Source organism: Rhizobium albus (genome assembly GCA_030160035.1).
Lineage (GTDB): Bacteria > Pseudomonadota > Alphaproteobacteria > Rhizobiales > Rhizobiaceae > Georhizobium > Georhizobium albus.
Map to the genome: position 1 here is coordinate 170126 of BSNO01000003.1, position 54655 is coordinate 224780.

Annotated in this window: 59 protein-coding genes and 1 other RNA gene (2 of these 60 cut by a window edge); 40 read left to right on the forward strand and 20 right to left on the reverse strand. The window is 61.8% G+C overall.

Features of this window, described 5'->3' with window-relative positions; translation table 11 throughout:
- A protein-coding gene (locus QQL76_RS08585; protein WP_499207274.1) for an acyl-CoA synthetase crosses the window boundary here: on the forward strand, positions 1-658 show its end. It extends 986 nt beyond the left edge of the window; the window shows 658 of its 1644 coding nt (coding positions 987-1644); the start codon falls outside the window, past its left edge; the stop codon is at positions 656-658.
- 105 nt (positions 659-763) lie between these two features.
- A complete protein-coding gene (locus QQL76_RS08590) occupies positions 764-1024 on the forward strand; it encodes an ArsR/SmtB family transcription factor (protein ID WP_126011815.1) in 261 nt (86 codons plus the stop codon).
- 39 nt (positions 1025-1063) lie between these two features.
- Here the strand turns inward: QQL76_RS08590 and QQL76_RS08595 are convergent, their stop codons facing one another.
- A complete protein-coding gene (locus QQL76_RS08595) occupies positions 1064-1240 on the reverse strand; it encodes a YdcH family protein (RefSeq protein ID WP_126011813.1) in 177 nt (58 codons plus the stop codon).
- 218 nt (positions 1241-1458) lie between these two features.
- Between QQL76_RS08595 and QQL76_RS08600 the strand changes: the two genes are divergently transcribed.
- From QQL76_RS08600 to QQL76_RS08620, 5 genes are all read left to right on the forward strand, one after another.
- Positions 1459-1662, forward strand: a complete 204-nt coding sequence (locus tag QQL76_RS08600) for a YdcH family protein (protein WP_126011811.1) — start codon at positions 1459-1461, stop codon at positions 1660-1662.
- 10 nt (positions 1663-1672) lie between these two features.
- Complete coding sequence (gene purE / locus QQL76_RS08605; RefSeq protein WP_126011809.1) at positions 1673-2197, forward strand: 5-(carboxyamino)imidazole ribonucleotide mutase; 525 nt, start codon at positions 1673-1675, stop codon at positions 2195-2197.
- On the forward strand, positions 2194-3273 hold the full coding sequence (locus QQL76_RS08610) for a 5-(carboxyamino)imidazole ribonucleotide synthase (RefSeq protein ID WP_499207275.1): 1080 nt from the start codon (positions 2194-2196) through the stop codon (positions 3271-3273). Before purE ends, QQL76_RS08610 begins: the two co-directional genes overlap by 4 nt.
- A 163-nt stretch (positions 3274-3436) precedes the next feature.
- Positions 3437-3562: a type B 50S ribosomal protein L36 gene (gene ykgO / locus QQL76_RS08615; RefSeq protein ID WP_065998194.1), complete on the forward strand. Its 126-nt coding sequence runs from the start codon at positions 3437-3439 to the stop codon at positions 3560-3562.
- 127 nt (positions 3563-3689) lie between these two features.
- Positions 3690-4337 carry a tetratricopeptide repeat protein gene (locus QQL76_RS08620; protein WP_499207276.1) on the forward strand — a complete coding sequence of 216 codons (648 nt, stop codon included), beginning with the start codon at positions 3690-3692 and terminating at the stop codon, positions 4335-4337.
- Positions 4338-4340: 3 nt separating this feature from the next.
- On the opposite strand, the gene QQL76_RS08625 is transcribed toward QQL76_RS08620, so the two are convergent.
- The gene (locus QQL76_RS08625) at positions 4341-5624 is read right to left on the reverse strand and encodes an MFS transporter (protein ID WP_499207277.1); all 1284 of its coding nucleotides are present in this window, start codon (positions 5622-5624) and stop codon (positions 4341-4343) included.
- A gap of 240 nt (positions 5625-5864) precedes the next feature.
- Between QQL76_RS08625 and QQL76_RS08630 the strand changes: the two genes are divergently transcribed.
- Positions 5865-6023, forward strand: coding sequence for a hypothetical protein (locus QQL76_RS08630; RefSeq protein WP_164527963.1), 159 nt, complete (start codon positions 5865-5867; stop codon positions 6021-6023).
- Here the strand turns inward: QQL76_RS08630 and QQL76_RS08635 are convergent.
- From QQL76_RS08635 to tkt, 6 genes are all read right to left on the reverse strand, one after another.
- Complete coding sequence (locus QQL76_RS08635; RefSeq protein ID WP_499207278.1) at positions 6007-6810, reverse strand: SGNH/GDSL hydrolase family protein; 804 nt, start codon at positions 6808-6810, stop codon at positions 6007-6009. The genes QQL76_RS08630 and QQL76_RS08635 overlap by 17 nt on opposite strands.
- A gap of 110 nt (positions 6811-6920) precedes the next feature.
- Positions 6921-7946, reverse strand: a complete 1026-nt coding sequence (locus tag QQL76_RS08640) for a fructose-bisphosphate aldolase (RefSeq protein ID WP_499207279.1) — start codon at positions 7944-7946, stop codon at positions 6921-6923.
- 115 nt (positions 7947-8061) lie between these two features.
- Positions 8062-9258, reverse strand: a complete 1197-nt coding sequence (locus QQL76_RS08645) for a phosphoglycerate kinase (RefSeq protein WP_499208339.1) — start codon at positions 9256-9258, stop codon at positions 8062-8064.
- A 79-nt stretch (positions 9259-9337) separates the two neighbouring features.
- Positions 9338-11251 (reverse strand): potassium/proton antiporter, encoded by a 1914-nt coding sequence (locus QQL76_RS08650; protein WP_499207280.1) that lies wholly within the window; start codon positions 11249-11251, stop codon positions 9338-9340.
- A gap of 377 nt (positions 11252-11628) precedes the next feature.
- On the reverse strand, positions 11629-12630 hold the full coding sequence (gene gap, locus QQL76_RS08655; protein WP_499207281.1) for a type I glyceraldehyde-3-phosphate dehydrogenase: 1002 nt from the start codon (positions 12628-12630) through the stop codon (positions 11629-11631).
- 66 nt (positions 12631-12696) lie between these two features.
- Complete coding sequence (tkt, locus tag QQL76_RS08660) at positions 12697-14688, reverse strand: transketolase family protein (protein WP_499207282.1); 1992 nt, start codon at positions 14686-14688, stop codon at positions 12697-12699.
- A gap of 314 nt (positions 14689-15002) precedes the next feature.
- Between tkt and QQL76_RS08665 the strand changes: the two genes are divergently transcribed.
- From QQL76_RS08665 to ssrS, 3 genes are all read left to right on the forward strand, one after another.
- Complete coding sequence (locus QQL76_RS08665; protein WP_126011793.1) at positions 15003-15275, forward strand: DUF4164 domain-containing protein; 273 nt, start codon at positions 15003-15005, stop codon at positions 15273-15275.
- 64 nt (positions 15276-15339) lie between these two features.
- Entirely contained in the window at positions 15340-15699 is a 360-nt protein-coding gene (locus QQL76_RS08670) for a cell division protein ZapA (protein ID WP_499207283.1), read from the forward strand.
- A gap of 73 nt (positions 15700-15772) precedes the next feature.
- Positions 15773-15929, forward strand: a non-coding RNA gene (gene ssrS / locus QQL76_RS08675) — 6S RNA.
- Between the two features lie 25 nt (positions 15930-15954).
- On the opposite strand, the gene QQL76_RS08680 is transcribed toward ssrS, so the two are convergent.
- The gene (locus tag QQL76_RS08680) at positions 15955-16164 is read right to left on the reverse strand and encodes a helix-turn-helix domain-containing protein (RefSeq protein ID WP_499207284.1); all 210 of its coding nucleotides are present in this window, start codon (positions 16162-16164) and stop codon (positions 15955-15957) included.
- A 230-nt stretch (positions 16165-16394) separates the two neighbouring features.
- Here QQL76_RS08680 and QQL76_RS08685 point away from each other — a divergent pair, with 230 nt between their 5' ends.
- The 3 genes from QQL76_RS08685 to QQL76_RS08695 all read left to right on the forward strand — a co-directional run bounded on the left by QQL76_RS08685 (position 16395) and on the right by QQL76_RS08695 (position 18670).
- The gene (locus QQL76_RS08685) at positions 16395-16988 is read left to right on the forward strand and encodes a 5-formyltetrahydrofolate cyclo-ligase (protein ID WP_499207285.1); all 594 of its coding nucleotides are present in this window, start codon (positions 16395-16397) and stop codon (positions 16986-16988) included.
- A 9-nt stretch (positions 16989-16997) separates the two neighbouring features.
- Positions 16998-17825 carry a TIGR00282 family metallophosphoesterase gene (locus tag QQL76_RS08690; RefSeq protein WP_499207286.1) on the forward strand — a complete coding sequence of 276 codons (828 nt, stop codon included), beginning with the start codon at positions 16998-17000 and terminating at the stop codon, positions 17823-17825.
- Between the two features lie 77 nt (positions 17826-17902).
- Positions 17903-18670 carry a TerC family protein gene (locus QQL76_RS08695; RefSeq protein WP_499207287.1) on the forward strand — a complete coding sequence of 256 codons (768 nt, stop codon included), beginning with the start codon at positions 17903-17905 and terminating at the stop codon, positions 18668-18670.
- A gap of 111 nt (positions 18671-18781) precedes the next feature.
- On the opposite strand, the gene QQL76_RS08700 is transcribed toward QQL76_RS08695, so the two are convergent.
- Positions 18782-19279 carry a pyridoxamine 5'-phosphate oxidase family protein gene (locus QQL76_RS08700; RefSeq protein WP_126011784.1) on the reverse strand — a complete coding sequence of 166 codons (498 nt, stop codon included), beginning with the start codon at positions 19277-19279 and terminating at the stop codon, positions 18782-18784.
- Between the two features lie 65 nt (positions 19280-19344).
- On the reverse strand, positions 19345-20184 hold the full coding sequence (locus tag QQL76_RS08705; RefSeq protein WP_499207288.1) for an MBL fold metallo-hydrolase: 840 nt from the start codon (positions 20182-20184) through the stop codon (positions 19345-19347).
- Positions 20185-20403: 219 nt separating this feature from the next.
- Here QQL76_RS08705 and QQL76_RS08710 point away from each other — a divergent pair, with 219 nt between their 5' ends.
- Positions 20404-21150: a YebC/PmpR family DNA-binding transcriptional regulator gene (locus QQL76_RS08710; RefSeq protein WP_499207289.1), complete on the forward strand. Its 747-nt coding sequence runs from the start codon at positions 20404-20406 to the stop codon at positions 21148-21150.
- A gap of 80 nt (positions 21151-21230) precedes the next feature.
- On the opposite strand, the gene QQL76_RS08715 is transcribed toward QQL76_RS08710, so the two are convergent.
- Together QQL76_RS08715 and QQL76_RS08720 are read right to left on the reverse strand one after the other, a co-directional pair.
- Entirely contained in the window at positions 21231-21911 is a 681-nt protein-coding gene (locus QQL76_RS08715; protein WP_499207290.1) for an SH3 domain-containing protein, read from the reverse strand.
- Positions 21912-22033: 122 nt separating this feature from the next.
- Positions 22034-23038 (reverse strand): LLM class flavin-dependent oxidoreductase, encoded by a 1005-nt coding sequence (locus tag QQL76_RS08720; protein WP_499207291.1) that lies wholly within the window; start codon positions 23036-23038, stop codon positions 22034-22036.
- 169 nt (positions 23039-23207) lie between these two features.
- Here QQL76_RS08720 and ruvC point away from each other — a divergent pair, with 169 nt between their 5' ends.
- The 4 genes from ruvC (at position 23208) to QQL76_RS08740 (ending at position 25853) form a co-directional block, all read left to right on the forward strand.
- Positions 23208-23720 (forward strand): crossover junction endodeoxyribonuclease RuvC, encoded by a 513-nt coding sequence (ruvC, locus tag QQL76_RS08725; RefSeq protein WP_499207292.1) that lies wholly within the window; start codon positions 23208-23210, stop codon positions 23718-23720.
- 19 nt (positions 23721-23739) lie between these two features.
- A complete protein-coding gene (ruvA, locus tag QQL76_RS08730) occupies positions 23740-24354 on the forward strand; it encodes a Holliday junction ATP-dependent DNA helicase RuvA (protein ID WP_499207293.1) in 615 nt (204 codons plus the stop codon).
- A 78-nt stretch (positions 24355-24432) separates the two neighbouring features.
- Positions 24433-25473, forward strand: a complete 1041-nt coding sequence (ruvB, locus tag QQL76_RS08735; protein ID WP_499207294.1) for a Holliday junction branch migration DNA helicase RuvB — start codon at positions 24433-24435, stop codon at positions 25471-25473.
- Positions 25474-25532: 59 nt separating this feature from the next.
- Positions 25533-25853 (forward strand): hypothetical protein, encoded by a 321-nt coding sequence (locus tag QQL76_RS08740; protein ID WP_404862782.1) that lies wholly within the window; start codon positions 25533-25535, stop codon positions 25851-25853.
- 15 nt (positions 25854-25868) lie between these two features.
- Here QQL76_RS08740 and QQL76_RS08745 read toward each other — a convergent pair whose 3' ends face one another.
- The 3 genes from QQL76_RS08745 to QQL76_RS08755 all read right to left on the reverse strand — a co-directional run bounded on the left by QQL76_RS08745 (position 25869) and on the right by QQL76_RS08755 (position 28975).
- Positions 25869-26765, reverse strand: coding sequence for an NAD-dependent epimerase/dehydratase family protein (locus tag QQL76_RS08745; protein WP_499207295.1), 897 nt, complete (start codon positions 26763-26765; stop codon positions 25869-25871).
- 1 nt (position 26766) lies between these two features.
- Entirely contained in the window at positions 26767-27588 is an 822-nt protein-coding gene (locus QQL76_RS08750; protein WP_499207296.1) for a glycosyltransferase, read from the reverse strand.
- A gap of 166 nt (positions 27589-27754) precedes the next feature.
- Positions 27755-28975: an NAD-dependent epimerase/dehydratase family protein gene (locus QQL76_RS08755; RefSeq protein ID WP_499207297.1), complete on the reverse strand. Its 1221-nt coding sequence runs from the start codon at positions 28973-28975 to the stop codon at positions 27755-27757.
- Positions 28976-29114: 139 nt separating this feature from the next.
- Here QQL76_RS08755 and ybgC point away from each other — a divergent pair, with 139 nt between their 5' ends.
- Positions 29115-29564 (forward strand): tol-pal system-associated acyl-CoA thioesterase, encoded by a 450-nt coding sequence (gene ybgC, locus QQL76_RS08760; RefSeq protein WP_499207298.1) that lies wholly within the window; start codon positions 29115-29117, stop codon positions 29562-29564.
- Positions 29565-29580: 16 nt separating this feature from the next.
- Here the strand turns inward: ybgC and QQL76_RS08765 are convergent, their stop codons facing one another.
- Entirely contained in the window at positions 29581-31035 is a 1455-nt protein-coding gene (locus QQL76_RS08765) for a TrkH family potassium uptake protein (protein WP_499207299.1), read from the reverse strand.
- A 345-nt stretch (positions 31036-31380) separates the two neighbouring features.
- Here QQL76_RS08765 and tolQ point away from each other — a divergent pair, with 345 nt between their 5' ends.
- From tolQ to QQL76_RS08820, 11 genes are all read left to right on the forward strand, one after another.
- Positions 31381-32097: a protein TolQ gene (gene tolQ, locus QQL76_RS08770; protein WP_499207300.1), complete on the forward strand. Its 717-nt coding sequence runs from the start codon at positions 31381-31383 to the stop codon at positions 32095-32097.
- Positions 32098-32122: 25 nt separating this feature from the next.
- Complete coding sequence (gene tolR, locus QQL76_RS08775; RefSeq protein WP_499207301.1) at positions 32123-32572, forward strand: ExbD/TolR family protein; 450 nt, start codon at positions 32123-32125, stop codon at positions 32570-32572.
- A gap of 10 nt (positions 32573-32582) precedes the next feature.
- Positions 32583-33704 carry a cell envelope integrity protein TolA gene (tolA, locus tag QQL76_RS08780; RefSeq protein WP_499207302.1) on the forward strand — a complete coding sequence of 374 codons (1122 nt, stop codon included), beginning with the start codon at positions 32583-32585 and terminating at the stop codon, positions 33702-33704.
- Between the two features lie 21 nt (positions 33705-33725).
- Positions 33726-35054 (forward strand): Tol-Pal system beta propeller repeat protein TolB, encoded by a 1329-nt coding sequence (gene tolB / locus QQL76_RS08785; RefSeq protein ID WP_499207303.1) that lies wholly within the window; start codon positions 33726-33728, stop codon positions 35052-35054.
- Between the two features lie 184 nt (positions 35055-35238).
- Positions 35239-35769, forward strand: a complete 531-nt coding sequence (pal, locus tag QQL76_RS08790; protein ID WP_499207304.1) for an OmpA family protein — start codon at positions 35239-35241, stop codon at positions 35767-35769.
- Between the two features lie 176 nt (positions 35770-35945).
- Complete coding sequence (gene ybgF, locus QQL76_RS08795) at positions 35946-36935, forward strand: tol-pal system YbgF family protein (protein WP_499207305.1); 990 nt, start codon at positions 35946-35948, stop codon at positions 36933-36935.
- Complete coding sequence (gene tilS / locus QQL76_RS08800) at positions 36935-38311, forward strand: tRNA lysidine(34) synthetase TilS (RefSeq protein ID WP_499207306.1); 1377 nt, start codon at positions 36935-36937, stop codon at positions 38309-38311. The genes ybgF and tilS overlap by 1 nt, the downstream gene beginning before the upstream one ends.
- A gap of 90 nt (positions 38312-38401) precedes the next feature.
- A complete protein-coding gene (gene ftsH / locus QQL76_RS08805) occupies positions 38402-40333 on the forward strand; it encodes an ATP-dependent metallopeptidase FtsH/Yme1/Tma family protein (protein ID WP_499207307.1) in 1932 nt (643 codons plus the stop codon).
- Between the two features lie 178 nt (positions 40334-40511).
- Positions 40512-41864, forward strand: a complete 1353-nt coding sequence (glmM, locus tag QQL76_RS08810; protein ID WP_499207308.1) for a phosphoglucosamine mutase — start codon at positions 40512-40514, stop codon at positions 41862-41864.
- A gap of 202 nt (positions 41865-42066) precedes the next feature.
- Positions 42067-42849 (forward strand): outer membrane protein, encoded by a 783-nt coding sequence (locus tag QQL76_RS08815; RefSeq protein WP_499207309.1) that lies wholly within the window; start codon positions 42067-42069, stop codon positions 42847-42849.
- A 208-nt stretch (positions 42850-43057) separates the two neighbouring features.
- Positions 43058-43756 (forward strand): outer membrane protein, encoded by a 699-nt coding sequence (locus QQL76_RS08820; RefSeq protein WP_499207310.1) that lies wholly within the window; start codon positions 43058-43060, stop codon positions 43754-43756.
- Positions 43757-43834: 78 nt separating this feature from the next.
- Here the strand turns inward: QQL76_RS08820 and QQL76_RS08825 are convergent, their stop codons facing one another.
- Positions 43835-44062 carry a hypothetical protein gene (locus QQL76_RS08825; protein WP_499207311.1) on the reverse strand — a complete coding sequence of 76 codons (228 nt, stop codon included), beginning with the start codon at positions 44060-44062 and terminating at the stop codon, positions 43835-43837.
- 239 nt (positions 44063-44301) lie between these two features.
- On the opposite strand from QQL76_RS08825, the gene QQL76_RS08830 reads away from it, so the two are divergent.
- The 7 genes from QQL76_RS08830 (at position 44302) to QQL76_RS08860 (ending at position 49502) form a co-directional block, all read left to right on the forward strand.
- Positions 44302-44514: a hypothetical protein gene (locus QQL76_RS08830; protein WP_499207312.1), complete on the forward strand. Its 213-nt coding sequence runs from the start codon at positions 44302-44304 to the stop codon at positions 44512-44514.
- Positions 44515-44991: 477 nt separating this feature from the next.
- The gene (locus QQL76_RS08835) at positions 44992-45201 is read left to right on the forward strand and encodes a hypothetical protein (protein ID WP_126011732.1); all 210 of its coding nucleotides are present in this window, start codon (positions 44992-44994) and stop codon (positions 45199-45201) included.
- 82 nt (positions 45202-45283) lie between these two features.
- The gene (locus tag QQL76_RS08840; RefSeq protein ID WP_404862765.1) at positions 45284-45493 is read left to right on the forward strand and encodes a hypothetical protein; all 210 of its coding nucleotides are present in this window, start codon (positions 45284-45286) and stop codon (positions 45491-45493) included.
- A 163-nt stretch (positions 45494-45656) separates the two neighbouring features.
- A complete protein-coding gene (locus tag QQL76_RS08845) occupies positions 45657-46832 on the forward strand; it encodes a phosphoserine transaminase (RefSeq protein ID WP_499207313.1) in 1176 nt (391 codons plus the stop codon).
- Between the two features lie 86 nt (positions 46833-46918).
- Positions 46919-48514 carry a Rossmann-fold NAD(P)-binding domain-containing protein gene (serA, locus tag QQL76_RS08850; RefSeq protein ID WP_499207314.1) on the forward strand — a complete coding sequence of 532 codons (1596 nt, stop codon included), beginning with the start codon at positions 46919-46921 and terminating at the stop codon, positions 48512-48514.
- 215 nt (positions 48515-48729) lie between these two features.
- Positions 48730-49167 carry an FKBP-type peptidyl-prolyl cis-trans isomerase gene (locus tag QQL76_RS08855; protein ID WP_499207315.1) on the forward strand — a complete coding sequence of 146 codons (438 nt, stop codon included), beginning with the start codon at positions 48730-48732 and terminating at the stop codon, positions 49165-49167.
- Positions 49168-49268: 101 nt separating this feature from the next.
- Positions 49269-49502 (forward strand): hypervirulence associated TUDOR domain-containing protein, encoded by a 234-nt coding sequence (locus QQL76_RS08860; protein ID WP_126011722.1) that lies wholly within the window; start codon positions 49269-49271, stop codon positions 49500-49502.
- Between the two features lie 75 nt (positions 49503-49577).
- Here QQL76_RS08860 and QQL76_RS08865 read toward each other — a convergent pair whose 3' ends face one another.
- A complete protein-coding gene (locus QQL76_RS08865; RefSeq protein ID WP_499207316.1) occupies positions 49578-51554 on the reverse strand; it encodes a methyl-accepting chemotaxis protein in 1977 nt (658 codons plus the stop codon).
- A gap of 282 nt (positions 51555-51836) precedes the next feature.
- Between QQL76_RS08865 and QQL76_RS08870 the strand changes: the two genes are divergently transcribed.
- Positions 51837-52334: a GNAT family N-acetyltransferase gene (locus QQL76_RS08870; RefSeq protein WP_499207317.1), complete on the forward strand. Its 498-nt coding sequence runs from the start codon at positions 51837-51839 to the stop codon at positions 52332-52334.
- A gap of 10 nt (positions 52335-52344) precedes the next feature.
- On the opposite strand, the gene QQL76_RS08875 is transcribed toward QQL76_RS08870, so the two are convergent.
- Positions 52345-53232, reverse strand: coding sequence for a DMT family transporter (locus QQL76_RS08875; RefSeq protein WP_126011718.1), 888 nt, complete (start codon positions 53230-53232; stop codon positions 52345-52347).
- Between the two features lie 214 nt (positions 53233-53446).
- On the opposite strand from QQL76_RS08875, the gene QQL76_RS08880 reads away from it, so the two are divergent.
- Positions 53447-54655 carry the 5' portion of an adenylosuccinate synthetase gene (locus QQL76_RS08880; protein ID WP_499207318.1) on the forward strand. It continues 90 nt past the right edge of the window, so only the first 1209 of its 1299 coding nucleotides appear in the window; the start codon lies at positions 53447-53449; the stop codon falls past the right edge of the window.

Here is a 54655-nt window from a genome sequence, read left to right on the forward strand (position 1 = left end):
AGTCGTGCATCTCTACGGACTGACGGAAACCTATGGTCCGGCGGTCGTCAACGAATGGAAGGGCGACTGGAACGATCTGGACCCGAAGGCCCGCACCACGAAGAAGGCGCGCCAGGGCGTGCGCTACAATGCGCTCGAGGATCTGGCCGTCATCGATCCATCGACTATGGAACGCGTGCCGGCCGATGGGGAGACGCTGGGGGAGGTGATGTTTCGTGGAAACATCGTCATGAAAGGCTATCTCAAGAACCGCAAGGCAAGCGACGAAGCCTTTGCGGGCGGCTGGTTCCACTCCGGCGACCTCGGCGTCATGCATCCGGATGGCTACATCCAGCTCAAGGACCGGTCCAAGGACATCATCATTTCCGGCGGCGAAAACATCTCGTCGATCGAGGTCGAGGATGCGCTTTATCGGCATCCGGCCGTGCAGGCGGTGGCCGTCGTGGCGCGTCCGGACGACAAATGGGGTGAAACGCCTTGCGCATTCGTCGAATTGCGAGCCGGCCGCGCAGCAACGGAAGAAGAATTGATCGAACACTGCCGGCAGCATCTGGCACGCTTCAAATGCCCGAAAAGCATCGTTTTCGGTGAGGTGCCGAAGACATCGACCGGCAAAATCCAGAAATTTGTTCTACGGGATCGCGCCAAAGCTCTTTAAGCTGCATCTGCGCTGGAGCAGCGGGAAAGTAAATCGCACTGAACATCTTCGCTGCAGTGCACAAAATCGCTTGCCCGCAAATCGGCTTTGACTTACCGTCAAGCCATGCCGACCCTGGATCCGTTTGCAGCCATTGCCGATCCGAATCGCCGCCATCTGCTGGAGGAGCTTCGTCGCGCGCCTCAAACGGTGAATGAGCTGGCGCAGGGGCTGCCAATCAGCCGGCCCGCCGTCTCGCAGCACCTCAAGGCGCTTCTGGACAGCGGACTGGTCGTCGTGAAGCCGCAGGGCACGCGGCGGATTTACGCGATCGACAATGCAGGCTTCATGCGCCTGAACATCTGGCTCGACCAGTTCTGGGCTTGAGCCCGTATCGCGTGATCCTCTTGAAAGCGGATGACGAGCCTAGTGGCTCATCTTTGCCTGTAACCGCTCGATCTCATCCTTGAGACGCAACTTCTGACGTTTGAGTTCGACAATCGTCTGATCTTTTCCGGAAGGTCTGGTCCTCTCCGCGTGAAGCTGTTCCTCCAGGGAGCCATGCTTCTGCTTCAGTGTTGCGAGATGAGCCTCAACGGTCATGTACAACTTCCTTCCTTCGGTTATCGACGCCCCGTCTGGGACGCGAGCGCCGGTTGCGGAAACAGGAAGTGTGCCATGGGAAATGTGGATTGTCGAAGGTGATTTCATGACCATTGATAACTTCCCGTTACGCCCGAATGTGTGGTACGAGCCTCCCCGAAAATGCACTGTGGCTGCTGCGCAAAGCGTGGCTTTTCCGGTGTCGAGTGGGGAAGGGCATGTCCGATCAGGATCAAAGTGAACTGCGCCTCATGGCGGCGCGGCTGCGGCAAGAGCACGAAGATTATGACGTCGCCATCAAGGCCATGATCCAGATCGGCTGCGAGGCGCTGCGTATCCAGCGCATGAAGAAGAAAAAGCTCATCATCAAGGACCGGATCTCGCAGATCGAGGACCAGATCATACCGGACATCATTGCGTGAGGAGCAGGCCATGAGCGCCGCTGGGACGCCCGTCGCCATCATCATGGGCAGCCAGTCCGACTGGGCCACCATGCGCCACGCGGCCGAAACGCTGGATGCACTGGATGTCGCCTATGATTCGCGCATCGTTTCCGCGCATCGGACCCCCGATCGGCTCGTCGCCTTCGCCAAGGGTGCCCGCGATGCCGGCTTCAAGGTCGTGATTGCCGGTGCCGGCGGCGCGGCGCATCTGCCGGGCATGGCAGCTGCCATGACGCCTCTGCCCGTGTTCGGCGTGCCGGTCGAATCGAAGGCGCTGTCCGGCCAGGACAGCCTGCTCTCGATCGTTCAGATGCCGGCTGGCATACCGGTTGGAACGCTCGCCATCGGCCGGGCCGGCGCGGTCAACGCCGCCTTGATGGCAGCCGCCGTTCTTGCGCTTAACGATGCCGCCCTTGCCGACCGCCTCGACGCATGGCGCCGCAAACAAACCGAGGCCGTTGCCGAGCGCCCGGTCGACGATTCCCAGCCGGCCAGTGAAAGCAAGCATCCATGAGCACCGTCCATCTGCCGCTCGGCAGCACCATCGGCATCGTCGGCGGTGGTCAGCTTGGGCGCATGCTTGCCATGGCGGCAGCAAAGCTCGGCTATCGCACAGTCGTGCTGGAGCCGCAGGCCGATTGCCCGGCAGCCCAGGTTGCCAACCGCCAGATCATCGGCGCTTACGACAGCCTCGAATCGCTCGAAGAGCTGGCGTCCTCTGCCCATGTGCTCACTTATGAGTTCGAGAATGTTCCTGTTGGCGGCTTGACGCATCTGTCGCGCTCCGTACCGGTCTTCCCGCCGGTGGGCGCCCTTGAAGTGTCGCAGGACCGGCTGGCCGAGAAGCGGTTCTTCGAAAAGGCCGGCATCGCCACTGCGCCTTACCGCGTCGTCGACGACCAGCAGATGCTGGAGGCGGCTCTGGCGGACTTTGAGGGTGAGGGCATCCTGAAGACGCGCCGTCTCGGCTATGATGGCAAAGGACAGCGCCGGTTCTCCAAGGGTGATCTGGCCGACCACGCGTTCGCCGATCTTGGCGCGGTGCCGGCAATCCTCGAAGCGGTGGTCCCGTTCGAACGGGAAGTGTCGGTGATCGCCGTGCGCGCCCGCGATGGCGAGATGGTATTCTACGATCCCGCTGAAAACGTGCATCGTGACGGTATTCTGGCCACGTCGACCGTTCCGGCCTCTATTTCCACGGCCACGGCCGAAGCTGCGATCGCTGCCGCCTCTGCCGTATTGGAAAGCATCAGCTATGTCGGTGTCATCGGCATCGAGTTCTTCGTGCTCGCCGATGGCAGCCTCATTGCCAACGAGATGGCGCCGCGCGTGCACAATTCCGGCCACTGGACCGAGGCTGCCTGCCTGATCTCGCAATTCGAGAATCACATCCGCGCGGTCGCCGGTCTGCCGCTTGGCTCGACGGAACGCCACAGCGACTGCGAGATGTACAATCTGCTCGGCCGCGAAGTTGCCGAGATTGCTCACCTCGCCGCCGAGCCGGATGTTTCGCTTCACATCTATGGCAAGGGCGAAGCGCGGGCAGGCCGCAAGATGGGACATTATACGCGGGTGAAACCGCGCATTTGATCCGGATTTTGCAGGATTACGTGGCTGCCATCGGTTGACACGTTCCGGGGGAGGATATACACCCCGCCCAACGTTTCCAGCGCGCCTCATTGGGCGCGTTTTGATTGTTTAAAGCCCGGTCTTGCCTCAGGCAGTCGAGCGGGCCTTTTGCGGACAGAGTAAGATGAAGATCAAGAATTCGCTCAAGTCGCTGAAGACCCGTCACCGCGAGAACCGCCTGGTTCGCCGCAAGGGCCGGGTCTACATCATCAACAAGCAGAATCCGCGCTTCAAGGCCCGTCAGGGCTGATTGCGCGTCGCCCTCTCGTGGGGCGATGTCATTGTTGTTGAAAGATCAGAGGGCTCGCAGCTGACGCTTGCGGGTCCTCACGATATTTTGCGATTGCAAATCGGGGGGTCTGTTCTACCCTCTTCCCATGCAACGCACCCTGTCCGCCCGAACCGCTCTGCTCGCCGCGACGCTGATCGTCGTGCCCTGCACGCTCGCGCTTGCGCAAGACGCCAATCAGTCACCCGCCGACAGTCCCGCGGTTGCGCAGCCAACTTCCCCTCAGGCAGCCGCCTTGACCGGCGAAATCAGCGATGCCGATCCGCTAGACGGGCTGTTCGCCAATCTCAAGCGCGTGAGCGACCCGGCCGAAGGCAGACGCATCGTCAGGGAAATCTGGGCCGAATGGGGTGATTCCGGCAGCGCTACCGTCAATGTTCTGATGCAATGGGCGACCGAGGCGATGGAGGACGAGCGCTACGGCACTGCGCTGGATTTGCTCGATCAGGTCACCGTGCTGAAGCCGGACTTTCCCGAAGGGTTCAACAAGCGCGCCACGCTGCATTTCATGATGGACGATCATGCCAAGTCGCTGGCCGACATCCACCGTGTGCTGTCACTCGAGCCGCGCCATTTCGGCGCCCTGTCGGGCATGGCCGCGATTATGACCGAAGCGGGCAACGACCGGCTGGCTCTGCGTGCCTATGAGCGCGTTCTCGAAATCTATCCGTCCGACCGCAACGCACAGGGCAAAGTGGTCGAGATCGAGGACAAGATCGAAGGCGACCCTGTCTGATCTTCAAGCTGCGGAGGACTGTCGGTCGCTCGGTCCGGGCTCCGATGGGCTGTCCACATTCGCCCTCGGGTCGAGGTGAATGCCCTGCTGCGTCGCCACGCGCACCGAGGGAAGCGTCTTGAACGCCTCCTTGTCGGCGTCTGGCACTGCAGCACGGCGGCGCGATCTGAGGATGGCGTAGACCGCGATCGACAGATGCGAGACGAGCGTGACGGCGAAGATCGCATGCGGCCCTCCGGCGTCCATCGCCGGGCCTCCGATCGTCGGCCCGACGATCGTTCCGATGCCGTAAAGCAGCAGCAAGCCGCCCGATACCTTCACGAAATCCTCCGGGCGGGCGAAGTCGTTCGCGTGGGCGACGGCGATCGGGTAGAGCGTGTAGGACGCGGCACCGTAAAGCGCGATCAGCACGAACAGCACGGTGAGATCGGTCGCGACGGTGACCATCATCAAAATGCCGACCGTGCCAGCAAGTGCAGCGACAGCGGCAAGCACGTAGCGGCGATCCACACGGTCCGACAGGCGCCCGGCTGGAAACTGGGCGACGGCACCCGCAAAGATCGTCACGCTCATCAGCGATGCGACTGCGCCTTCCGCAAGGCCGACCTGTGCCGCAAACACCGGCCCCAGCGTGCCGAACGCACCATTGGCGACGCCGATCAGGAAGATCGAGACGCAGGCGACCGGTGAATTGCGATAGAGCCCCTTGAGATCGAGCCGCACTTCCCTGAGGGGGGAGGGACTGACGGCGCTCGAAACCGCAGTCGGGAGCAACGCCATGCAATAAAGTATGCCGGCGATCATGAAAAATGTTGGCGTTGAGATGTCGCCGGTGGCGATCGACATCTGCCCTGCGACGATCGCCACATAGGTGATCGTCATGTAGAGCGAAAACACCATGCCGCGGCTGTCATTGGTCGAGCGCTCGTTGAGCCAGCTCTCGATGACCATGAAGACGGCGGCCATCGAAAAGCCCGTGAGCGCCCGAAGCAGGATCCAGGCGATCGGGTCGACCAGAAGGCCGGTGAGCAGGGCCACGATCGCTGCACCGGCTGCAAAGGCGGAAAACGCCCGCACATGCCCGATTCGCTTCACGAGCCGCGGAGCGAGCAGGCAGCCGAGCACGAAGCCGCTGGCCCATGACGTGCCGAGAAGACCGAGGCTGGCGGAGGAAAAACCCTCCATCGAACCACGCATGGGCAGCAAAAGGCCGTGAAGACCATTGCCGGCAAGCAGGAAGGCCGTGCCCAGGAGAAGAGCGAAGATGGGTAGCAGGTTGCGGGCCATCACTCAGTCCGTCATCCATTCGATAGCCGCCGGATACAGAACTTCACCGGTAAGGAAAACCCATCACGTTCAAAAATGCGATGCGGTTGACCCAGGCGAGCGCTGCTTTATGGCTGTGCCACGGCGTTGGCCCGGCGATGGGATTCGATTATCGGAAGTTCCGATGCTCGTGCTGAAATGAGTCGGAGCGGCTCGGTGCGCCTTGGCGGGCGTACGGCACTCTGATTGAGGAGACGATGCATGTCGAAGGCGATCTCGATTCTGCTCCTGCTGGCGATGATCGTTCACATCATTCGTCCACTCGGGCTTCCCGGCCTCAAACGCCGCAAGGATTTCTGGAAGATCGCAGTGGTGGCGCTCGCCGTCACCATGGCGACGGTGCTTATTCGCCCAACATAGCGATGTCGGGTTCTGGCGTTTCGGCTTCCGCGTCGCGGACCGGGAAAAGCCCGCGCGACCGGCGCGTTTCCGATTCGATGATGACGCCTGCCACGAGGTCTGCCCAATAGCCGTAGCCCTTCGCGCTCGCATGAAAGCCGTCGATGGCGAAGCCTTCGCGGTCATGGGCGGTGAGGCGTGGCGCGGCGATCGTAAACCGTTCGCGGCAAAGCTGATGGCCGAGTTCGTTGATCATCGCAACGCGCAGTTCGAGAATCTGGCCGAGCAGTTTCGGCAAAGCCGGCACGGTGCGCATGTCGATGATCGGCGACCAGATCAGCGTCGCATCGGGCCATTTGGCGTGCAGCGCAAACAGCATCCCGCCGAATCCGTCGTCGAAGCGCCGCCGCGGCACAAAATCCTTCATGTCGTTGGTGCCGGCCAGCACCAGAATGTGCGTGAAAGGCTCGCGCCGGATGTTCGGGATGACGTGATCGCGCAATTCCTCGGTGGTGGCCGAATTCGCGCCGATCGTGCGCCATTTTACCGACGCGCCGAAATGCTCCGAAAGCCGCGCGGCAAGCTTGGGTGCCAGCGTCTCGTCCATGTGATCGGCACCGACGCCGGCCGCCGACGAATCGCCCATGACGAGAATGTGGAAGCGTGGCTCCGACTGCGATCCGACCTGGCCGGCGGTGCGCCCAGGCGGCGGAGAAAGGCGCGGCGTGCGTCGGCGAACGCCAAAGCTCTGCGCGAGGGCAATGGGCGAAAGCAGCCAGCTGAGAAGGCCGTTGTACCGATAACGCATTCCGATCCTGTCTCACAAAACGAAACCGCCCGCCACCCTTGGAAGGGGTGGCGGACGGTCACATCTTGCAATGCACAATCGAACGTTTCGGCTAAGGCCGGTCTAGAAGGTCAGGCCGCCGTTTCCAGCTCACGCTTCCAGTTGCCGATCGCGGCGAGCCCATTCATCTCGGCGCGGTGGCTGAACGCGCGCTGACCGGCAGCGACGTTTTCGGAGCGTCCGCCCCAAGCCTTCAGTGCGGCCGCCTGCAGGGCGCGACCGTAGGAGAAGGTCACCGGCCAAGGCAGATCCTGGCTGGCATTCATCGCCGACAGATGCGCGGTTGCCTCTTCGTCCGACTGGCCGCCCGATAGGAAGGCAATGCCGGCGACGTCGCTCGGCACATTGGCCTTGAGGCACTTCACGGTCTTCTCGGCGACTTCCTCGACGGAGGCTTTACGGGCGTTCTTGCCGTCGATGACCATGTTGGGCTTCAGCACCATGCCGTCGAGCGCGACGCGTGCGAGGTCGAGTTCCGCAAACACGGCTTTCAGCACCGCGTCGGTCACCTCGTAGCAGCGATCGATCGAATGGTCGCCCGGCGTGCCGTCCATCAGGATCTCCGGCTCGACGATTGGCACGATGCCGGCTTCCTGGCAGAGCGCAGCATAGCGGGCGAGCGCATGGGCGTTCGCGTGGATGGCGCCTTTCGTAGGCAGGTCGTTGGAGATCGAGATCACGCCGCGCCATTTGGCAAAGCGCGCGCCGAGTTCGTAGTATTCGGCGAGCCGCTCGCGCAGGCCGTCGAGGCCCTCGGTGACCGTTTCGCCCGGATAGCCGGCCAGCGGCTTGGCACCCATGTCGACCTTGATGCCGGGCACCGCACCCGCATTGCGGATGAGTTCGACGAGCGACGTGCCGTCGGCAGCCTTCTGGCGCAGTGTTTCATCGTAGAGGATAACGCCCGAGATGCGCTGGCTCATCGCCGGTTCGGCGCGGAACAGCATCTCGCGGTAATCGCGGCGCGCATCTTCAGTGGAGGTGAGGCCGATCGTGTCGAACCGCTTCTTGATGGTGCCCGACGACTCGTCCGCAGCAAGAATGCCCTTGCCCCGAGCCACCATTGCAGCCGCAATATCCTGAAGCTTTTCAACCATTCCAGACGTCTCCTGTTCGAATTGGCTAAGCCGTTAGCAGACTAGTTCCGACGAGGAAATGACACCCGAAACGCCTTAAACGATTGAAAAAAATTCAATCGTTTAAAAGTTGGCTTCAAACTTTGAGTGCCGAAACTCCGGGCAGGTCCTTCCCTTCCATCCACTCCAGAAAGGCCCCGCCGGCCGTCGACACATAGGTGAAGTCGTCGGTCACGTCCGCTTGGTTCAGCGCCGCAACGGTATCGCCTCCGCCGGCGACCGACACCAGATTGCCATCTCGCGTACGTTCGGCGGCATGGCGTGCCGCGGCGACCGTAGCCTTGTGGAATGGCTCGATCTCGAACGCGCCGAGCGGGCCGTTCCAGACGAGCGTCTTCGCCCGGTCGATCCAGCCATCGATCGCCTCGACCGAGCGCGGACCCACGTCGAGGATCATCGCGTCGGCTGGCACATTGGCGATGTCCACGGTCTCGCTTGCGGCGCCGGCCTTGAACTCGCGCGCGACCACGGCATCGACGGGCAGGACGATTGCGCAGCCGGCGGAAGCGGCCTCGATCATGATCTGCTTGGCTGTCGCCGCGAGATCGTGCTCGCAGAGCGATTTGCCGACATCGGTGCCGCGCGCCGCGAGGAAGGTGTTGGCCATGCCGCCGCCGATGACAAGCGCGTCGACCTTTTTCACGAGGTTCATCAGGAGATCGAGCTTCGTCGACACCTTGGCGCCGCCGACGATCGCCACGACCGGCTTTTCCGGATTGCCGAGACCCTTTTCGAGCGCCTTCAGCTCCGCTTCCATCGTCCGTCCCGCATAGGCGGGTAGACGCCGGGCTAGGCCCTCGGTGGAGGCATGCGCCCGATGGGCAGCCGAGAAGGCGTCATTCACGTAGATGTCGCCGAGAGCGGCAAGTTCGTCCGTGAATGCCGGATCATTGGCTTCCTCGCCGGCGTAGAAGCGGGTATTCTCCATCAGCATGATGTCGCCATTGGCCATCTTTGCGATGGCCTTCTGCATCGCGTCGCCGATGCAATCGGTGGCAAAGACCACGTCGTGGTCCAGCGCCTCTTCCAAAGCGCGGGCGACAGGGGCCAGGGACATGTCGTCCACCCGCTTGCCCTTCGGGCGGCCGAAATGCGCAAGCAGGATGACCTTGGCACCTTTGCCGGACAGTTCCTCGATCGTCGGCAGCACCCGTTCGATCCGGGTCATGTCGCTGACATAGCCGTTTTCCATCGGCACGTTGAGATCCACCCGGACCAGAGCGCGTTTGCCCGAAACATCGGTGAGATCGTCGAGAGTGCGAAAAGCCGGCATCATGAATTCCCCTTGTGTGGCGCGGGAGACAATACAAATGCCCTGCGCTGACGCAAGTCGGACCATGGACCGCCCAATGCTAATCGCTTGCCGACTGCTTCTCGCCGGGAGCGGGTTGCGGCTCCTGATCGTCCGTCGAGTCCGTCGCAGGCGCCAACGATGAGGGCGGCGGGCCGAGCGGTGTCTTGGGCGGCGGCTGCCTGCGCTTTACGCGCTGGCGCAAATGCGCCGCGATCTCACGGGCCGAAAGAAAGACGGGGATGTTCGGCCGGTTGCTGTCGGGATCGAGCGAGAGGCCGGCGCTCGTGATCCGGCCCTGATCGTCCACATCGCGCACGATGATCTCGACATTCTTGAGCACCACACGGTCACCGAACTCGGCCTTGCCTCCAAGCCTCTTCGTCAGCAACGCATCGATGCTGAGTTCCAGCTCATCCTTCGCCAGCCCGATGTCGTAGGCAGCATGCAGGTCCTTGGCGGGGCGCTGCGGATCGATCGAGAACTCGCCGAAGAATTCCGCATCGTCGGATTGCACCGGCAATGGGCTGGCGAAGAGCCGGTCGAGCAGGCGGGGATAGCGCGACGAGATGAAGAGATAGACATAGTCACCCGCCTGCAGGCGGCCGGCATATTGATAGCGCATGGACTTGCCATCGCGGATGACGAGCGACGGTCTCGCCCAACGCGGGATGCGCTCGCCGGTCGCCACGGGGCTGTCCGGCACGACGCGATAGGCGAGAAGCTCGTGCAGCGCGGTACCCGGCAGCTCAAGCTCGACCTTGTCGACCGGGCCGATCCGCGCCGGAACCACGAGCCCGAGCCGGCGGGCGAGGGGATTGATGGTCCAGCCTTGCACGATGAGCGACACCAAGACGATGATGAAGGCGGCGTTGAAGAAGGTCGTGGCGTTCTCGAGGTTGCCAAGCAGCGGCAGGATCGCGAGCAGGATCGAGACCGCGCCCCGCAGTCCCACCCATGAGACGAATGCTGTCTCCTCCCGCTTGTAGTCGAAGGGCAGAAGCGTGAGCCACACCGCGAGCGGCCGGGCGATGAAGATCAGGAAAACCGCCATGGCGATCGCCGGCACCGCGATGGCTGGAAACTGCGACGGCGTGGCCAAAAGTCCCAGAAGCAGGAACATGAGGATCTGCGCCAGCCACGTCATGCCGTCCTGAAAGCGTTTCAACGTCGGCGCCGACCGGATCTGCCGATTGCCCGCATAGAGACCCGCCACATAGACGGCGAGGAAGCCCGAGCCGCCGGCAACGCCGGTTGCAGAAAAGACGAGCAGCGACAAGGCGATGACGAAGATCGGCGTCAGTCCGCGCTCCAGATTGAGGCGGTTGACGAGGCTGACGATGATCATGCCGCCGATGAAGCCGGCAAGCAGCCCGACGCCCATCTGCAGGCCGAAGCTGATCAGCAGATCGACGCCCATTTCACTAAGCGGTGTTCCGTTGGCGATCAGTTGGACCAGCGTGATGGTGAGGAAGATCGCCATAGGGTCGTTGGAGCTGGATTCGATCTCCAGCGTAGAGCGGACCTTGTCGCGGATATTGATGCCGCCGATGCGCAGCAGGAAGAAGACGGCGGCTGCGTCCGTCGAGCCGACGATCGCGCCGAAAAGCAGCGCTTCCAGCCAGCCGAAGTCGAAGACGAAACGGGCGGCGAGCGCAAAGAACAGCGTCGTTAGAACCACTCCGATGGTCGCCAGCGCAATCGCCGGCGCGGCCGCTTGCCTGAAGGACTGGATCGACGTTCCGAAACCGGAGTCGAACAGGATGATCGCCAGCGCCAGCGAGCCGATGAAATAGGCAGCCGATGCATTGCTGAAATTGATGCCGAGGCCGTCGACGCCTGCTGCAAGACCGATGCAGAGGAAGAGCAACAGGAGCGGTGCGCCGAAGCGAAAGGCAAGAAGGCTCGAAAAGGCTGATATGAGAACAAGAAGCGTCCCGATAAGGATTACGAGATACATCGCTTCAAGCATCATGCGTTCGGGTCTCCAGCCTGGTCAACCAATTCATGGACCGGCCGGGAAACGACGCTGGGCTCCGCTTGACGGGAAACGGTCCAGGGCCGTCAGCACGGCTCGGAACCACGTGAGGAAGACGCTGCATGGCAGCGCTTTGGATCGAAACGCTTTGTCTATCTTCGGTGCAATCGCTGTGGCCGAGATTGCGGCCCGGTGCTGTTGCCGAAGGCGTCGATTGCGATGCGACAGTCCCTCATATTGGTGGAAAGCGAGCCTGACTGAACTGGCAGGTCACCAACCCAATTTAAGAACGCGAAACGCCCGAGAAAAGGTCGGGCGCTTCGTTTTCTATAACTTTTGACATATCTGGCTCTGCCGGGCGGGCCTTGCTCGGCTCAGATGAGCTTGCCCATGGCAACGGCCGTGTCCGACATACGATTGGAGAAGCCCCACTCGTTGTCGTACCAGGTCAGGATGCGGCACATCGTGCCTTCCATCACCTTCGTCTGGTCCATGTGGAAGACCGACGAATGCGGGTCATGGTTGAAGTCGGTCGAAACGAGCGGCTCGTCGGTGTAGCCGAGAATGCCCTTCAGTTCGCCATCGGCGGCGCTGCGGATCGCGTCGTTGATTTCCTGAACCGACGTCGCGCGCTTGGCGATGAAGGTCAGATCCACCACCGAGACATTCGGCGTCGGCACGCGGATCGCAACGCCATCGAGCTTTCCGTTGAGTTCAGGCAGGACGAGGCCGACGGCCTTTGCGGCGCCGGTCGAGGTCGGGATCATCGAGAGCGCTGCCGCGCGGGCGCGGTAGAGATCCTTGTGCATCGTGTCGAGCGTCGGCTGATCCCCCGTATAGGAGTGGATCGTGGTCATGAAGCCCTTCTCGATGCCGATGGCCTTGTCGAGGACGTAGGCAACCGGGGAGAGGCAGTTCGTCGTGCAGGATGCGTTGGAGACGACGAGGTCGTCCTTCGTCAGCGCATCATGGTTGACGCCGTAGACGATCGTCTTGTCGGCACCCGAAGCCGGCGCGGAGACGAGCACGCGCTTGGATCCGTTCTGCAGATGCAGTGCCGCCTTGTCGCGATCGGTGAAGATGCCCGTGCACTCCAAGGCGATGTCGACATCGCCCCAAGGCAGGTCCTTGGGATCGCGGACCGCCGTTACCTTGATCGGGCCGCGGCCGACATCGATCGTGTCGCCATTGACCGTCACGGTGCCCGGGAAACGGCCGTGCACACTGTCGTAGCGCACCAGATGCGCGTTGGTTTCGACCGGGCCGAGATCGTTGATGGCAACGACTTCGATATCGGTGCGGCCCGACTCGACGATGGCCCGCAGGACGTTGCGGCCGATCCGTCCGAAACCGTTGATGGCGACTTTCACTGTCATGACATTTCCTCTTCCGCTTGAAGCCCGATTGGAAACGGGCCTTCGTAACTGGCCGGCGATGCTGGCTTAGTGATCGCCGTGAAGCCGGGCTTCGGCCGCTGCGACGATCGCATCGGCCGTGATGCCGAAATGCTTGTAAAGTTCCTGATAGGGACCCGAAGCACCGAAGCCATTCATCCCGATGAAGATGCCGTCGGAACCGATGAACGCATCCCAGCCCTGCCGAATGCCAGCTTCCACGGCGACTTTTACCTTGGACCGGCCGATGATCGCAGAGCGGTACTCTTCGGTCTGCTCTTCGAAGAGCTCGAAGCAGGGCACGGACACGACGCGCGTTGCGTGACCCATGCCATCCAGCCGTGCCTTGGCTTCCAGCGCGATTTCGACTTCCGAGCCCGAAGCGAAGATCGTCACGTCCGCATCCGATGCCGGAGCGAGGTCGTAGGCGCCGAACGAGCAGAGATTGTCCTCGACATGGTCGTTGCGAACGGTCGGCAGGTTCTGGCGGGTGAGCGCAAGGCCAGACGGCTTGTTCTCGCTTTCAAGCGCCAACTGCCAGCATTCCGCCGTCTCGACCGCATCGGCTGGACGGAACATCTGGAAATTGGGGATCGCACGCAGTGCCGCGACATGCTCGACCGGCTGATGGGTCGGACCGTCTTCGCCAAGGCCGATCGAATCGTGGGTCAGCACATGGATGACGCGGATACCCATCAGAGCCGCAAGGCGGATCGCCGGGCGCGAATAGTCGGAGAACACGAGGAACGTGCCGCCATAAGGGATGAGGCCGCCATGCAGCGCGATGCCGTTCATGGCCGAAGCCATGCCGTGCTCGCGGATGCCGTAATGCAGATAGCGGCCGGAGAAGTCGTCCGGTGTGATCGGCTGGGTCTGGCTGGTCTTCGTGTTGTTCGAACCGGTGAGGTCGGCCGAACCGCCAAGTGTTTCCGGCAGGGCGCCATTGATCACTTCCAGCACCATTTCGGATGCCTTGCGGGTCGCGACCTTCGGCTTGTCGGTGACGAGCTTCTTCTTGTAGGCCTCGATCGCCGGTTCGAACGCGCCTGCCAGCTCGCCGCGGAAACGGCGCTCGAAGGTGGAGCGGATCTCGGCGTCTTTTCCAGCAAGACGATCTTCCCACGCCTTGCGCTCCTTGTTGGAACGCAGACCGGCGAGGCGCCAGGCATCGAGGATTTCTGACGGAACGACGAAGGGCTCATCACTCCAGCCAAGCTGCGTGCGGGTCAGCGCGATCTCATCTGCGCCGAGCGGCGAACCGTGCGCCTTGGAGCTGCCGGCCTTGTTGGGCGAGCCGTACCCGATCGTCGTCTTGCAGGCGATAAAGGTCGGGCGCTCGCTCTTCTGCGCCTCTTCGATGGCGCGGCCGATCGCTTCGGGATCATGACCGTCGACGGCAAGCGTGTGCCAGCCGGACGCAGCGAAGCGTTTGATCTGGTCGGTGGAGTCGGAAATGCTGATCGCGCCGTCGATCGAGATGCCGTTGTCATCCCAAAGCACGATCAGCTTGTTCAGCTTGAGGTGACCGGCAAGCGAAATGGCTTCCTGGCTGATGCCTTCCATGAGGCAGCCATCGCCGACCAGCGCGTAGGTGTAGTGATCCTGAAGATCGGAACCGAATTCGGCTTCGAGCTTGCGCTCGGCGATTGCCATGCCCACGGCATTGGCGAGACCCTGGCCAAGCGGCCCGGTCGTCGTCTCGATGCCGGCCGCATGGCCGTATTCCGGGTGGCCGGCAGTCGGCGAGCCCATCTGACGGAAATTCTCGATATCGGAGATGTCGATGTCTTCGTAGCCGGTCAGATAGAGCAGCGAATAAAGCAGCATCGAGCCGTGTCCGGCCGAAAGAACGAACCGGTCACGGTCGGGCCAGTTCGGGTTCTTCGGATCAAACGAGAGATAGCGGGTAAATAAAACCGTCGCGATATCGGCTGCGCCCATGGGCAATCCGGGGTGACCGGAATTGGCTTTCTCGACCGCATCGATCGAAAGAAAGCGGATCGCATTGGCCATGCTGTTGTGCTTGTCGCGTGAGGTCATTGGTTCTCTGCTTCGTTGACGAAAAAGCGGGCTCCCCCGAAGGCGCGTGACACATAGCAGTTGGCGGTCTTGAGTCAATCAAACTGCGGCCAGACAGCGGTCGGCGCCCGCCCAACGCTGCTTGTCGGTTGGAGGCGGAAGGGAAAGTCCGGAATGAAGTTGGGCGTGAATTGCGGTTAGAGGATTGGAATTGCAGGGGAGAACGTCACGTCCCTTGATTGACGCTCGGTTGGCACGACGCCTAAACTCCAAGGCCTAAACGTCGGGAGCCGCTATGATTCGAAGCGTCCGGGCGTTGCGGAGTGTGGGGAGCCATGACGAGCGAGTCCGAGGTTGGTGCAGCGTTGGAACGACTGCGGCGGGCGCTGGCAGGTTTGGATGATGCCATCGAGCATCGTTTCGAACACGAACAGGATTTCGGCGCCGCCGAGGCGGAAGTTGCCCGCATGAACGCCGACCGGTCCCGTCTGGCGCAAGACCTCGACAAGGCCGAGGACCGCGCGAACCGGTTGGAAGAAGCCAATCGCGAAGTGTCCCGCCGTTTGGTCACATCGATGGAAACCATCCGGGCGGTTCTCGACCGATGAATGCGGTATTGGCCAGTCGCTTGCCCTTGCGCGGCAGTGACAGCCGGACGAAAGGGCCTCGGCAATGTCACAGGTGACGGTCAATATCGACGGCAAGGCTTATCGCATGGCATGCGAGGAGGGCCAGGAAGAACACCTGACAACCCTCGCGACGCGGTTCGATCGGTACGTTTCGCACCTCAAGCACCAGTTCGGCGAAATCGGCGACCTGCGGCTCACCGTCATGTCGGCGATCATGGTGATGGACGAACTGTCCGAGAACGAGCGCACGATCCAATCCCTGCGCGGCGAGCTCGAAACCCTGCGCAAATCCCGCGACGCGGCACTCGCCCGGTCGGAAACCGCCGACCACCAGCTGGCGCTCGCCTTGAACGAAGTGACCGATCATGTCGAGAAGCTTTCGGAGCGCCTGACGGCCCGCTGAGGCAGGATATTTATGTGAGCTCGCGATGGTGAGAGCCACTGGCTAAAGGCACCGGCTCGACATATATTGAGAATGCGGTCTGCGCTTCTCGACAGGAACAACATTCCCCGGGGCCATACGCGATCCAAGGGAGCTGTCCCTGACTGGACCCGTGGGTTCGGTTATACGGCACCCACCTACTTTGTAGGTACCCGGGATCGTAAAACTCCATCGGTCGCCGTGGATCGCACTTTTCTTTCCAGCACTGACGTTGCTTCAAGGAAGGCTGCTGTCATCCTTGAGTAGTCCCAGTCGGGCCGCCTTGGTCACGGCGTCCATCAGGTTCAGCGCACCCAGCTTCGTTTCCGCTGCACTCAGCGCATCCTGAACGACCTGCACCGATATCCCTTCTTCTGCAGCAATGTCCTCTGCCGTCTGGCCGCGCGCAATGCGGCTCAGATAGCCCGCTTCAATGTCCGAAAGCATTCCCTCACCAGTCTCCGCTGCCCCCGACGCCCCGGCAAGTGAAGATGCCGGAAGCGTCCGACGCGCATAAAAAGCGGCGTCGGCTGAAAATTGTGCTGCCCGACGGCGCTCAATTTGCATTGTGTTTTAGCGATGTCGACTTATCAGAACGGAAAGTCTGGCCGGCCATCCCCCTATGGTTGCAAGATGACCCCGCATCGACGGAAATTAAGACGTGAGGATCAGGCGACATGGGCATGAACGCGGGCGCTGCGGACAAGGCTGATTTGCGACGACAGGCGCTGGCACGCCGGGATGCCATGTCGATCGAAGAACGCATCGAAGCCAGCATCGCGATCGCCGACCTCGGTCGGACTTTGATCGATCTGCCAAGCGGCGCAATCGTGTCGGGTTTTTCGCCCATTCGCTCTGAAGTCGACATTCGTCCACTCATGGCGGATCTGCGCGATCGCGGCGCACGCATTTGCGTGCCGGCGATCCTCAGCCGCGAAGAAATCGTCTTTCGCGAATTATTGCGCAACGCACCACTGGTGGACACCGGGTTCGGCACCGTCGGTCCCGGCCCGGATGCCGAAGTGCTCGATCCGAACGTCATGCTCGTGCCGCTGGCAGCGTTCGACAGCAGGGGCCATCGGCTCGGTTACGGTGCCGGTCATTATGACCGCGCGATCGCAAGATTGCATGAAAAGGGGCTGAAGCCGCGCCTGATCGGCATCGCCTTCGACAGCCAGCGGGTCGACCGGGTGCCGGACGAGCCGCATGATGTTCCGCTCGAAGCCATCCTCACCGAGACCGGCTTGCACGCCGCGAAGCCTCAGGTATAGAGGCGGTCCATGAGGCTTCTCTTCCTTGGCGACATGGTCGGGCGCAGCGGGCGCACGGCCGTCTATGATCGACTTCCCGCACTGATTTCGGATTTCCGGCTCGATTTCGTCATCGTCAACGGCGAGAACGCGGCCGGTGGCTTCGGCGTGACGGAGGAAATCCTTCTGCAGACGCTGCAGGCTGGCGCCGACGTCATGACGACCGGCAACCACGTCTGGGATCAGCGCGAAGCCATCGAATTTTGCGAGCGCCAGGAGCGGTTTCTTCGCCCTGCCAATTTCCCCGCCGGAACGCCGGGCCGCGGCGCCAATCTCTACCAGGCCCGCAATGGAGCCCAGGTCCTCGTCTCCAACATCATGGGCCGCGTCTTCATGCATCCGGACCTGGACGACCCGTTCCAGGCAGCCGAGGCGATCCTTTCGGCATGTCCGCTCGGCGAGCAGGCCGACGCGGTCATTTTTGATTTCCACGCGGAAGCGACCAGCGAAAAGCAGTGCTTCGGCCATTTCGTCGACGGACGGGCAAGCCTCGTCGTCGGCACGCACACCCATGTGCCGACGGCCGATTGCCAGATACTCAATGGCGGCACGGCCTATATGTCGGACGCCGGCATGTGCGGGGACTACGATTCCTCGCTTGGTATGGACAAGGAAGAGCCGCTCAACCGGTTCCTCTCCAAGATGCCCAAGGGTCGCTTCGAGGCTGCGGCAGGGGAGGCCACGATCTGCGGTGTGGCCGTGGAAATCTCTGATCGCACCGGACTGGCCGAGAAAGTGGCGCCGCTGCGCCTCGGGCCGCGCCTGGCGGAATCCGTCCCATCCTTTTGGAACGCTTGAACGCATCTCTCGTTCATGAGCGTTGATTAAGGTATCAACTTCGATTTCATTTCCTCACGCCATTATCAAGAACGGATATGCCAATGGCTGACTGGTTCTCTTTCATGAACGATCCTGCGGCATGGGTGGCGCTTGCGACGCTCCTTGTCATGGAAATCGTTCTCGGCATCGACAATCTGATTTTCATTTCTATTTTGTCCAACAAACTGCCCGAGGGCCAGCGCGAGCGGGCACGGCGCATCGGCATCCTTCTCGCGCTCGTTCTTCGTCTCGGCCTTCTGTCACTCGTCAGCTTCATCGTGCAGTTGACCGAACCGGTATTCTCCGCCTTCGGCCAGGACTTCTCATGGCGTGACATCATCCTGCTCGTCGGCGGTCTCTTCCTCGTTTGGAAGGCCACGAAGGAAATCCACCACACGGTGGACGTGGAGGACTCCAAGGACAACATGATCGGCAAGGCCGCGACGGTGACCTTCTCCGGCGTGATCGTTCAGATCCTGCTGCTCGACCTCGTCTTCTCGGTCGACTCGATCATCACCGCCGTCGGCATGACGGACGAGGTGCCGATCATGGTGATTGCCGTCGTTGGCGCCGTGACCGTCATGTTGTTGGCGGCCAATCCGCTATCGCGCTTCATCGGCAACAACCCGACGATCGTCATGCTCGCACTGTCGTTCCTGCTGATGATCGGCATGACGTTGATCGCCGAAGGCCTCGGCTTCCATGTGCCCAAGGGCTACATCTACGCCGCCATGGCCTTCTCGGGCATCGTCGAGGCGCTCAACATGCTGGCCCGCCGCGCCCGCCAGCGCAAGAATGCAGCCGGCGCACCGGCCGCTCATTGAAGCCTCGGCAGCGCCCGGGTCGGGGCGCTGCCATTTCCAAGCACAAAAAAGGGGCTGGTCCGTGGACCAGCCCCTTTTGCATTGTGTGCTTCGTATCGAAGCCTCAGGCGATCAGAACCGAACGTCCTTCGTCACGCCCACATGCGGCATGTCGTCGGTGAGGTTCGCCTTGGCGATTTCCCAGCCGAACTTGATCTTGCTGTCGGTGGAAGCCCAGATCTTGCCGTCGACGAGCTTCATTTGCAGCATCGTCAGCTTCGGATCATCCTTCCCGCCATCGAACCAGGCTTCGACGACGCTGTTCCAGTATTCGTCGCGCTTCGCCGGATCGAGGTTGACGCTGATCGGTCCAGAAACGCAGGCGTGATAGTCGTGGTCCTTACCGACAACACAGAAATGCGCGTGCGCTCCCGCAGTGATCGCCTGCACCAGATCCGTATCGCTCTTTGTGAAGAACCAGATCGAGTTGGTGTTGCGGTCAAGCTGCGGAGCCATCGGTTGCATGTGCAAGCCTGACCCGTCGACACCCAGCATGCCGGCGTGAAGATCGTCGATTTCGTCAAAGAGCTGGGTCTTCGGATCGGTTTCTGCTTTCTTGAGATCGGCCATTGAGCGCTCCGGCTTCTGTTGTTGGAATTACCCAACCAAACGCCGGGGCGGAAAGCCGGTTCCGCTCACATGCCTTGAAGGATCATCACGGTCGGCCGTTCCGGCAAGCTGCGCAGCGAGACTGTGATGCCCGTTTCGGCGACATACTCTCTTGCCCAGTCTTCTCCCATCAGTTCGATGAAGGCGCTGAGCGATGGTCCCATCCTGTGCATTGGCAGGACGAGCGATGAGCGCAGCCGCCGCACAACCTGGCTCATCTCTTCCGCACCCATGGTCAGTCCGCCATCGGTCGGCACCATCACGATGTCGAGCCGGCCGATTTCTCCGTAATGCTCGTCGGTGAGTGCGTGATGCAGGTGGCCGAGGTGGCCGATGCAGAGGCCGGCGACCTCGAAGATGAAGATGGAGTTTCCATCCGCCTCCATCCCCTCATAGCCCGCGCGAATATCGGTGGTCACGTTGCGGATATAGGTGTCACCCACCACGAGATCGTGGTCGGCCGCTCCGCCTTCCGGGTTCCAGCCCCGCAGCACATGCTCGATGGCCGGGTCGGGACTGGCGGTGTAGTGGCCGGAATGGGCCTTGTTCATCGTCACCACCGTCGGGGTTGCCGCCGCGCCCGCATAACCGTTGAAATCCGTGGCGATCGACACGCCGCCGGGCGTTCCGATCAGATAGGTGGAATGGGCAACGAAGGTGATCCGCACCTCCTCGGCAGACGACTGGACAAGGGTGAGAAAACTGTCCGCACCATCGAGGCTGGTGAACTGCGCTGCTGGAAGCCGCGTCGCAACCGCCTGGCACTGGCTCACCGCCATTTGTTCCTGTGCGATGGCGGGCGAGATGAGGAACGCTGAGGCGAGAAGGCTCGCCGCGACAGACATCGAAAGCACGTTCGTCATCATGACCTGCCCTCAGCTGAAGTGCCTGGAGGACCAGACTACGGGCAAACGGACGAACGTCCACCGGCCATCGCAACGGTCACGGCATCGTGAATGCGATCGAAGACGTGACAACGCGATTGGAGGTTCTGGACGACGGGCGGCGCTTTTTCTATAAGCGCGGCAAAGCCCGGTCCACGATGCCAGCGGCGGGGCGACAGACAAAGAACAAGGCGAGGCGACATGGCAGGCCATTCACAGTTCAAGAACATCATGCACCGCAAGGGCCGCCAGGACGCGGTGCGCTCCAAGATGTTCTCCAAGCTCGCGCGCGAAATCACGGTGGCAGCAAAAGGCGGTCTGCCGGATCCGGCGATGAACCCGCGCCTGCGGCTGGCGATCCAGAACGCCAAGGCGCAGTCCATGCCCAAGGACAACATCGAGCGTGCCATCAAGAAGGCATCCGGTGGCGACGCCGAGAACTACGAAGAAATTCGTTACGAAGGCTACGGCCCGGGCGGCGTTGCGCTGATCGTTGAGGCGCTGACCGACAACCGCAACCGCACCGCATCGAACGTGCGCGCGGCGTTCACCAAATCCGGCGGCGCGCTCGGCGAAACCGGCTCCGTTGCCTTCAGCTTCAACCGCGTCGGCGAAATCGTCTACAAGCCAGCGGCCGGCGATGCCGACACGGTGATGGAAGCGGCGATCGAAGCAGGTGCCGAGGACGTGGTCTCCGACGAGAACGGCCACGTCGTGATCTGCGCCTTCGAGGACATCGGTGAAGTGTCGAAGGCGCTCGAAGAAAAGCTGGGTGAAGCCGAGTCCGTCAAGGCGATCTGGAAGCCCCAGACCTCGACGCCTGTCGACGAGGAAAAGGCCGTGTCGGTGATGAAGCTCATCGATGTGCTCGACGATGACGACGACGTTCAGAACGTCTATGCCAATTTCGAGATTTCAGACGAGGTCATGGCCAAGCTGTCGGCCTGAACCTTTTTGTCAATGAAATGAAAAAAGCCCGCATCGGGAGACCGATGCGGGCTTTTTTGGTCATCTCTGTCAACTGCCGATCAGAATTGCCGGAATTCCCGGCGCTCCTGGCGATCATCCCGGCGTTCGGCGCGGTTCTCACGGCGCTCTTCACGCCGCTCCTGGCGGAATTCCCGACGATCTTCGCGCATCTCCTGGCGGAACTCGCGGCGATCTTCGCGTGCATCCTGGCGGAAGTCGCGACGGTCTTCGCGGCGTTCGAACCGATCGGGACGGCCCTGGTTGCCGACGACGGGACGACCGGGGCGATCAGGCTGCACGATCACTGGGCGGCCCGGCCGGTTGGGACGGACGACGACCGGGCGGCCTTCGTAACGGCCGCGGTCACGGTAGAAGCCCTGGCCGCGGTAGTGGCGGTCCCAGTAATTGCCGATCGAGAACGTCACCGTCGGAATGCCGATGCGTGCGACATAGCTCGGCGCGCGGACACGGCGATTGTCATAGGCGAGGTCGAGGTAGCTGGCGGAAACCCAGCCGCGCACGCCGCCGCCCTGCACATCGCACCAGCCGGGGCCAGCCGTGCAGCCGATGACGTCGACGCGGGCGCCGGCCGGAAAGACCGTGACGGCGGGATATTGGGTGCCGGGGCCTGACCGCACGTTCAGATTGGTCGTGACAAAGCCTGGCGCTGCGGACGCGATGCTGGGCAGAGCTACCAGTGCGGCCAGCGATGCAGCTGCGGCGATTACGAACTTTTTCATCTCACTCTCCTTGCGGCCATTTCGGCTCTTCGATGCGTTCAGGGGCGAAGCATGGAGAGAGATTTAGCGGGCCCATCCTGAACCAAGGATGGACCGCCGGTTCATATGGCATTCATCGACGTTCAGGCAGCGTGCTTCGCCATCTGGTCGCGCATTCCGGCCAGGATTTCGACGCCCCGCAGCCGCTTGTCGAGATCGTAGATCGGCAGGGAGACGATCAGTTCGTCCACTTGGGTCAGTTCAAGGAACCGATCGGTCTTTTCGCGCACCGTGTCGGGCGAACCGACGAGCGCATACTGGAAAGTGTGCTCGATGCCGATCTTTTCGTGCGCGGTCCAGATGTCGTCCATCGAGTGCACCGGCTTCGGTGTCCGTCCCGGCGTGCCGCGCCGCAGATTGACGAATTGCTGCTGCGCCGAGGTAAAGAGGAACGCGCCTTCCTCGTCGGTTTCGGCAGGTGCGGCCATGACGCCGGCCATGGCATAGGGCTTGTCGAGCACGGCGGAGGGCTGGAACTTCTCGCGGTAGATGGAAAGCGCCTGCATCAGCGAGTCCGGCGCGAAATGCGACGCGAAGGCGAAGGGCAGGCCGAGCATGGCGGCGAGTTGTGCGGAATAGAGGCTGGAGCCCAAGAGCCAGATCGGCACGTTCGAGTTCTCTCCAGGCACCGCATGCACGCGCTGGCCGGGCTGCGCAGGTCCGAGCAACGTCATCAGCTCCACGACGTCGTTCGGAAAATTCTCCGCGCCGGCATCCAGGTTGCGGCGCAATGCCCGTGCGGTCAGACCGTCGGTGCCGGGCGCACGGCCAAGCCCCAAATCGATGCGGCCGGGATAGAGAGCCTCCAGCGTGCCGAACTGTTCGGCGATCACGAGCGGGGAGTGGTTCGGCAGCATGACGCCGCCCGAGCCGACGCGGATCGTCTTCGTTCCACCGGCGACATGACCGATCACGACGGCCGTCGCGGCGGACGCAATACCGTGCATATTGTGATGTTCGGCAAGCCAGAAGCGATTATAGCCGAGCGCCTCGGCTTTCTGGGCAAGCGTCAAGGAGCCTTTCAGCGCATCGGCCGGCGTCTGGTTTTCGGCGATGGGAGAAAGATCGAGAATGGAAAGGGGTACCATGACTGGTCCTTTGACAGCGGAAGCATGTGTGCGTTGAAGGGAATTTAGGTGCTGCGATCCGCCACCGCCACCATCGTCGATCGACGTCCACGTTTCGATCTCCAGTTTGTTTCTCTTTTGTTCACGAGATGCGTGGCAGTAAAGGGCATCAGCAGCTAGGGTTTCTCGCATGCACCAGACGATTCGCATCATGGGTATCGATCCGGGCCTTCGCCGTACCGGCTGGGCGATGGTCGATGCGCTCGGCAACTCGCTGCGCTTCGTGGGATCGGGCACGATAAGGTCCGACGAGAAATGCGATCTCGCGACCCGCCTCAAGCAACTGCATGAAGGCCTTGCTGCCAAGCTGCATGAGCTAAAGCCGGACGAGGCGGCCGTCGAGCAGACTTTCGTCAACAAGGATGCCGTCGCGACCCTGAAGCTCGGCCAGGCGCGCGGCGTCGTCATGCTGGTGCCGGCGCTTGCCGGGCTGCCGGTCGCCGAATACGCGCCCAACGCGGTCAAGAAGACGGTGATCGGTGTCGGCCACGGCGACAAGGCGCAGATCCACATGATGGTGAAGGTGCTGCTGCCAAAGGCGACATTCGACACCGACGATGCCGCGGACGCCATCGCCATCGCCATCTGCCACGCCCATCATCGCCAAAGCGCTGCCGGCCGGTTGAGGCTCGCGAGCGCTTAGAGAACCGGATAGCTGTTCCATGATCGGAAAACTGAAAGGCACGGTGGACGAAATCGGCGAGGACCATGTTGTCGTCGACGTGCATGGCGTCGGCTACGTCGCCTACTGCTCCGGCCGCACATTGTCGAAACTGACTGTCGGCGAAGCCGTGATCCTCCATATCGAGACCTATGTGCGCGAGGACGTATTTCGGCTCTATGGTTTCCTGAGTACGTTGGAGCGCGAATGGTTCCGCCTGCTGCAAAGCGTACAGGGCGTCGGCTCCAAGGTCGCGCTTGCGGTCCTGACGACGCTTACGGCATCTGAGCTCACCAATGCCATTGCGCTACAGGATAAAGCGACCGTGGCGCGTGCACCCGGCATCGGCCCCAAGGTTGCCTTGCGCATCGTCACGGAACTGAAAGCGAAGGCGCCGGCCTTCGCCGGCGATGCCGCGGGCGCGATCGGTTTCAAGCAGGAGCTCGGCGAAGGCGTCGCCTCCGCACCCATCTCGGATGCAGTCTCCGCGCTCACCAATCTCGGCTATTCCCGCGACCAGGCTGCCAGCGCCGTCGCCGCCGCGGTAAGGACTGCCGGCGAAGACGCCGACAGCGCCAAGCTCATCCGGCTGGGGCTGAAGGAACTGGCACGGTGAGCTGCGGTGCGATTGCGGGCGCGGGGCGGCTGGACTACACCGACGGCATGACCCATTTACCGACCTTGGCCAACGCCCATGAGTGATCCCGCTCGTCTGATCGACCCGGAAAAGCGTGGCGAGGATGCGGAGGCGTCGCTGCGGCCGCAGACGCTTGATGATTTCACCGGCCAGGCAGAAGCGCGCGCGAACCTCAAGATCTTCATCGAGGCTGCCAAGGCGCGCGGCGAGGCGTTGGATCACGTGCTCTTCGTCGGCCCGCCCGGTCTCGGCAAGACGACGCTCGCGCAGATCATGGCGAAAGAACTCGGCGTCAATTTTCGCGCGACGTCCGGCCCCGTTATTGCCAAGGCCGGCGATCTCGCTGCTCTTCTGACCAATCTCGAAGAGCGCGATGTTCTCTTCATCGACGAAATCCATCGTTTGAGCCCGGCGGTGGAAGAAATTCTCTATCCGGCTATGGAGGACTTCCAGCTCGATCTCATCATCGGCGAAGGTCCGGCCGCTCGCTCGGTCAAGATCGATCTCGCCAAGTTCACCCTCGTGGCAGCGACTACCCGGCTCGGCCTGTTGACCACGCCGCTGCGCGACCGCTTCGGCATTCCGGTGCGGCTCAACTTCTATACGGTGCCGGAACTCGAAAGCATTGTCCGGCGCGGCGCCCGCATCATGGGCTTGCCGATGACCGAGGATGGCGCGCTGGAAGTCGCCCGCCGCGCCCGTGGCACGCCGCGTATCGCCGGCAGGCTGCTGCGCCGAGTGCGCGATTTCGCTGAAGTCGCGCGCGCTGAAGCCGTGGACCGCAAGGTTGCCGACGAGGCGCTGACGCGCCTCGAAGTGGATGCGCTCGGCCTCGATCAGCTCGACCGGCGTTATCTCTTCATGATTGCCAAGAACTTCGGTGGCGGCCCGGTGGGCATCGAGACGATTGCCGCCGGCCTGTCCGAGCCGCGCGATGCAATCGAGGACATCATCGAACCCTATTTGATCCAGCAGGGCTTCATCCAGCGCACGCCGCGTGGCCGCGTCCTGACCGCCAACGCCTGGAAGCACCTTGGTCTCAACGCACCGAAAGACCTGGAGGCGACACAGTTCCGCATTCAGTTCGACGAGGACTGACGGAACGCTTTTTCGCGCCTTTGAGTTGATGCTCCAAGATCAGGATGAAGGAGCATCATATGGCGAAGACAACCGATCATGTACCGCCGAAGGCGGTGGCGGATGCAGCCGAAAAGGGTCTCGACCTTCGCGCAAAATTCAAGCGCGGCGGGACCGACGTCGGTGTTGCCCGCGCCCGCGACCTCAAGAACCGCAAGTCGCTTTCGGCCGACACCGTAAAGCGCATGGCCAGCTATTTCGCCCGCCACAAGGTGGACAAGCGTGCGAAGAATTTCGGCGATGACGACAACCCTTCGGCAGGCTACGTCGCCTGGCTTCTTTGGGGTGGCGAGGCCGGCAAGGACTGGGCGGAGAAGGAAAAGAAGGCGCTCGACGCCTGAAAAGGGACCGCTGGTTCAGAGCTTCCGCAGAAGGTCCGGAAGAACGGTATCGAGCTTTGCTAAACCACCCGGCTGCCAGCCGAGCCCCTTGATCGCGGCGCAATCCATGACATCGATGCTTGCCGGATCGCCGGGCGGCGGCGGTTCGATTCCAAGATCGAGACGCGCGGCCACGCGAGCGAGCAGATCGCGTTGGTCGAGAAGGATGTCCGACACATTGAAGGACCGCCCCGCGACGCTGCCGGCACTTTCGTGTCGAAGAAGCAGCAACGCGGCCTGCGTGACATCATCCCCATGCACCTCGGTGGCAATGCGCGGGGCAATGCTGCGACCGGTGACAAAATCCGCAAACAGCCTCTGCCATTTGTGGTCCGCACCAGCGCGGTGGGCGCCATAGACGCCTGTCACCCTGAGGCTTGCTGCGACAAAGTCTTCCGAAGCGAGATCGGACAGCACGCGCTCTACATCGAGCTTGACCTGGCCATAAAGCGTATCGGGCTTGGCGGGAGTTTCTTCCGTCAGCACTGTTGGTCGGCCCTGTGGCCCGTAGACGGCACGGCTCGAAAGAAAGAGGGCGCGGCGCACGCCATGGGCCTTCGCCGCCTTTAAAAGCGCAATGCTGCCCTCCCGGTTGAGCCGGATGAACCGTGCTGGATCATCGCCTTCGCCGCCCCGATACTTGCCCGCAACATGATCGAACGCGCCATGCACCAGCCAGTCAACGCCCTCGAGGAGGGCGGTTTGGTCGGTATCGGGATCGAGGTCGAGCGGCCTAAAGGCAACTGGCTCACTGAAGAGATCGGACCGCGGCGGTTGCCGGCCGGCGACGATGACTGCGAAGCCCTCTCGCAGCATTGCTTCGACGATGAAGCGCCCGACATACCCCGTGCCGCCGGCCACCAGTACACGCATGTCAGGCGTCCGCAGGATTGGGTAGCGACGCAATATCCGGAATGTTTTCGCCGGTATAGTAAGCTTGCCAGAGGTCGATCAGGGGGCGCAACCGATCCGCCTTCGGATGGTCGGTCTCCCAAGGCTTTTCATACTGGTAATGGATCACGTTGACCGAGCTCCACTTCCACAGAGCAGGCATGCTGAACCACACATATTGCAGCATGTTCATCGTGACTGGCAGGCCGTGCCAGTCGGGAAAGAAGGTTTGCAGGAAGGTCTGGTCCGTGCGCGGCCAGTGCGCGTCGGGCTCATCCAACCGCGCGATCATTGCATCGAACGTCGCCTCCGAAGGTTTTGCCACGAACACCCCGGAGTTCAGCCGGTGAAAGTCGGCAACACTCTCATAGACATTCGGCGCGGCGGAGAATTCCGGATAGGCGAAGAGCTTGTCGATGTTGCGGACGACGATCGCGTCGGCGTCGATGAACACGACACGCTCATACTGCGTCATCTGCCAGAGGCGCAGCTTGCAGAAATTGTCGAGCGGCGAATGAAATGCAGGCTTGCGCCCCTTGCTGAAGGGCGCATCCGCATGGATCCGCGCTCGACTGTGCCGTTCGTTGAACGCGTCCGAACAATCGAGAAGCTCGACCGGATAGAGTTTCGCGCCAAGCTCGACGAGCGGCGCAAGCGCTGGCTGATCGACGCCACCCGTATGCATGACCACGAGGTCGGCGGTCGTGCCGGTCAGCTTCAGCGACCGAACGAGCGCCGCAGCCCCCATCGCGTAGTCTCGATTGGTGACCAGTGTGACGTAGGCGTATGGGGAAGGAAAGGGCATCAGCTCTCTCGTGATACGGCTTACAGCTGCGACCGACACTTAACAGCCGTCACCCTCGGGCTTGGCCCCGAGGGTCTGCTGAACCGGCGCCATCGTAGAGGGTCAGGACAAGCCCGACCCTGACGTCTTGAGGCGAGCGACGCCACTCGCGAAGGCGGTTCCCGCTTCAGGAAACGCTCTTCAGCTTCTTGCCTTCCGGGTCGCGGTTGAGCGTCGGCGCGATGTCCTTCGTCCAGGCGGAGACGGCTGGGACGCGGCTGCGGTCGACGCGGTAGGCGAATTTCTTCGCCACGTCGACGACTTCCGACAGGAGCCCTTCAGCCAGCGTGATCGGGTTGAGGCCGAGCGCAAGGAACTGCTCGTTCTTGACGATCAGCTCGTTTTCCGGCGCTTCCTTGCGCGGATTGGGCAGATACGCGATCTCCGCGCCCGTCATCTTTGCGATCATCTCGGCGAGGTCGCGCACCCGGTGCGTTTCCGTCATCTGGTTGAAGATCTTGACCTTGTCGCCGCGCGACGGGCCGTTCTTGAGCGCGATCTCGATGCAGCGCACCGAATCCTGGATGTGGATGAAGGCGCGTGTCTGGCCGCCAGTGCCATGGACCGTCAGCGGGTAGCCGATCGCCGCCTGGATGAGGAAGCGGTTCAGCACCGTGCCGTAATCGCCGTCATAGTCGAAGCGGTTGATCAACTGGGCGTGACGACGCGTCTGGTCCGTATGCGTGCCCCAGACGATGCCCTGATGCAGGTCGGTGATCCTGAGCCCGTCGTTCTTGGCGTAGAACTGGAACAGCAGCTGATCCAGGCACTTCGTCATGTGGTAGATCGAACCGGGATTGGCCGGGTAGAGAATGTCCTGGCTGACTGTCTCGCCGGAAAGGGTCTCGATGCCGACCGGCAGATAGCCTTCCGGGATCGCCGCGCCGATCGTCGAATAACCGTAGACGCCCATCGTGCCGAGATGGACGAGGTGAGCGTCGATGTCGGTTTCGACCAGCGCGTTCAAGAGGTTGTGCGTGGCGTTGACGTTGTTGTTGACCGTGTAGTTCTTGTGCCGGTCCGACTTCATCGAATAGGGCGCGGCGCGCTGTTCGGCGAAATGGATCACGGCCTCGGGGCGATGTTCGATCAGCCAGTGCTTGAAGACGTCGTAGTCGCGCGCAATGTCGATCAGGTGGAAACGGATGCGATGACCGGTTTCCTGATGCCAGATGCGGGTGCGCTCCTGGATCGAATCCATTGGCGTCAGCGACTGGACGCCCAGTTCGGTATCGATCCAGCGGCGCGACAGGTTGTCGACGATGTGAACCTCATGGCCCTGTGCCGAGAGGTGGAGGCAAGTGGGCCAGCCGACGAAGCCATCGCCGCCAAGTACCGCAATCTTCATGCGAGAAAACTCCGTAATCGCTGTAATGCGTCGTCCGTTAGGCCAGCTCTGTGTCAGCACTATAACGGAGGTGGCCGTGCTTGTAAGGCTGAGCGCGTTGCTCCACAAGTCTTCACCAGACAGACGAGGATTTTGCCGAATGGATGCGCATGACACGAGACTGCCGATGGTTTTGGCCGGGGAATTGACCCCGTTCGGGCATCGGCTTCTTCAGCGCGTCTATTATGAGGACACTGATTTTTCCGGTGTTGTCTACCACGCGCGCTACCTGCATTTCATGGAGCGCGGACGCACGGACTATCTGCGCCTCCTTGGGATTGCACAGCGCGCCATGTCGGAGGCCGAACGCCTCGCCTTCGTCGTTCGCCGCATGGAAATCGATTTCAAGAAGCCGGCCCGTATGGACGATGTGCTGACCATCGACACGACAACCGTCGAGGCGCGTGGTGCACGGCTGACGCTCGCTCAGACGATCAATCGCGGCGGCACCTTGCTGATTGAAGCAACAGTCGATGTGGCTGTCATCGACGGGCAGGGCAGGCCCCGTCGACTGCCTGTCGATGTCGCAAAGGCTTTCGCTCCGCGCTGACGTCTTCTGAAATGTCTCAGAAATTCTTCCAGAACGACGAGCTGAACAGGATCAGCACGGCAAGAATCTCCAAACGTCCGAGCAGCATGGCAACCGATAGGATCCATTTTGCGGTCTCGGGAACCGGCTGAAAAGTGCCCGCAGGCCCGATGATGGAGCCGAATCCCGGCCCGACATTGGACAAAGCCGTGAGCGAGCCGGTGACGGCGGTGGTGAAGTCGAGGCCCGTTGCGGCGAGTGCGACGCTGAACGCGACGAAGATCGCGAAATAGACGCCGACGAAGACGGCGACCGATTGCACCACACGCGGAGTGACTGGTTGGCGACCGAACCGAACGGGCCGAACCGCATTGGGTCGGATCATCTGCGCCAGATTCACGCGAAGCGCATCGAAGAGCACCATCAGCCGATAGGTCTTGATGCCACCGGATGTGGAACCGGAACAGCCGCCGAGAAAGGTCAGCAAGAAGATCAGCATGATCGCGAGCGGCCCCCACAGGTCGTAATCGGCGGAGACGAAGCCAGTCGTCGTGATGATCGACACGACATTGAAGGCGGCGTGGATGACGGTGGCCCAGCGCGGCCCGTCGACATATTCGAGCGCGAGGATCGTTATCATCGCCGTCGCGAGTGCGATGATGCCGAGCAGGACAGGCATCTGCGGGTCGAAGGCCTGTCTTGGGCTCTGCAGCACGATGGCCCGGATGAAGGCGGCAAAGGGCATTGCTCCGATCAGCATGAAGACCGTGCCGACGATGAGGGCGCCCTCGCCATAGTTTCGAAACGATGCGTCGGTCGTCGCGAATCCGCCCGTCGAAACCGTGGCCATGGCGTGATTGATGGCCTCAAATGTTGTCATGCCGGTGGCATTATAGGCCAGTGCGCAGGCGAGCGTGATCGACACATAGAAGCCGATCAGCGCGATCGAAAACTGTCGGACGCGCGGAAAAGGGCTGTCCGTTGCGCCTGACGATTCCAGTTTGAAGATCTGCATCCCGCCGACATTCAGGAACGGAAGCAGAAGCAGGCCCATGGCCACGACGCCAATGCCGCCGACGAAATGCGTGATGGACCGCCACAGCAGGATGCCGGGGGGCATCGTATCGAGCCCGACCAGAACGGATGCGCCGGTCGTCGTCAAACCCGAAACCGACTCGAAGAACGCCTCTCCAAACGTCAGTCCAAGCGAGGAAAAATACAGCGGGACCGCCGCGACAACGGAGGTGGAGAGCCACAAGGTATTCACGAGCAGGAAGCCGAAGCGCGGGGAAAACCGAACGCTTGCCCCCTGCGTCATGGCGATGATGGTCAGCGACAGGCCGCCCACGAGCACAGCCGATATGCCGAAGACCTGCCAGTCTTCATGGCCATCCACCAGGTCCGTCAGCATCGGCAACAGCATGAAAAGAGCGAGATACAGGCAGAAATAGCCTGCGATGTTGGCCGTTGCGGCAAGAGGGGAGTTGTTCAAGGCGGCTTGACCGGCTGTGGAGACCGCGACGTTCTACACCAGCACAGCGCCCTCGGGAATGCGCCGCACAAAGATATCCCGCTGGACGTTGCTGGCGCTAACGAAGGCTTAACCATAACGAATGCTTAATGGCGCACGAATGGATGAACCCATGCGCGGAACGCCTTCCTTTGACCAAATTTACTGGCAAGAAGGCAGGTTCAGGCGCACGGGGGCTCTTCGGAAAGACCTTGTGGAACAGCCGGGTCTTCTTTCGAGCATGAAATGTTGAAGTCGGCGCCGCCCGTACAAGCGTATCGTTCGTGAACATCGCTTGCGGGCTAGGTCAATTCGAGGGCGGTATTGATGGAACAGGTGGGTTTGGCGGCAACGAGCGACGTGACGCTATGGTCGCTGTTCATGGAAGCAGGCTTGGTCGTCAAGCTTGTGATGGTGGGGCTGGTGGCAGCCTCCATCTGGACCTGGGCCATCATCGTCGACAAGACCATGAGCTTTGGCCGCGTTCGCCGGCGCCTCGATAATTTCGAAGAAATTTTCTGGTCTGGCCAGTCTCTCGAAGAGCTTTATCGCACCTTGTCCGAACAGAAGACCACGGGCATGGGCGCAATCTTCGTGGCCGCCATGCGCGAATGGAAAAAGTCGTTCGAGCGCGGCGCCCGTACGCCGATCGGTCTGCAGCAGCGCATCGAAAAGGCCATGGATGTGACGCTCGCCCGCGAATCGGAAGAGCTTGAGTCGCGTCTGGGCTCGCTCGCGACCATTGGTTCGGCAGCACCCTTCATCGGCCTGTTCGGCACTGTCGTCGGCATTATGACATCGTTCCAGGCCATTGCCGGTTCGCAGTCGACCAATCTCGCGGTCGTCGCTCCCGGTATCGCGGAAGCGCTGCTCGCAACGGCCATCGGCCTTCTCGCCGCTATTCCCGCCGTCATCGGCTACAACAAGCTGAGCGGCGACGCCAACAAGATCACCGCGCGCATGGAAGCCTTCGCCGACGAGTTTTCCGCCATTCTTTCGCGTCAGATTGACGAGAAGCTTCAGCCGCGCCAGGCGGCCGAATAGGGCATCGGATTAAGGACCTCGATCCATGGGCATGTCGGTCGGAAATTCCGGTGGTGGCGGTTCGCGCAGAAGGCGCGGCGGTAAGCGTGCCCCGATGAGCGAAATCAACGTGACGCCGTTCGTCGACGTCATGCTTGTGCTGCTGATCATCTTCATGGTGGCCGCACCCATGCTGACCGTCGGAGTGCCGATTGATCTGCCCGAAAGCCGCGCCAATGCGCTGAACAGCGAAAGCCAACCGATCACGGTTTCCATCAACGCCGAGGGCCAGGTCTTCATCCAGGAAACCGAAGTGGCGATGGACGAGATCGTGCCGCGCCTCGAGGCGATCGCCGAGACCGGCTATGAAGAGCGCATTTTCGTACGCGGCGACCAGAGCGCCGATTATGGGGCCGTGATCCAGGTCATGGGACGCATTTCCGCCGCCGGTTTCACCAATATGGGCCTCGTTTCGCTCCAGGAGCAGGTCAACTGACCGGACCGCGATGAAAAAGTCACTCGCGACATCGACGACAGTCCACGTAGTGTTGCTGAGCTGGGGCCTCCTGTCCTTGAGCGGCCCCGAGCGCTTGGACGCGGGCATCATGGAAACGCTGCCGGTCGACATCGTGCCGATCTCCGAACTCACACAGATCCAGCAGGGCGAGCGCACCGCGCCCATGGCAGAGACGGCCGCACCTGAGCCCGTCGAGACGGACGCGCCGGAGCCGGACGCACAGAACATCGGCAACAATACCGTCGATCTCGACAGTCCGCCGACCCCGGAAGCGCGGCCGGAGACGGTCGAAGAGGCGGCAGCGCCCGCGCCCACACCGGAGCCCGTACCGCAGCCCGAACTTGTGCCGGAGCCTGAACCCGAGCCGGAACCTGTAGAGCCCGCCGAAGCACCACCGCCGCCGGAACCCGAAGCGCCGGAACCGGAGCCGGAGCAGGAAGTTGCCGCACTGCCCGAGCCGGCTGAAGCCGAGGCGCCCGATGCCGAGCCTCTGCCCGACGCTCCGGAGGCAACCGCTCCCGCCGAGCCCGAAGTCGCGGCACTGCCGGAAAATATTCCAACGCCCATGTCGCGGCCCGAACCGCCACGGCCGCAGGTCGCCGAGCAGCCTGAGCCGGCCGAACGTCCTCAGGAAACACCGCCTCAGCAGCCGCAGCAGGCCCCGCAGGAGACGACCGAGCGCGAAAGCGAATTCGACGCCGACCAGATCGCTGCGTTGCTGAACCAGCAGGCACCCTCGGGCGGTGGTCAGCGCCAGGTCGACAATCAGCAGGCAGCCCTGGGTGGCCAGCAGACGACCGGCGGCGAATCGCTGTCGCAAAGCGAGCTCGATGCTCTGCGCGGCCAGATCCAGCGGTGCTGGAACGTGGTGCCGGGTATGGCCGACGCGACCGATGTCCGCATCCGGGTGGGCATGCGGCTTGCGCCGGACGGCACCATTCAGGGTCAGCCGAGCGTTTCGGCGAGCGGTGGATCCGACATGGCGCAACGCACGCTGTCCGGCAGCGCGCTGCGTGCCGTTCTCCGCTGCGCGCCCTATTCGCTTCCGGCGGAAAAATACGAGACCTGGTCCGAAGTGGTCGTGAATTTCGATCCGAGCCAGATGTTCTGAGCTTTGAAAGGCTGAATGCGCATGAACACCATCTCATTGCCGCAAGGTGCAACGTTTCTCCGATCGTTCCTCTATACGCTCGCCATCCTCGTCGCGGTGATCGTCCCTGCACGGGCGCAGGTCGAGATCGACATCAATCAGGGCAACATCGAGCCGCTGCCGATCGCGGTGACCCGTTTCCAGTCGACCGACGATCTTGGTCAGCAGGTTGCCGACGTCGTCACGGCAGATCTGCGCCGTTCAGGCCTGTTCAACCCGATCAATCCTTCGGCTTTCATCCAGCAGATCACCGACCCGAACGCGACGCCGCGTTTTGAAGACTGGCGCGTGATTGGCGCAGACGCGATGGTCACCGGCGCAGTGTCGCGCGAGCCGGATGGTCGCCTGAAGGCCGAGTTTCGCCTTTGGGATACCGTTGCCGGCCAGCAGCTCGTGGGCGAGCAGTTCTTCACGCAGCCCGAAAACTGGCGCCGCGTTGCACATATCATCGCCGATGCGATCTATGAGCGCTTGACCGGCGAGCAGGGCTATTTCGATACCCGCGTCGTCTTCGTCTCCGAAAGCGGTCCGAAGGATTCGCGCCAGAAGCGTCTCGCCATCATGGACCAAGACGGGGCGAATGTGCGCTTCCTGACCCAGGGCAACGAACTCGTCCTGACGCCACGCTTCTCGCCGAGCCGCCAGGAAATCACCTACATGTCGTTCGAAGGCGGTCAGCCTCGCGTCTACCTTCTTCAGCTGGAGACCGGTCAGCGCGAGATCGTCGGCAACTTCCCCGGCATGACGTTTTCGCCGCGCTTCTCGCCCGATGGTCAGCGCGTCATCATGAGCCTGCAGCAGGACGGCAACGCCAACATCTACGCGATGGACCTGCGTTCACGCCAGACAACACGGCTGACCTCGACGACCGCAATCGACACCTCGCCCTCCTATTCTCCGGACGGCAACCGCGTCGTGTTCGAGTCCGATCGCGGCGGTCGCCAGCAGCTTTACGTGATGAACGCCGATGGCTCCAACCAGCAGCGCATCTCTTTCGGTGATGGCTCCTATTCGACCCCGGTCTGGTCGCCGCGCGGTGATCTGATCGCATTCACCAAGCAGTCGGGCGGCCGGTTCTCGATCGGCGTCATGCGTCCAGACGGCTCCGGCGAGCGCATCCTGACATCCGGCTTCCATAATGAAGGCCCGACCTGGGCTCCCAATGGCCGCGTGCTCATGTTCTTCCGTCAGCCGGCCGGCTCCGGTGGTCCGCAGCTCTATTCGATCGACCTGACGGGCTACAACGAACAGCCGATCCAGACCCCGAACTACGGCTCGGATCCGGCCTGGTCGCCGCTTCTCGAAGGTTGATGCAAAAGAGGCGGGCGGCATGAATTTGCCGCCTTCCCGCCGTATTGCGCCCCTAGCTGGAAACCGGGGCGGCAAACAGCGAATCACCGGGCCGGTAATGGTCCGTTAACCAGCTCCATAGTAACCACATTTAGGGTTTCCGGTCATAATTCGGAAACCATGGAGACCTTCAAGGAGATCGGCCATGCGCCGTTTGGAATCGTTCGCTCGCTCGCCCGGCGCAATCGCTCTCGTTGCTTTGCTCGTTCTCTCGGGCTGCGCATCTCGTAACAACATGCCCAACAGCTCGGCAGACCTCGGTCTTGGTGGCGCTGGTGGCGTCGGCGGAGCAGGTGGGGTGGCAACGCCTGGCTCGACGCAGGATTTCACAGTCAATGTCGGCGACCGCATTTTCTTCGAGACAGACTCCTCCTCGATCACTCAGCAGGCCGCCCAGACGCTCGATCGTCAGGCGCAGTGGCTGGCACAGTACTCCAACTACTCGATCACCGTCGAAGGCCATGCCGACGAGCGCGGAACGCGCGAGTACAACCTTGCGCTCGGCGCCCGCCGTGCAGCTGCCGCTCGCGACTATCTCGCCTCGCGCGGCGTACCGGCCAACCGCGTCCAGACCATTTCTTATGGCAAGGAACGCCCGGTCGCGGTCTGCGATGATATATCCTGCTGGTCCCAGAACCGTCGTGCGGTGACGGTCCTCGGCGGCGCCGGCAGCTAAGCGGCGCTTCAGTCAAGTCGCTGCAGTTGAGTCGTTTCAGTCGGGCGGTCATTTCGGCCGCCCGATTTATTTGTGCTTCAAACTTTGGCCGAACTCTGCTTGCAATGCTGTGCGCCGGTTATACATGGTGTTGGTCTCTCTCGACCAACGCGGCCCACAAAGCGGATTGACTGACAATGGCTGTCGTATCTCGTATCTCATTCCTGCGTGCTTCCGTCGTCGCGCTGACGGCGGTGATGACGGCGTCCGCTGCACAGGCCGGACCGTTCGATTTTCTCACGCGGCTCGCGCCACCTGCACCTGTTGGAACCGCGCCCGGAATGGGCGGCGCTCCGATCGTTCAGGTGCAGGGCGCCGACGCTCAGTTCCAGATTGGTCAGCTCCAGGAAGAGATCCGCCGCCTGAATGGCCGCATCGAAGAGCTCGGCTTCCAGATGCTGCAGATCCAGGAGCAGATGCGCCAGGTGCAGGAAGACAACGAGTTCCGTTTCCAGGCGCTCGAGGGCGGGGCGCCGTCGGGCGACGCGACCCGGACCAACAGCATCACGAATGGAACGGGTGCGTCGAGCAACGATGGCGCTTCGGCCGATCTTCCGGGGATCCAGCCGGATGTCGCTGCCGCGCCGACACCGCCGACACAGCCGTCATCCACGGTCGCCCCTGGTGAAACGCAGCTGGGCTCATTGACCTTCGACGAGCAGGGCAATCTGTCCCGCACCCTGGACACGGCCACGAGCGGCAGCAACGCCGCCGGCACCGGGCAGATGGCATCGCTGTCGCTTGATGATCCCGATGCGCTCTACCGCGATGCCTACAACCTCGTTCTCGCCGGCGATTATGCAGACGCCGAGGCGGCATTCCGAGACTATATCGACATTTTCCCCGACGGCGGACAGATCGCCGACGCGCATTTCTGGCTGGGCGAAAGCCAGTTCTCGCAAGGAAGCTTCAGCGATTCCGCGCGCACGTTCCTCAATGCGCACCAGAACTTTCCCCAGGCGGACAAGGCTCCGGAAATGCTGCTAAAGCTCGGCATGTCGCTGGCGGCTCTCGACAACCGGGACACGGCCTGTGCGACGTATCGTGAAGTGCTGTCGCGCTACCCGGATGCTCCGGCGACGGTCAAAGACAAAGTGACGCGCGAGCAGTCCAACGCCAGTTGCTGATGGCGGAGCGTGGTCCGGCACCTGAACTTGCCACTGCGCGTTGCCTCGAGAATCTGATCGATCCATCGCGCCCGCTGCTCTTGGCCGTTTCCGGCGGCAGCGATTCCATGGGGATGCTCCTCGCTTTTCACCGAACGGTGACGGGCGCCCACCCTGGAATCCGCATTTCAGCGGCCACTGTCGATCACCGCCTGCGCCCCGAAGCTGCAGATGAAGCTGCAGCGGTCGCCGCATTGTGCGCAAGTCTAGGTATCGATCATCGCATCCTGCCCTGGATTAGCGAAAAACCATCAAGCGGCATCCAGGCCGCGGCGCGGCTGGCCCGCTATAGTCTTCTTGCAGATGAAGCAGGCCGCATCGGTGCGGGCGCAGTGTTGACGGCTCACACGCTCGACGACCAGTTCGAGACCGTTCAGATGCGCGCCGCCCGACAAGGCGATACCGATGCGTTCGGATCCGCCGGCATGGCACCGCAGATGCTGTTCGAGAAGAAAACCTGGGTCGTCCGCCCGTTCCTAAACTGTCGGCGCGAGGACCTTCGGCATTATCTCAAGGCTCAGGGCGTGGACTGGATCGACGATCCAAGCAATGCAGATCCGCGCTTTGAACGCGTGCGGCAACGGAGCAAGACGTCACTCGACACTTCGGATGAGAGGGAGTTTCTGCGTCGAACCGAGACTGCTGCAATCATGCGAGGCGACCGTGCCGAGCTGGTCGCTGCTGCGATCGATGCCCATGCCAGCCAGTGGCGCTGCACCTTGTTCGTCATGCGTGACGACGGCACATTGAGCCAGTCCCTATTCGCCGAGGCGGTGGCCGAGCTGATCGCGCTCGCCGGTGGGCTCGTCTATCCGATCGCCGGCCCGAAGATGGTGAAGCTTCAGACATTTCTGGATGAGGCCAAACCGGGCAGCCGACTGGCGCTGGGCCGATGCATCGTCATGCGTCGCGCGGGCAATGTTCTCATCTGGCGCGAGGATCGGGGTTTTACCAATCTGATCGTTGAGCCGCGGGGCGCCGGGTTGTGGGATGGGAGGTTTCGCGTCGAAAATGCTACGGACCGCCCAGTCCTGATCACACGAACGGCGCCCATGACTGACAGCGAGGATTTAGACGTTCCAGATGCCGCAACGCCTTCCATCGCGGCAGCAGCCTGTTCAGCCCTTCCAAGGGCGCTCTTTGCGTCGCTCGAACCCGGCGAGAGCAGAGGCGGTTGGCCAGGCATTCAGCCAATTCCGGTGATCGCGCGCTACGACACCTTTCTGCCGGTATTCGAGCGGACAATTGGAGTTGCGCTTACGCGATTGCTGGGTTTGAAGCCCTATCCGGCGCCACCGCTTGCCACTGTGAACCTTGATCGAATGATGCGACAATAGCCGCCTTGGCAAGGGGCTGCGCCAAACCTATGTTAGCTCTCGACGAGCAGTTCGATTGACCGGCGAGCCTATGCCGCCCTGGGGAGTTCAATGAACCCAAATTTCCGCAACTTCGCCCTCTGGGCGATCATCGCGCTTCTGCTGATCGCGCTTTTCAACATGTTCCAGGAACCGACGGAACGGGCAAACGCGCGCGACATCAGCTACTCGCAGTTTCTCCAGGATGTGGACTCGGGCCGTGTTCGTGAAGTGACGATCATGGGCGAGCGCATTTCGGGCGTCTATACCGAGAACGGCAGCGCTTTCCAGACCTACTCTCCGGGCGATACCGGGATGGTCCAGCGTCTCGAAAATGCAAATGTTGCCATCACGGCGCGCCCTGAGGTCGACAGCTCCAACACCCTTTTCGGTTATCTGATCTCCTGGCTGCCGATCCTGCTCATTCTCGGCGTGTGGATTTTCTTCATGCGCCAGATGCAGGGTGGCTCGCGCGGCGCGATGGGCTTCGGCAAGTCCAAGGCCAAGCTTCTCACGGAAGCGCATGGCCGCGTGACGTTCGAAGACGTCGCCGGCGTGGACGAAGCCAAGGAAGATCTCGAGGAGATCGTCGAGTTCCTGCGTGATCCGCAGAAGTTCCAGCGTCTCGGCGGACGTATTCCGCGCGGCGTGCTTCTCGTCGGCCCTCCAGGAACCGGCAAGACGCTGCTCGCCCGTTCGGTCGCCGGCGAAGCCAATGTGCCGTTCTTCACCATCTCCGGTTCGGACTTCGTCGAAATGTTCGTCGGCGTCGGCGCAAGCCGTGTGCGCGACATGTTCGAGCAGGCCAAGAAGAATGCGCCCTGCATCATCTTCATCGACGAAATCGACGCCGTCGGTCGCCATCGTGGCGCCGGACTCGGCGGCGGCAATGACGAGCGCGAACAGACGCTCAACCAGCTGCTCGTCGAAATGGACGGCTTCGAGGCGAATGAGGGCATCATTCTCATCGCTGCGACCAACCGTCCCGACGTTCTCGATCCCGCGCTGATGCGTCCTGGACGTTTCGACCGCCAGGTCGTCGTGCCGAACCCCGACGTTGCCGGCCGCGAGCGCATCCTCAAGGTACATGTGCGCAATGTGCCGCTCGCGCCGAACGTCGATCTGAAGACGCTGGCACGCGGCACGCCCGGCTTCTCCGGTGCCGACCTGATGAACCTCGTCAACGAAGCGGCCCTGATGGCTGCCCGCCGCAACAAGCGGCTGGTCACCATGGCTGAATTCGAAGACGCCAAGGACAAGGTCATGATGGGTGCGGAGCGCCGCTCCAATGCCATGACCCAGGAAGAAAAGAAGCTGACCGCCTACCACGAGGCCGGTCACGCTATTGTTGCCATGCAGGTGCCCGTTGCCGATCCGGTCCACAAGGCGACCATCGTGCCCCGCGGCCGTGCGCTGGGCATGGTGATGCAACTGCCGGAAGGCGACCGCTACTCCATGAGCTACAAGTGGATGGTCTCGCGCCTTGCGATCATGATGGGTGGCCGCGTTGCCGAGGAAATTACCTTCGGCAAGGAAAACATCACTTCTGGCGCGTCGTCCGACATCGAGCAGGCCACCAAGCTTGCCCGGGCAATGGTCACCCAGTGGGGATTCTCCGACAAGCTTGGCCACGTCGCCTATGGCGAAAACCAGCAGGAAGTCTTCCTCGGCCACTCGGTTTCGCAGCAAAAGAATGTGTCGGAATCCACCGCACAGACGATCGATAGCGAAATCCGCCGTCTTATCGACGCGGCCTACACCGAGGCGAAGGACATTCTGACGAACAGCCACGAAGCGTTCGTTGCTATCGCCGAGGGTCTCTTGGAATACGAAACGCTGACGGGCGAAGAGATCAAGGCGATCATCCGCGGCGAAAAGCCGGCCCGCGACATCGGCGACGACACACCGCCCACACGTGGCTCGTCCGTTCCCAAGGCCGGCCCGAAGAAAGAGCCGAAGGCGGGTGGTGAGCCCGAAGGTGGTCTGGAGCCGCAGCCGCAATAGCCGCGCTTGCTGCCCGGACTTCTTTTACCACAACTGTGGAAAGGCCGCCCTCATGGGCGGCCTTTTGACTTCAATCAACCTATTATAACCACAACTGCGCATAATCTGATGCGAAGAGCGCCGCTCAGCCGGCTTCTCGAGGACGGCAAAGCAGTAGTCTAGATAAAGCGGGACATTCATGACGCGTCGTTACTTTGGCACCGATGGCATCAGGGGCACCTCCAACACCGGCAACATGACACCCGACGTCGCGATGCGCGTCGGTTTGGCTGTCGGCACGCTGTTTCGCCGTGGCGACCACCGCCATCGCGTCGTGATCGGCAAGGACACGCGACTGTCGGGCTATATGCTGGAAAACGCGCTGGTCGCGGGCTTCACGGCCGCCGGTCTCGACGTCTTCCTGCTGGGCCCGATCCCGACGCCCGCCGTTGCGATGCTGACGCGCTCGATGCGCTGCGACATCGGCGTGATGATCTCCGCCTCGCACAATCCCTACCAGGACAACGGGATCAAGTTGTTCGGCCCGGACGGCTACAAGCTGTCCGACGAGGTCGAGGCGACGATCGAAAGCCTGATCGACGACGACATGGCCAAGCTGCTTGCGCCTGCGGACAAGATCGGCCGTGCGAAGCGCGTCGATGGCGACATCTACCGCTATATCGAATTCGTGAAGCGGACACTGCCACGCGACGTCACTTTGAACGGGCTGCGCATCGCCATCGACTGCGCCAATGGTGCTGCCTACAAGGTGGCACCGGCAGCACTATGGGAGCTGGGCGCTGAAGTCGTTCCGCTCGGTGTCGAACCCAACGGCCGCAACATCAATCTCGATTGCGGATCGACGAGCCCCGTCGCGCTCGCCAAGAAGGTCCATGAAGTGCGCGCCGATATCGGCATCGCGCTCGACGGCGACGCGGACCGTGTGCTGATCGTCGACGAGAACGGCACGGTGGTGGATGGCGACCAGCTGATGGCCGTGATCGCCGAATCCTGGGCAGCCGATGAGCGACTCGTCGGCGGCGGCGTCGTTGCCACCGTGATGTCGAATCTCGGTCTCGAGCGCTTCCTCGGAAACAAGGGCCTGTCGCTCCAGCGCACCAAGGTCGGCGACCGCTATGTGGTCGAACACATGCGAAGCCATAATTTCAATGTCGGCGGCGAGCAGTCCGGCCATATTGTGCTATCCGATTTCGCGACCACGGGAGATGGCCTGGTCGCTGCGCTCCAGGTACTCGCCTGCGTCAAGCGCATGGACAAGCCGGTGAGCGAAGTCTGCCGTCGCTTCGAGCCCGTCCCGCAATTGCTGCGGAACGTACGTGTCAGCGGCGGGAAGCCGCTTGAGGACAAGTCCGTGCAGGAGGCGATCGCCGATGCAACGGCTGCGCTCGACAATGCGGGCCGGCTCGTGATCAGGGCCTCCGGAACCGAGCCGCTGATCCGGGTGATGGCGGAAGGCGACGACCGCGCCCAGATCGAAAAGATCGTCGACGATCTCGTCGGCGTCATCTCCGGCGTTCGCCAGGCTGCCTGAGCTATTAACGATCGATCAAGAATTGAACTGACACAGGCCCTCGCTCCACTGCGGATCGGGGGCCTTGTCTTTGCCATGGTGAGAAGTTCGATAATAATCCTGGTAAACAGACGTGGTTAAAACCTATTTAACCATTGGTATTCATGATCCATCACGAGACAGCGACCGGCTCAGCCGGCTTATTTTGTGAAGGATGGATACTATGCTGCGAAGGGCAATGGCGACCACGGTCGTAACTCTGCTTGCCGGCGCCAGCCTGCCTGCGCAGGCGGCGGATATCTATGTACCGCCGGTCTATGAACCGGCTCCCAAGATCGAACTCGGCGGGTTCTATCTCAAGGGTTATCTGGGAATGAGCAACCAGCGCGTCGGCTCACTCTACAACGTGCTCTTCGATACGACCGCTGACCTCGTCATCCGCGACAAGAACTTCGAAGCCGGTGTACTGGGCGGTGGCGGCGTCGGTTACGCCGTCAACAACTGGCTGCGTCTCGACGCAACGGCCGAATATCGCGGCGAAGCAGGCTTCCATGGCCTCGATACCTTCACCGACGCTGGAGGCAATGCCCGGTTCAACAACTACACGGCCAAGAAGTCGGAGTGGCTGTTCCTCGCAAACCTTTACGCCGATCTCGGCAACTTCAACGGCATCGTGCCTTACGTCGGCGCCGGTATCGGTGCTTCGCGCAACTCGATCCACTCCTTCCGCGACGCTGGCATCGACCCGGCAACAGGCTCGCCCACGCTCGCCTACGCCGATTCCGACAGCAACTGGGATTTGGCCTGGGCGCTCCACGCGGGTGTCGGCTATGAAGTCACCGACCAGCTGACGGTCGATTTCGGTTACTCCTATGTCCATCTCGGCGATGGCCAGAGCGGCGATATCACGACTTTTGACGGCACGAACAACATCGTCAATCCGATGGAATTCCGCGACATCAGCTCGCACGATTTCAAGGTCGGCGTACGGTACGCCTTCCACTGATCGATCTTTCAAATCAGCCACGATCGAACCCCGTCTCTCAAAGAGGCGGGGTTTTTTGCTGTTCTTCAGCGGCAAAACCACGAAAAACATGCTTAACGAACATGCTTAACCGGGACTTAACCACTCTCCACTCATGATTGCACCATCGAGACCGAATCCGGCAAAGGCCATCGGCTTTCCTGTGAGCGGCAATTTTGAGAGGCAATCCATGGTCAAGCACATCATCTCTTGTCTGGTCGTATCCGCAGCGGTCACCGCTGGTTTTTCCGGTACGAGCGCCGCAGCCGATCTGGACAGGATCATCTATTCTCCCGAAATCGACCGCACGCGTCCCATTGAGATTGGCAATGGCTGGTACCTGCGGGGCGACATCGGCTACGCGGTCGATGACGAAACCGGCAATGGCGATTTCGACAGCTTCCGCATGAAGTCAGAGGTATCCGGTGGATTGGGCGCCGGTTACCAGTGGACCGACCTCATCCGCACGGATCTGACGGTCGACTACATGAAGGGCGATGCCGAAGGAGTGGTCGCCGGTGGCTTCTGCAACGTCGCTCAGCCCTGCGGATATGATGCCTTTGCGCTGCTGGCCAACGCCTATGTGGACCTCGGCACCATCGCAGGTTTCACACCTTATGTCGGCGCCGGCGCCGGCTACACCTATGCGGGCTTCGACGACGTGGAAGTTGGACTTGCCCGTTTCGGCGGCGGCGACGATTGGCGATTCACCTACGCCCTGATGGCCGGCATGTCCTACGACGTGTCCAAGAGCCTGAAGGTCGATTTCGGCTATCGCTACATGGATGTCGACGGGGGCGCCGTGGTCGACACGCTGACCGGGACGGTCGACGACGATGGGTTCACGCGCCACGAAGTTCGCGCAGGTCTGCGCTACTCTCTCTGGTAGTCGAAGCTATGCAGTAGACAAAAGGCGGCGAGGATACCTCAGCCGCCTTTTTTGTTGGCGTGGTGGGCAAGGTGACGCTCACTTGCCGAAAAGAATGCCTGTGCCGCCGGTATCCACGATGCGTCCGCGGACCGAACTGCTGCGCTGCCGCGCTGCTACTTGCTCTTGGCGGACTTCAAGCTCCGTCTTGACGGGGGCAGCACGATATTCGGTGTAGCCGGCATAGCCGCCACCGCTGCTGCAGCCTGCTGCAAGACCTGTCAGAACGATAAACCCGGCGAGCCGGGGTAAGAATGATGGCCGCATATGGCTGCTCCCTGTACGTTATACGCGCTTTTTGCGCGTTCAGCGTCGGCAAGGCAAGGTGTGCCGCCTCACGTCTTCGAAAGTGCGATCACGCGATTGTTTTCATGAGCGGTGTCACACAGCGTTCACAATATAGGCTCTTCCGACCGAGCCCGTCCCGAACCACATGGTCGCCAACAGCGAGCAGCGCCTCGGCGCGCGTGCCTGTCAAAAACAAAAAAATTCCAAGGACCATCTTCATGAAGAATTCTGTGTTCGCGGTTGTCACCGCTTTGCTGGCAGTCACCTTTTCCCACCAGTCCGCATCCGCTGAAGGCCTGTTGTGCGCCCCGCGCGGTACGTTTGCCGACAATCACGCCAGCTATGCCGCGCCGACGCGGATGGAAGCCGACTACGGCAATTTCAACGATGCGCCGCGCTTCTATCAGACGTCCCGTGCGATCGGTCGCTGACTGGCTCACATCGCGCTCTCGAAAAAGTTTCAAAAGAAAGTCGTCACACAGCGTTCACAGTTCGCGCACTGACAATCTTCCTCGAGGCGCACCACGTTACAGTCATGGAGCAGGGCAGAAGCTTGAAGCGCTCTGTCACACTCACCGTTCAAACAATAAGAATAGAAAGGCGAATAAAATGAAAAACTCTGTGTTTGCACTTGCTGCAGCCGTTATCGCAGCTTCCGCATCGGTCGCCGTTGCTCAGACTCCGATCTCCGAGTTCCGCGGACCCGTAGGCGCTGATGCCACAACCTACTCGGCTGGCCCCAGCGTCGACGGGGCTTACGGCACCTTTGGTAGCGAAAACCGCTTCAACGATTTCTCTGGTCCCGTCGTCCGTCAGTAAGGCGACCGATCAGAATGCCTCCCTCGGCGGCGGGCGGTGAACCGTCCTCCGGCCGAGTAAAACGAACGTAAGAAAAAAGGAAAACGATCATGAAAAATTCTGTGTTTGCACTTGCCGCCGCCATCATCGCAACGACCGCAACGGTTGCTGCCGCTCAGACCCCGATTTCTGAGTTCCGTGGCCCGCTCGCCAACGATTACACCACCTCTTCGGGCGCCATCGGCATGGATGCTCCTGCCTCGATCATGTCCGATGAAGGTCGCTTCAACGACTTCTCCGGCCCGGTCGTTCGCCAGTAATCGTCGAACTTCCCTCATGGCCGTGACGGGTTGAGCATCTCCCCGTCGCTGGCTCGGTGACCAAAAAATAAGGATTTTCAACATGAAGAACTCAGCACTCGTACTTGCAGCCGCCATCGTCGCCACAACCGCTTCTGTTGCCGCCGCGCAGTCGTCGATCTCCGATTTCCGCGGTCCGGTTGCCCCCGACTACAATGCCTCTTCCGGCGTCGTGACGATGAACGCACCGGCAAGCTATGCAACGGATGAAGCCCGTTTCAACGACTTCTCGGGTCCGGTCGTCCGCCAGTAATCATTGGCGTCATATACGTCTGACTTCCAAAGGCCGTCGCTCTCCCTGGAGCGGCGGCTTTTCTTTTTAGCGGCCTCTTGCAGAGTGATGCGCTCTGCAGTAATTCCCGTCGCGGGCCACCTCTCCCCACCGAGAGGCTTACTATCTGGAAGGATAGACCGCGATGAGCACTTTTCCGACGCCCGAGTTGCGTCCGCAAAACCCCAATTTCTCCTCAGGCCCTTGCGCCAAGCGACCCGGATGGTCGCTGGACCAGCTGTCCACGGACACGCTCGGCCGCTCCCACCGTTCCAAGATCGGCAAGACGCGCCTCGCCGAGGCGATCGACCTGACGCGCGAAGTGCTGCAGGTGCCGGCCGATTACCGCATCGGCATCGTTCCAGCCTCCGATACGGGCGCTGTCGAGATGGCCATGTGGTCGTTGCTCGGCGAGCGCGGTGTCGACATGGTCGCCTGGGAAAGCTTCGGCGCCGGCTGGGTGACGGATGCCGTCAAGCAGCTGAAGATCGCCGACACCCGCAAGATCGAAGCTGCCTATGGCGAGCTGCCGGATCTGGCGTCCATCGATTTCGATCGCGACGTCGTCTTTACCTGGAACGGCACGACCTCCGGCGTGCGCGTGCCGAACGCCGACTTCATCCCCGCCGACCGCCAGGGCCTGACGATCTGCGACGCGACCTCCGCGGCATTCGCCCAGAAGCTCGATTTCGCGAAGCTCGATGTCGTCACCTTCTCCTGGCAGAAGGTTCTGGGCGGCGAGGGCGGTCATGGTGTCTTGATCCTCAGCCCCCGCGCTGTCGCACGGCTCGAGAGCTACCAGCCCGCCTGGCCGCTGCCTAAAATCTTCCGCATGACGAAGGGCGGCAAGCTCATCGAAGGCATCTTCAAGGGTGAAACGATCAACACCCCGTCGATGCTCTGCGTCGAGGATTATGTCGATGCGCTGAAATGGGCGAAGTCCCTCGGTGGCCTCGACGCGCTTGTGGCGCGCGCCGACGCAAACGCCAAGGTGATCTTCGATTTCGTCACCAAGACCCCGTGGATCGCAAACCTGGCCAAGGTTGACGAGACCCGGTCGAACACCTCCGTCTGCCTGACGATCGCCGACCCGGCTGTCACCGCGCTTTCCGACGACGACCAGGCTGCCTTCGCAAAGGGCATCGTCACCGCTCTCGACAAGCAGGGCGTTGCCTATGACATCGGCGCGTATCGCGATGCACCGGCCGGTCTTCGCATCTGGTGCGGCGCGACCGTCGAGACGTCCGATCTCGAAGCGCTGATGCCGTGGCTCGACTGGGCTTTCCAGGCTCAGAAGGCGACGCTCAAGGCCGCCGCTTGATCGCTTGATCGATACGGCCAGCGTTACCGAGCGCTGGCCGATCCGCACACATCAAAAAATTCGTTTCTCATTTCAGGAGGCCAGACATGGCACCGCGCGTACTCGTATCCGACGCTCTCTCCGAAACCGCCGTCCAGATCTTCAAGGATCGGGGCATCGACGTCGATTTCCAGCCGAAGCTCGGCAAGGACAAGGAAAAGCTGCTCGAGATCATCGGCAACTATGACGGCCTCGCCATCCGTTCGGCCACCAAGGTAACCGAAAAGATCATCGAAGCCGCCGGCAACCTCAAGGTCATCGGCCGCGCCGGCATCGGCGTCGACAACGTCGATATCCCGGCGGCAAGCCGCAAGGGCATCATCGTGATGAACACGCCCTTCGGCAATTCGATCACGACGGCCGAGCACGCCATCGCGCTGATGTTCGCGGTCGCCCGCCAGTTGCCCGCGGCCGACGTTTCCACCCAGGCCGGCAAGTGGGAAAAGAATCGCTTCATGGGCGTGGAGATCACCGGCAAGACGCTCGGTGTCATCGGCTGCGGCAACATCGGTTCGATCGTCGCGACCCGCGCCATCGGCCTCAAGATGCACGTCGTCGCCTTCGATCCGTTCCTGTCGCCTGAGCGTGCGGACCAGCTGGGCGTAGAGAAGGTCGACCTGGACACGCTGTTTGCCCGCGCCGACTTCATCACCATGCACGTGCCGCTGACCGACAAGACGCGCAACATCATCAATGCGGCGGCGATCGCCAAGATGAAGGACGGTGTGCGCATCATCAACTGCGCCCGTGGCGGTCTCGTGGTTGAGGCCGATCTCGCCGAAGCGCTGAAATCCGGCAAGGTGGCCGGAGCGGGCTTCGACGTGTTCGAGACCGAGCCGGCGACGGAAAGCCCGCTCTTCGGCCTCGAAAACGTTGTCTGCACGCCGCATCTGGGCGCCTCCACCACCGAAGCGCAGGAAAATGTCGCGCTGCAGGTGGCCGAGCAGATGTCGGATTATCTGCTGAAGGGTGCGGTTACCAACGCCATCAACATGCCGTCGATCTCGGCAGAAGAAGCACCGCGCCTCAAGCCGTTCGTCAAGCTCGCCGACATGCTGGGTGCCTTTGTGGGCCAGGCGACGGAGAGTTCCATCCAGGAGGTCGAAGTTCTCTATGACGGCGTCACGGCCGAACTCAACACCAAGGCCCTGTCGTCCGCAGTACTCGCCGGTCTGATCCGGGCGCAGGTCGCCGACGTCAACATGGTTTCGGCGCCGATCATGGCGAAGGAGCGCGGCATTCTCTTCTCCGAGGTGAAGCGCGACAAGTCGGGAATCTTCGACGGCTACATTCGTCTGACGGTCAAGACGGAGAACCAGACGCGCTCGATCGCCGGCACTGTCTTCTCCGACGGCAAGCCGCGTTTCATTCAGATCAAGGGCATCAATCTCGATGCCGAGATCGGTCGCCACATGGTGTACACCACGAACGAGGACAAGCCGGGCTTCATCGGCCTTCTCGGCACCATCTTCGGCAAGGCCGGCGTCAACATCGCGAACTTCCAGCTGGGCCGCGATGTCGCCGGCGGCAACGCGATTGCGCTTCTCTATGTCGACGGCCCCGTGGACGAGAGCGTTCTGGATGAGCTGCGCAGCCACCCGCAGGTTCAGTCCGCCAAGGCCCTGCAGTTCAACGTCGATTGATCTTTACCCACGGTCGCCGGCGGGCTTCGCTGCCGGCGACCGAAAATGCCCATTCGGCGCGGTTCGTGACGGGCAGTTGCCCGATTTTATCGCGCGAAATGTTTCAATCTGCGCATGAATGCCTATCTTGTGGGTTCGAATTCAAATGAAACTACGCGGTGATGGCGCTTGAGCGCGATCTTTCGAGCCGCGTTCGGCAAGAGAAAGGTCTGCGCATGACACAGGCAAAAACCGGCGATCTCGTCCGCATCCACTACACCGGTACCCTGACCGACGGCACCCAGTTCGACAGCTCCGAGGGTCGCGATCCGCTGGAATTCACGGTTGGTTCCGGCCAGATCATTCCCGGTCTCGATCAGGAAGTGCAGGGCATGGCAGTCGGTGAAAAATCGACGGTCACGATCCCCGCCGAGCAGGCCTATGGCCCGCACGATCCGCAGAGCATCCAGCAGGTTCCGCGCGATGCGATACCGGCCGAAGTCAACATTCAGCCCGGTGCGCAGCTTCAGGCTCAGACGCAGAGCGGCCAGACGGTTCAGCTGACGGTGGTCGAAGTCGATGAGGACAGCGTGACGGTGGACGGCAACCATCCGCTGGCCGGCCGTGATCTCGTCTTCGCCGTCGAACTGGTGGAGATCGTCAAGGCCGCGTGATCTGGTCTGACGGCGTGCTTTTCAAAAGGTCGGCTTTGCCGGCCTTTTTTGTTGGATTGGAACCACGACCATGACCTCACGTTGATCGCCACGATCAAGTCATGGAGACAAGTGACGTGGAAAAATACCGCAAGGGCACGAAGGTTGAGTGGAAGTGGGGCAACGGCAAGGGCACGGGCAAGGTCGCCGAAAGCTTCACCGAAAAAGTCACGCGCACGATCAAGGGGGAAAAGATCACCCGCGATGCGTCCAAGGACGATCCGGCTTACCTGATCGAACAGGAAGACGGCGATCGCGTGCTGAAAGGCCACAGCGAGCTGAAGAAGGCTTCCTGATGCAAAACGGCGCGCCCCGTGAGGAGCGCGCCGTTTTTATTCTCTCGCTGATCGGTTTAGCCGAGGCAGCTCTTCTCAGAACTCTTCCCAGTTCTCCTCGCTCGGACGAGCCGCAGCTGCCGTCGCTGCGCCACCGCCAAACGCCCCGGCTAGTCGCCGTCCGAGCGCACGGGCGGGCGAGGGGCGCGACTGGGTGCTGGCGCTCACCTGCGCAGGTCCACTGGCTTTGGCGGCCCGCGACGGTGCGGATTGGCTCGGAGCACGCTTGGATGCAGCGTCGTCCCCCATCCTGAACTGTGAAAGCAGCGCGTTCAGCTCGGCCGCTTCCCGGGCGAGATTATGGCTTGCAGCCGTTGACTGCTCCACCATCGCAGCGTTCTGCTGCGTACCCTGATCCATCGTGTTCACGGCGCTGTTGATCTCGCCGAGCCCGATTGATTGTTCCTTGGCGCTCTCCGCGATCGCGGCAACATGTGCGTTGATCTCCTGAACCTCGGTCACGATTGCCTGCAGCGCATCGCCGGTACGGCCGACGAGATCGACGCCCTGCTTCACCTGATCGCCGGACGAACTGATCAGCGTCTTGATCTCACGGGCGGCCGAAGCGGACCGCTGGGCGAGCTCGCGGACTTCCTGGGCGACGACGGCAAAGCCTTTGCCGGCATCACCGGCGCGGGCCGCTTCCACACCGGCATTCAGTGCAAGCAGGTTGGTCTGGAAGGCGATGTCGTCGATCAGGCCGATGATGTTGGCGATCTCGACCGACGAGTTCTCGATCTTTTCCATCGCGTGCACGGCATCGCGCACGATGGCGCCCGAGCGCTCGGCACCGTCCTTGGTGCGCGCCACTAGCTGGCGAGCCTCTTCGGCGCGGCGTGCGCTGTCCTTGACTGTGGTGGTGATTTCTTCAAGAGCCGCTGCCGTTTCTTCGACCGAGGCTGCCTGCTGCTCCGTGCGGCGGGACAGATCGTCAGCCGCCGACTGGATCTCGCGCGAACCGGCATCGATGCCGCGCGCATTCTCGCCAACCGCCCGCATCGCGTCATCGAGCTTGGCGACCGAGTGGTTGAAGTTCTCGCGCAGCACATCGAGCTGGCCGCTGAACCGGGTGTCGATGCGATAGAGCAGATTGCCATCGGCCAGTTCGCTCAGCGCCTGACCGATGCCGTCGATGGCGAGTTGGAGTTCCAGAGCTTCCCGTTTCATTTGCGCTTCTCGTTCGGCGCGCTCCTGTTCAATTGCGCCACGCTGCCGGCCAGCATCGGCCTCCAACTGACCCTTCTCGATCGCGGCGATGCGAAACGCTTCGACTGACTTGGTAATAGCGCCGACTTCATCTCTTCGATTGATCGAAGGCACAGTGACTGCATCATCGCCAGATGCCAAGCGACCCATAACGCCGGTCAAAGCGACCAGCGGCGCGACCACGCTTTTGTGGAAAACATATCCACCAACCAGTGCAACGACGGCGCCAAACACCAGGACGAGCCCGAAAATCGCAGCGCTTTGCCAGAACATGGCGGCAATATCGTCAGCATAGACACCCGTGCCGATCGCCCAGTTCCAAGGCTCGAACTTTCGTACGTGTGAGAATTTGAGATATTGCTCTTCACTACCCGCCCGCGGCGAATAGTACTCGACAATCCCTTGCCCCTCGGTTTGCGCAAGCCGCACAAAATCCCGGTAGAGATAACTTCCACTCGCATCCTGATAATCTGTCATGTCCTGTCCGACAGCGCGCGTCGGATGCATGACAATGCGATGCTCCATGTCGAACCCGAAGAAATATTCTCCGTTGAGATAGCGTGCAGATCCGATCGCGGCAGCGGCCTGTGCTTGAGCTTCGGAGCGAGACAGAACACCCTGCTGCTCTAGCGCATGATAGTGCGCAAGCATTGTAGTTGCGCTCTCGGTCATCGCCTCGAGCATGGCAGTTCGCTCTTCGACCGTCCGGGTGTGCTGTTGATAGAGACCGAAGGCGGCCGCCCCCGCGACGATCGCGAGCATGAGGCCGATCAGGATGTAAAGCCTGCCGGATAGGTTGATAGACATGAAAATTGGTCCTGGAGAATTCGAAACGCAGCATTGGCATTCGCCGAAATCGGTCATCGATTCCGCGGGATCGGCTTGATGCCTCGGCACTGAGCGACCGCGGAAACCACGTCCGAAGCTGTCGCCGAGTTGCGAACCTGTAGTCGAGATAGCGAGCCCCACACCCTTAATGCACCTTCGATGCAAAGGGTTAAGCAAAGCTTAGCTCGCATTCCTGAAGGTTGCCGCGATCATCTTCGCGCGATAAGCAGCTCAACTGATATAGACTTGGAGCCACCTGAAATGCCCAACTATCAGTGGCGCCGCGCCGTGCCCGATGACGTTCCGCACATCGCCGAAATTTCGTCCATTGCGCTTGCGGGATATCCGGAGGAACCGGCGATCTTCCACGAGCTACTCGCGCTGGCGCCCGATGGCTGCTTCGTGATGGAAATGGACGGCGTGATCGTCGGTTATCTTGTCGGGCACCCGTGGATGAAGGGCCGCCCGCCGGCGCTGAACCAGACGATCGGCACGCTGCCGGAAAGCCCGGATTGCTGGTACCTCCATGATCTCAGTCTGCTGGAAGAGGCACGCGGCTTTGGCGCGGCACGCGAAGCCGTGCGGCTTGCGGCAGAAGCGGCGCGGGCCGCAGGCCTGGACGACGTGGCACTGGTGGCGGTCAATGGCGCAGGCGGTTTCTGGCGCGCCCAGGGCTTCGAGCCGATGGAGCCGGAAGCGGGGCCTGACGGCATCGCAAGCTATGGCGATGATGCGATCTACATGGAGCGCCGAGCCTGATCTTCAGGCCTTAAGCAACCTTGGGCTTGCCCTTTTCGGCGATCGCGATGCCGCCGAGAACGAGCCCCAGCCCGACCAGGTGGAACGGATAAAGCTGTTCACCCACGACAGCGACCGCGAGCACGGTTCCGAAGATCGGCACCAGATTGACGAACAGGCCGGCGCGATTGGCGCCGATGATCTCGTTTCCGCGGATGTAGAGCGCCTGAGCCACGAGTGAGGGCAGGATCGCCGTGAACAGAATGATCGCCCAGCCGGTCGCATCCGGCGTGATCATGCTGTCGGTCGCCGCTTCCGCGATAGCGAGGGGCAGGGCACCGAGCGCTGCTCCGAGGCAGAGAACCGCCATCAGGCTCAGCCAGTGGATCGGCGGCTTCCAGCGAAGCGCAACTGTGTAGCCACCGTAGAAGACGATGGCGACCAGCATCAACGCGTCGCCCCGGTTGAGCTGCAAGGCGAGAAGCGCGTTAAAATCGCCACCCGAGACGGTCACGGCGACACCGACCAGCGTCAGGGCAAAACCGATGATCTGCAGGCTGCTGACCGCGATGCGCAGCAGGATGAAGTTTGCGGCGAAGATGATGAGCGGCATGCCGGCCTGCTCGATCACCGCGTTGATGGTGCTGGTGTAGTTGAGCGCGAGATAGAGCGTGGCGTTGAAGCCCGTGAAGCCTGCGCCGCCAAGCAGCATCAGATAGGTCAGGTTCTCGCGGATGACGGGCAGATCGCGCCTTATGTGCGGCCAGGCGAAGGGCAGAACCGCCAGAAGCGCAAACAGCCATCTGAAGAGCGTGAGGAGCAGCGGGCTCACATGGCCGACTGCAAGCTTGCCGGCGACGGCATTTGCGCCCCAGATCAATGCGGTCAATGTCAAAAGGATATAAGCGCGACGCTGCACGGGTGGCTGTCCTTGGACGCGGTCTTCGAAACCGCACTGTGTGGGCGTCTTCTAGACGCTTCGGTGCCCCTGAGGGAAGGGCAGATGTCCAACACGGTTGCAATCCGGGAGAGCCTGCCGCATGGGGTCGCTTTCCCGTATCCGAGTGACTATAGATGCGGCGATTTGGCTGCGGCGAGGATTCTCGGCCGCAAGTACCGCTGAAAGGGTTCCGATGGCGAATGTGGTTGTGGTCGGCTCGCAATGGGGCGACGAGGGCAAGGGCAAGATCGTGGACTGGCTCTCCGAGAGAGCTGATATCGTCGTGCGGTTTCAGGGCGGGCACAATGCCGGCCATACGCTCGTCATCGACGGAAAGGTCTACAAGCTGTCGCTTCTGCCCTCCGGCGTCGTGCGCCAGGGCAAGCTTGCCGTCATCGGCAACGGCGTCGTCATCGATCCACATGCTTTGCTGAGCGAGATGGACAAGCTGGCCGGCCAGGGCCTGACGATTACGCCTGAGAACCTGCGCATCGCCGAGAACGCAACGCTCATCCTGTCGCTGCACCGCGAACTGGATGGTCTGCGCGAGGACGCGGCCAACGACACCGGCACCAAGATCGGCACGACGCGCCGCGGCATCGGCCCGGCCTATGAAGACAAGGTCGGCCGCCGAGCCATTCGCGTGCTGGATCTGGCAGATCTCGAGAGCCTGCCCGGCAAGGTCGATCGTCTGCTGACGCACCACAATGCGCTACGCCGTGGCCTCGGCCAGGCCGAAGTGAGCCAGGACGTTATCCTGGACGAGCTGAAGACCGTTGCCGAGCGCCTGCTGCCCTATAGCGAAGCCGTGTGGCGGCTTCTCGACCGCGAACGCCGCCGCGGCGCGCGCATCCTTTTCGAAGGTGCGCAGGGAACGCTGCTCGACATCGACCACGGCACCTATCCGTTTGTGACCTCGTCCAACACGGTGGCCGGCCAGGCCGCTGCCGGATCGGGCATGGGCCCGGGATCCGTCGGCTATGTGCTCGGCATCACCAAGGCTTACACCACGCGCGTCGGCGAAGGTCCGTTCCCGACCGAACAGCAGAACGAGATTGGCAACTTCCTCGGCGAACGCGGCCATGAGTTTGGCACCGTCACGGGGCGCAAGCGCCGCTGCGGCTGGTTTGATGCCGTGCTCGTGCGCCAGTCCGTTGCGACCAACGGCATCTCCGGCATCGCGCTCACCAAGCTCGACGTTCTCGATGGTCTCGATGAGCTGAAGATCTGCGTCGGCTACGAGCTGGATGGTGAAACCTACGATTACCTGCCGGCCAGCCAGGGTCTTCAGGCTCGGGTCAAGCCGATCTACGAAACGCTCGAAGGCTGGAAGGAATCGACGGTCGGCGCCCGGCGCTGGAGCGATCTTCCCGCGCAGGCAGTGAAATACGTGCGCCACATC

Excerpts from the sequence above, each read along its gene's own strand:
- QQL76_RS08590 (WP_126011815.1), top strand. The coding sequence starts at position 764 with ATGCCGACCCTGGATCCGTTTGCAGCCATTGCCGATCCGAATCGCCGC.
- QQL76_RS08595 (WP_126011813.1), bottom strand. The coding sequence starts at position 1,240 with ATGACCGTTGAGGCTCATCTCGCAACACTGAAGCAGAAGCATGGCTCC.
- QQL76_RS08600 (WP_126011811.1), top strand. The coding sequence starts at position 1,459 with ATGTCCGATCAGGATCAAAGTGAACTGCGCCTCATGGCGGCGCGGCTG.
- purE (WP_126011809.1), top strand. The coding sequence starts at position 1,673 with ATGAGCGCCGCTGGGACGCCCGTCGCCATCATCATGGGCAGCCAGTCC.
- QQL76_RS08610 (WP_499207275.1), top strand. The coding sequence starts at position 2,194 with ATGAGCACCGTCCATCTGCCGCTCGGCAGCACCATCGGCATCGTCGGC.
- ykgO (WP_065998194.1), top strand. The coding sequence starts at position 3,437 with ATGAAGATCAAGAATTCGCTCAAGTCGCTGAAGACCCGTCACCGCGAG.
- QQL76_RS08620 (WP_499207276.1), top strand. The coding sequence starts at position 3,690 with ATGCAACGCACCCTGTCCGCCCGAACCGCTCTGCTCGCCGCGACGCTG.
- QQL76_RS08625 (WP_499207277.1), bottom strand. The coding sequence starts at position 5,624 with ATGGCCCGCAACCTGCTACCCATCTTCGCTCTTCTCCTGGGCACGGCC.
- QQL76_RS08630 (WP_164527963.1), top strand. The coding sequence starts at position 5,865 with ATGTCGAAGGCGATCTCGATTCTGCTCCTGCTGGCGATGATCGTTCAC.
- QQL76_RS08635 (WP_499207278.1), bottom strand. The coding sequence starts at position 6,810 with ATGCGTTATCGGTACAACGGCCTTCTCAGCTGGCTGCTTTCGCCCATT.
- QQL76_RS08640 (WP_499207279.1), bottom strand. The coding sequence starts at position 7,946 with ATGGTTGAAAAGCTTCAGGATATTGCGGCTGCAATGGTGGCTCGGGGC.
- QQL76_RS08645 (WP_499208339.1), bottom strand. The coding sequence starts at position 9,258 with ATGCCGGCTTTTCGCACTCTCGACGATCTCACCGATGTTTCGGGCAAA.
- QQL76_RS08650 (WP_499207280.1), bottom strand. The coding sequence starts at position 11,251 with ATGATGCTTGAAGCGATGTATCTCGTAATCCTTATCGGGACGCTTCTT.
- gap (WP_499207281.1), bottom strand. The coding sequence starts at position 12,630 with ATGACAGTGAAAGTCGCCATCAACGGTTTCGGACGGATCGGCCGCAAC.
- tkt (WP_499207282.1), bottom strand. The coding sequence starts at position 14,688 with ATGACCTCACGCGACAAGCACAACAGCATGGCCAATGCGATCCGCTTT.
- QQL76_RS08665 (WP_126011793.1), top strand. The coding sequence starts at position 15,003 with ATGACGAGCGAGTCCGAGGTTGGTGCAGCGTTGGAACGACTGCGGCGG.
- QQL76_RS08670 (WP_499207283.1), top strand. The coding sequence starts at position 15,340 with ATGTCACAGGTGACGGTCAATATCGACGGCAAGGCTTATCGCATGGCA.
- QQL76_RS08680 (WP_499207284.1), bottom strand. The coding sequence starts at position 16,164 with ATGCTTTCGGACATTGAAGCGGGCTATCTGAGCCGCATTGCGCGCGGC.
- QQL76_RS08685 (WP_499207285.1), top strand. The coding sequence starts at position 16,395 with ATGGGCATGAACGCGGGCGCTGCGGACAAGGCTGATTTGCGACGACAG.
- QQL76_RS08690 (WP_499207286.1), top strand. The coding sequence starts at position 16,998 with ATGAGGCTTCTCTTCCTTGGCGACATGGTCGGGCGCAGCGGGCGCACG.
- QQL76_RS08695 (WP_499207287.1), top strand. The coding sequence starts at position 17,903 with ATGCCAATGGCTGACTGGTTCTCTTTCATGAACGATCCTGCGGCATGG.
- QQL76_RS08700 (WP_126011784.1), bottom strand. The coding sequence starts at position 19,279 with ATGGCCGATCTCAAGAAAGCAGAAACCGATCCGAAGACCCAGCTCTTT.
- QQL76_RS08705 (WP_499207288.1), bottom strand. The coding sequence starts at position 20,184 with ATGATGACGAACGTGCTTTCGATGTCTGTCGCGGCGAGCCTTCTCGCC.
- QQL76_RS08710 (WP_499207289.1), top strand. The coding sequence starts at position 20,404 with ATGGCAGGCCATTCACAGTTCAAGAACATCATGCACCGCAAGGGCCGC.
- QQL76_RS08715 (WP_499207290.1), bottom strand. The coding sequence starts at position 21,911 with ATGAAAAAGTTCGTAATCGCCGCAGCTGCATCGCTGGCCGCACTGGTA.
- QQL76_RS08720 (WP_499207291.1), bottom strand. The coding sequence starts at position 23,038 with ATGGTACCCCTTTCCATTCTCGATCTTTCTCCCATCGCCGAAAACCAG.
- ruvC (WP_499207292.1), top strand. The coding sequence starts at position 23,208 with ATGCACCAGACGATTCGCATCATGGGTATCGATCCGGGCCTTCGCCGT.
- ruvA (WP_499207293.1), top strand. The coding sequence starts at position 23,740 with ATGATCGGAAAACTGAAAGGCACGGTGGACGAAATCGGCGAGGACCAT.
- ruvB (WP_499207294.1), top strand. The coding sequence starts at position 24,433 with ATGAGTGATCCCGCTCGTCTGATCGACCCGGAAAAGCGTGGCGAGGAT.
- QQL76_RS08740 (WP_404862782.1), top strand. The coding sequence starts at position 25,533 with ATGGCGAAGACAACCGATCATGTACCGCCGAAGGCGGTGGCGGATGCA.
- QQL76_RS08745 (WP_499207295.1), bottom strand. The coding sequence starts at position 26,765 with ATGCGTGTACTGGTGGCCGGCGGCACGGGGTATGTCGGGCGCTTCATC.
- QQL76_RS08750 (WP_499207296.1), bottom strand. The coding sequence starts at position 27,588 with ATGCCCTTTCCTTCCCCATACGCCTACGTCACACTGGTCACCAATCGA.
- QQL76_RS08755 (WP_499207297.1), bottom strand. The coding sequence starts at position 28,975 with ATGAAGATTGCGGTACTTGGCGGCGATGGCTTCGTCGGCTGGCCCACT.
- ybgC (WP_499207298.1), top strand. The coding sequence starts at position 29,115 with ATGGATGCGCATGACACGAGACTGCCGATGGTTTTGGCCGGGGAATTG.
- tolQ (WP_499207300.1), top strand. The coding sequence starts at position 31,381 with ATGGAACAGGTGGGTTTGGCGGCAACGAGCGACGTGACGCTATGGTCG.
- tolR (WP_499207301.1), top strand. The coding sequence starts at position 32,123 with ATGGGCATGTCGGTCGGAAATTCCGGTGGTGGCGGTTCGCGCAGAAGG.
- tolA (WP_499207302.1), top strand. The coding sequence starts at position 32,583 with ATGAAAAAGTCACTCGCGACATCGACGACAGTCCACGTAGTGTTGCTG.
- tolB (WP_499207303.1), top strand. The coding sequence starts at position 33,726 with ATGAACACCATCTCATTGCCGCAAGGTGCAACGTTTCTCCGATCGTTC.
- pal (WP_499207304.1), top strand. The coding sequence starts at position 35,239 with ATGCGCCGTTTGGAATCGTTCGCTCGCTCGCCCGGCGCAATCGCTCTC.
- ybgF (WP_499207305.1), top strand. The coding sequence starts at position 35,946 with ATGGCTGTCGTATCTCGTATCTCATTCCTGCGTGCTTCCGTCGTCGCG.
- tilS (WP_499207306.1), top strand. The coding sequence starts at position 36,935 with ATGGCGGAGCGTGGTCCGGCACCTGAACTTGCCACTGCGCGTTGCCTC.
- ftsH (WP_499207307.1), top strand. The coding sequence starts at position 38,402 with ATGAACCCAAATTTCCGCAACTTCGCCCTCTGGGCGATCATCGCGCTT.
- glmM (WP_499207308.1), top strand. The coding sequence starts at position 40,512 with ATGACGCGTCGTTACTTTGGCACCGATGGCATCAGGGGCACCTCCAAC.
- QQL76_RS08815 (WP_499207309.1), top strand. The coding sequence starts at position 42,067 with ATGCTGCGAAGGGCAATGGCGACCACGGTCGTAACTCTGCTTGCCGGC.
- QQL76_RS08820 (WP_499207310.1), top strand. The coding sequence starts at position 43,058 with ATGGTCAAGCACATCATCTCTTGTCTGGTCGTATCCGCAGCGGTCACC.
- QQL76_RS08825 (WP_499207311.1), bottom strand. The coding sequence starts at position 44,062 with ATGCGGCCATCATTCTTACCCCGGCTCGCCGGGTTTATCGTTCTGACA.
- QQL76_RS08830 (WP_499207312.1), top strand. The coding sequence starts at position 44,302 with ATGAAGAATTCTGTGTTCGCGGTTGTCACCGCTTTGCTGGCAGTCACC.
- QQL76_RS08835 (WP_126011732.1), top strand. The coding sequence starts at position 44,992 with ATGAAAAATTCTGTGTTTGCACTTGCCGCCGCCATCATCGCAACGACC.
- QQL76_RS08840 (WP_404862765.1), top strand. The coding sequence starts at position 45,284 with ATGAAGAACTCAGCACTCGTACTTGCAGCCGCCATCGTCGCCACAACC.
- QQL76_RS08845 (WP_499207313.1), top strand. The coding sequence starts at position 45,657 with ATGAGCACTTTTCCGACGCCCGAGTTGCGTCCGCAAAACCCCAATTTC.
- serA (WP_499207314.1), top strand. The coding sequence starts at position 46,919 with ATGGCACCGCGCGTACTCGTATCCGACGCTCTCTCCGAAACCGCCGTC.
- QQL76_RS08855 (WP_499207315.1), top strand. The coding sequence starts at position 48,730 with ATGACACAGGCAAAAACCGGCGATCTCGTCCGCATCCACTACACCGGT.
- QQL76_RS08860 (WP_126011722.1), top strand. The coding sequence starts at position 49,269 with ATGGAGACAAGTGACGTGGAAAAATACCGCAAGGGCACGAAGGTTGAG.
- QQL76_RS08865 (WP_499207316.1), bottom strand. The coding sequence starts at position 51,554 with ATGTCTATCAACCTATCCGGCAGGCTTTACATCCTGATCGGCCTCATG.
- QQL76_RS08870 (WP_499207317.1), top strand. The coding sequence starts at position 51,837 with ATGCCCAACTATCAGTGGCGCCGCGCCGTGCCCGATGACGTTCCGCAC.